At 64.7% G+C, this 56,826-nt stretch carries 58 protein-coding genes (1 of these 58 only partly in view); 25 read left to right on the top strand and 33 right to left on the bottom strand.

What is annotated here, in order from left to right; translation table 11 throughout:
• Positions 1–187 carry the 5' portion of an inorganic phosphate transporter gene (locus BFL43_RS15025; protein ID WP_084893324.1) on the bottom strand. The gene continues 1,046 nt to the left of window position 1, outside the view, so 187 of the gene's 1,233 nt are visible here — the first part of the coding sequence; the start codon lies at positions 185–187; its stop codon lies beyond the left edge, outside the window.
• Positions 188–398: 211 nt separating this feature from the next.
• On the opposite strand from BFL43_RS15025, the gene BFL43_RS15020 reads away from it, so the two are divergent.
• A complete protein-coding gene (locus BFL43_RS15020; protein ID WP_084893396.1) occupies positions 399–1,451 on the top strand; it encodes an LLM class F420-dependent oxidoreductase in 1,053 nt (350 codons plus the stop codon).
• 79 nt (positions 1,452–1,530) lie between these two features.
• Here the strand turns inward: BFL43_RS15020 and BFL43_RS29495 are convergent, their stop codons facing one another.
• From BFL43_RS29495 to BFL43_RS15005, 4 genes are all read right to left on the bottom strand, one after another.
• Positions 1,531–1,698: a hypothetical protein gene (locus BFL43_RS29495; protein WP_240498280.1), complete on the bottom strand. Its 168-nt coding sequence runs from the start codon at positions 1,696–1,698 to the stop codon at positions 1,531–1,533.
• Positions 1,695–2,312 carry a hypothetical protein gene (locus BFL43_RS29490; RefSeq protein WP_240498279.1) on the bottom strand — a complete coding sequence of 206 codons (618 nt, stop codon included), beginning with the start codon at positions 2,310–2,312 and terminating at the stop codon, positions 1,695–1,697. Before BFL43_RS29490 ends, BFL43_RS29495 begins: the two co-directional genes overlap by 4 nt.
• Positions 2,313–2,433: 121 nt before the next feature.
• Positions 2,434–4,308, bottom strand: coding sequence for an ABC transporter ATP-binding protein (locus BFL43_RS15010; protein WP_084893322.1), 1,875 nt, complete (start codon positions 4,306–4,308; stop codon positions 2,434–2,436).
• Entirely contained in the window at positions 4,305–5,981 is a 1,677-nt protein-coding gene (locus BFL43_RS15005; protein ID WP_168176654.1) for an ABC transporter ATP-binding protein, read from the bottom strand. Before BFL43_RS15005 ends, BFL43_RS15010 begins: the two co-directional genes overlap by 4 nt.
• 895 nt (positions 5,982–6,876) lie before the next feature.
• Here BFL43_RS15005 and BFL43_RS15000 point away from each other — a divergent pair.
• Both BFL43_RS15000 and BFL43_RS14995 read left to right on the top strand, forming a co-directional pair.
• Positions 6,877–7,914 carry an alpha/beta hydrolase family protein gene (locus tag BFL43_RS15000; protein ID WP_084893320.1) on the top strand — a complete coding sequence of 346 codons (1,038 nt, stop codon included), beginning with the start codon at positions 6,877–6,879 and terminating at the stop codon, positions 7,912–7,914.
• Between the two features lie 134 nt (positions 7,915–8,048).
• A complete protein-coding gene (locus BFL43_RS14995) occupies positions 8,049–8,279 on the top strand; it encodes a hypothetical protein (protein WP_084893319.1) in 231 nt (76 codons plus the stop codon).
• Between the two features lie 128 nt (positions 8,280–8,407).
• Here the strand turns inward: BFL43_RS14995 and BFL43_RS14990 are convergent, their stop codons facing one another.
• Together BFL43_RS14990 and BFL43_RS14985 are read right to left on the bottom strand one after the other, a co-directional pair.
• Positions 8,408–9,343 (bottom strand): 1,4-dihydroxy-2-naphthoyl-CoA synthase, encoded by a 936-nt coding sequence (locus BFL43_RS14990; RefSeq protein WP_084893318.1) that lies wholly within the window; start codon positions 9,341–9,343, stop codon positions 8,408–8,410.
• Positions 9,344–9,383: 40 nt separating this feature from the next.
• The gene (locus BFL43_RS14985) at positions 9,384–10,370 is read right to left on the bottom strand and encodes a GGDEF domain-containing protein (protein WP_084893317.1); all 987 of its coding nucleotides are present in this window, start codon (positions 10,368–10,370) and stop codon (positions 9,384–9,386) included.
• Positions 10,371–10,503: 133 nt separating this feature from the next.
• Between BFL43_RS14985 and BFL43_RS14980 the strand changes: the two genes are divergently transcribed.
• Positions 10,504–11,148 carry a PaaI family thioesterase gene (locus BFL43_RS14980; RefSeq protein WP_084893316.1) on the top strand — a complete coding sequence of 215 codons (645 nt, stop codon included), beginning with the start codon at positions 10,504–10,506 and terminating at the stop codon, positions 11,146–11,148.
• Here the strand turns inward: BFL43_RS14980 and BFL43_RS14975 are convergent, their stop codons facing one another.
• Positions 11,149–11,412, bottom strand: coding sequence for a hypothetical protein (locus tag BFL43_RS14975; RefSeq protein ID WP_084893315.1), 264 nt, complete (start codon positions 11,410–11,412; stop codon positions 11,149–11,151).
• Between the two features lie 68 nt (positions 11,413–11,480).
• Positions 11,481–11,696: a hypothetical protein gene (locus BFL43_RS14970; RefSeq protein ID WP_084893314.1), complete on the bottom strand. Its 216-nt coding sequence runs from the start codon at positions 11,694–11,696 to the stop codon at positions 11,481–11,483.
• A gap of 178 nt (positions 11,697–11,874) precedes the next feature.
• On the opposite strand from BFL43_RS14970, the gene BFL43_RS14965 reads away from it, so the two are divergent.
• Both BFL43_RS14965 and BFL43_RS14960 read left to right on the top strand, forming a co-directional pair.
• Complete coding sequence (locus BFL43_RS14965; RefSeq protein ID WP_084893313.1) at positions 11,875–12,963, top strand: enoyl-CoA hydratase/isomerase family protein; 1,089 nt, start codon at positions 11,875–11,877, stop codon at positions 12,961–12,963.
• Positions 12,960–13,736, top strand: coding sequence for an enoyl-CoA hydratase (locus BFL43_RS14960; protein ID WP_084893312.1), 777 nt, complete (start codon positions 12,960–12,962; stop codon positions 13,734–13,736). Before BFL43_RS14965 ends, BFL43_RS14960 begins: the two co-directional genes overlap by 4 nt.
• Positions 13,737–13,757: 21 nt before the next feature.
• Here the strand turns inward: BFL43_RS14960 and BFL43_RS29010 are convergent, their stop codons facing one another.
• The 3 genes from BFL43_RS29010 to BFL43_RS14950 all read right to left on the bottom strand — a co-directional run bounded on the left by BFL43_RS29010 (position 13,758) and on the right by BFL43_RS14950 (position 16,719).
• Positions 13,758–14,132, bottom strand: a complete 375-nt coding sequence (locus tag BFL43_RS29010) for a helix-turn-helix transcriptional regulator (RefSeq protein WP_168176653.1) — start codon at positions 14,130–14,132, stop codon at positions 13,758–13,760.
• 4 nt (positions 14,133–14,136) lie between these two features.
• Positions 14,137–16,404 carry a LuxR family transcriptional regulator gene (locus BFL43_RS29005; RefSeq protein WP_168176652.1) on the bottom strand — a complete coding sequence of 756 codons (2,268 nt, stop codon included), beginning with the start codon at positions 16,402–16,404 and terminating at the stop codon, positions 14,137–14,139.
• A 117-nt stretch (positions 16,405–16,521) separates the two neighbouring features.
• Complete coding sequence (locus tag BFL43_RS14950; RefSeq protein ID WP_084893311.1) at positions 16,522–16,719, bottom strand: hypothetical protein; 198 nt, start codon at positions 16,717–16,719, stop codon at positions 16,522–16,524.
• Between the two features lie 108 nt (positions 16,720–16,827).
• Here BFL43_RS14950 and BFL43_RS14945 point away from each other — a divergent pair, with 108 nt between their 5' ends.
• Genes BFL43_RS14945 through BFL43_RS14915 form a run of 6 tightly spaced genes read left to right on the top strand, consistent with a single transcriptional unit; the run spans position 16,828 to position 30,710 of the window.
• Entirely contained in the window at positions 16,828–18,663 is a 1,836-nt protein-coding gene (locus tag BFL43_RS14945) for a S8 family peptidase (RefSeq protein ID WP_084893310.1), read from the top strand.
• 25 nt (positions 18,664–18,688) lie between these two features.
• Entirely contained in the window at positions 18,689–20,038 is a 1,350-nt protein-coding gene (locus tag BFL43_RS14940; protein WP_084893309.1) for a hypothetical protein, read from the top strand.
• Entirely contained in the window at positions 20,038–23,730 is a 3,693-nt protein-coding gene (locus BFL43_RS29000) for a LysM peptidoglycan-binding domain-containing protein (protein WP_240498278.1), read from the top strand. The genes BFL43_RS14940 and BFL43_RS29000 overlap by 1 nt, the downstream gene beginning before the upstream one ends.
• A 3-nt stretch (positions 23,731–23,733) precedes the next feature.
• Entirely contained in the window at positions 23,734–28,254 is a 4,521-nt protein-coding gene (locus BFL43_RS14925) for a hypothetical protein (RefSeq protein WP_084893308.1), read from the top strand.
• A gap of 14 nt (positions 28,255–28,268) precedes the next feature.
• A complete protein-coding gene (locus BFL43_RS14920) occupies positions 28,269–29,990 on the top strand; it encodes a tyrosinase family protein (protein ID WP_143695333.1) in 1,722 nt (573 codons plus the stop codon).
• A 6-nt stretch (positions 29,991–29,996) separates the two neighbouring features.
• The gene (locus tag BFL43_RS14915) at positions 29,997–30,710 is read left to right on the top strand and encodes a DUF2182 domain-containing protein (protein WP_084893306.1); all 714 of its coding nucleotides are present in this window, start codon (positions 29,997–29,999) and stop codon (positions 30,708–30,710) included.
• 118 nt (positions 30,711–30,828) lie between these two features.
• Here the strand turns inward: BFL43_RS14915 and BFL43_RS14910 are convergent, their stop codons facing one another.
• Positions 30,829–31,452, bottom strand: coding sequence for a hypothetical protein (locus BFL43_RS14910; protein WP_143695332.1), 624 nt, complete (start codon positions 31,450–31,452; stop codon positions 30,829–30,831).
• A gap of 201 nt (positions 31,453–31,653) precedes the next feature.
• Here BFL43_RS14910 and BFL43_RS14905 point away from each other — a divergent pair, with 201 nt between their 5' ends.
• Positions 31,654–32,154: a hemerythrin domain-containing protein gene (locus BFL43_RS14905; protein WP_084893393.1), complete on the top strand. Its 501-nt coding sequence runs from the start codon at positions 31,654–31,656 to the stop codon at positions 32,152–32,154.
• Positions 32,155–32,171: 17 nt separating this feature from the next.
• Here BFL43_RS14905 and BFL43_RS14900 read toward each other — a convergent pair whose 3' ends face one another.
• Positions 32,172–33,395: a hypothetical protein gene (locus BFL43_RS14900; RefSeq protein ID WP_143695331.1), complete on the bottom strand. Its 1,224-nt coding sequence runs from the start codon at positions 33,393–33,395 to the stop codon at positions 32,172–32,174.
• 198 nt (positions 33,396–33,593) lie between these two features.
• On the opposite strand from BFL43_RS14900, the gene BFL43_RS14895 reads away from it, so the two are divergent.
• The gene (locus tag BFL43_RS14895; protein ID WP_084893303.1) at positions 33,594–34,160 is read left to right on the top strand and encodes a TetR/AcrR family transcriptional regulator; all 567 of its coding nucleotides are present in this window, start codon (positions 33,594–33,596) and stop codon (positions 34,158–34,160) included.
• 32 nt (positions 34,161–34,192) lie between these two features.
• Here BFL43_RS14895 and BFL43_RS29900 read toward each other — a convergent pair whose 3' ends face one another.
• Positions 34,193–34,588, bottom strand: a complete 396-nt coding sequence (locus tag BFL43_RS29900; protein ID WP_346425969.1) for a hypothetical protein — start codon at positions 34,586–34,588, stop codon at positions 34,193–34,195.
• Here BFL43_RS29900 and BFL43_RS29895 point away from each other — a divergent pair.
• Entirely contained in the window at positions 34,582–35,310 is a 729-nt protein-coding gene (locus BFL43_RS29895) for an SGNH/GDSL hydrolase family protein (RefSeq protein ID WP_346425968.1), read from the top strand. The genes BFL43_RS29900 and BFL43_RS29895 overlap by 7 nt on opposite strands.
• Here the strand turns inward: BFL43_RS29895 and BFL43_RS14885 are convergent.
• From BFL43_RS14885 to BFL43_RS14855, 8 genes are all read right to left on the bottom strand, one after another.
• The gene (locus BFL43_RS14885; RefSeq protein WP_240498277.1) at positions 35,300–35,704 is read right to left on the bottom strand and encodes an LLM class flavin-dependent oxidoreductase; all 405 of its coding nucleotides are present in this window, start codon (positions 35,702–35,704) and stop codon (positions 35,300–35,302) included. The two genes, BFL43_RS29895 and BFL43_RS14885, sit on opposite strands and share 11 nt — an antisense overlap.
• Before the next feature lie 102 nt (positions 35,705–35,806).
• Positions 35,807–36,889: a hypothetical protein gene (locus BFL43_RS14880; RefSeq protein WP_206186678.1), complete on the bottom strand. Its 1,083-nt coding sequence runs from the start codon at positions 36,887–36,889 to the stop codon at positions 35,807–35,809.
• Positions 36,886–37,968 (bottom strand): ATP-binding protein, encoded by a 1,083-nt coding sequence (locus BFL43_RS14875; RefSeq protein WP_240498276.1) that lies wholly within the window; start codon positions 37,966–37,968, stop codon positions 36,886–36,888. Before BFL43_RS14875 ends, BFL43_RS14880 begins: the two co-directional genes overlap by 4 nt.
• A gap of 125 nt (positions 37,969–38,093) precedes the next feature.
• Positions 38,094–38,738, bottom strand: coding sequence for a LuxR C-terminal-related transcriptional regulator (locus BFL43_RS14870; protein ID WP_084893301.1), 645 nt, complete (start codon positions 38,736–38,738; stop codon positions 38,094–38,096).
• A gap of 215 nt (positions 38,739–38,953) precedes the next feature.
• A complete protein-coding gene (locus tag BFL43_RS14865; protein ID WP_143695330.1) occupies positions 38,954–39,277 on the bottom strand; it encodes a hypothetical protein in 324 nt (107 codons plus the stop codon).
• A 62-nt stretch (positions 39,278–39,339) separates the two neighbouring features.
• Positions 39,340–39,615, bottom strand: a complete 276-nt coding sequence (locus BFL43_RS29485) for a hypothetical protein (RefSeq protein WP_240498275.1) — start codon at positions 39,613–39,615, stop codon at positions 39,340–39,342.
• Positions 39,616–39,662: 47 nt separating this feature from the next.
• Complete coding sequence (locus tag BFL43_RS14860; RefSeq protein ID WP_240498274.1) at positions 39,663–40,406, bottom strand: hypothetical protein; 744 nt, start codon at positions 40,404–40,406, stop codon at positions 39,663–39,665.
• Positions 40,403–41,707 (bottom strand): ATP-binding protein, encoded by a 1,305-nt coding sequence (locus BFL43_RS14855; RefSeq protein ID WP_240498273.1) that lies wholly within the window; start codon positions 41,705–41,707, stop codon positions 40,403–40,405. Before BFL43_RS14855 ends, BFL43_RS14860 begins: the two co-directional genes overlap by 4 nt.
• A 285-nt stretch (positions 41,708–41,992) precedes the next feature.
• Here BFL43_RS14855 and BFL43_RS14850 point away from each other — a divergent pair, with 285 nt between their 5' ends.
• From BFL43_RS14850 to BFL43_RS14840, 4 genes are all read left to right on the top strand, one after another.
• Positions 41,993–42,430, top strand: a complete 438-nt coding sequence (locus BFL43_RS14850; protein ID WP_084893299.1) for an Hsp20/alpha crystallin family protein — start codon at positions 41,993–41,995, stop codon at positions 42,428–42,430.
• Between the two features lie 161 nt (positions 42,431–42,591).
• Complete coding sequence (locus tag BFL43_RS28995) at positions 42,592–42,753, top strand: hypothetical protein (protein WP_168176650.1); 162 nt, start codon at positions 42,592–42,594, stop codon at positions 42,751–42,753.
• Positions 42,754–42,865: 112 nt separating this feature from the next.
• A complete protein-coding gene (locus tag BFL43_RS14845) occupies positions 42,866–43,192 on the top strand; it encodes a hypothetical protein (RefSeq protein ID WP_084893298.1) in 327 nt (108 codons plus the stop codon).
• Positions 43,193–43,336: 144 nt separating this feature from the next.
• Positions 43,337–44,197: a hypothetical protein gene (locus BFL43_RS14840; RefSeq protein WP_143695329.1), complete on the top strand. Its 861-nt coding sequence runs from the start codon at positions 43,337–43,339 to the stop codon at positions 44,195–44,197.
• A gap of 28 nt (positions 44,198–44,225) precedes the next feature.
• On the opposite strand, the gene BFL43_RS14835 is transcribed toward BFL43_RS14840, so the two are convergent.
• The 3 genes from BFL43_RS14835 to BFL43_RS14825 form a co-directional block, all read right to left on the bottom strand.
• Entirely contained in the window at positions 44,226–44,426 is a 201-nt protein-coding gene (locus tag BFL43_RS14835) for a hypothetical protein (RefSeq protein WP_084893296.1), read from the bottom strand.
• Between the two features lie 84 nt (positions 44,427–44,510).
• Positions 44,511–45,422 carry a hypothetical protein gene (locus BFL43_RS14830; RefSeq protein ID WP_143695328.1) on the bottom strand — a complete coding sequence of 304 codons (912 nt, stop codon included), beginning with the start codon at positions 45,420–45,422 and terminating at the stop codon, positions 44,511–44,513.
• 180 nt (positions 45,423–45,602) lie between these two features.
• The gene (locus BFL43_RS14825; RefSeq protein WP_084893294.1) at positions 45,603–46,568 is read right to left on the bottom strand and encodes a glycine-rich protein; all 966 of its coding nucleotides are present in this window, start codon (positions 46,566–46,568) and stop codon (positions 45,603–45,605) included.
• Between the two features lie 63 nt (positions 46,569–46,631).
• Between BFL43_RS14825 and BFL43_RS28990 the strand changes: the two genes are divergently transcribed.
• Positions 46,632–46,781 (top strand): hypothetical protein, encoded by a 150-nt coding sequence (locus BFL43_RS28990; RefSeq protein ID WP_168176649.1) that lies wholly within the window; start codon positions 46,632–46,634, stop codon positions 46,779–46,781.
• Between the two features lie 28 nt (positions 46,782–46,809).
• Here the strand turns inward: BFL43_RS28990 and BFL43_RS14820 are convergent, their stop codons facing one another.
• From BFL43_RS14820 to BFL43_RS14805, 4 genes are all read right to left on the bottom strand, one after another.
• Positions 46,810–47,367 carry a dihydrofolate reductase family protein gene (locus BFL43_RS14820; RefSeq protein ID WP_084893293.1) on the bottom strand — a complete coding sequence of 186 codons (558 nt, stop codon included), beginning with the start codon at positions 47,365–47,367 and terminating at the stop codon, positions 46,810–46,812.
• Positions 47,368–47,437: 70 nt separating this feature from the next.
• Entirely contained in the window at positions 47,438–47,908 is a 471-nt protein-coding gene (locus tag BFL43_RS14815; RefSeq protein WP_084893292.1) for a hypothetical protein, read from the bottom strand.
• Between the two features lie 500 nt (positions 47,909–48,408).
• Positions 48,409–48,762 (bottom strand): hypothetical protein, encoded by a 354-nt coding sequence (locus BFL43_RS14810; RefSeq protein WP_084893291.1) that lies wholly within the window; start codon positions 48,760–48,762, stop codon positions 48,409–48,411.
• A 298-nt stretch (positions 48,763–49,060) separates the two neighbouring features.
• Positions 49,061–50,089: a hypothetical protein gene (locus BFL43_RS14805; RefSeq protein ID WP_084893290.1), complete on the bottom strand. Its 1,029-nt coding sequence runs from the start codon at positions 50,087–50,089 to the stop codon at positions 49,061–49,063.
• Between the two features lie 237 nt (positions 50,090–50,326).
• Between BFL43_RS14805 and BFL43_RS14800 the strand changes: the two genes are divergently transcribed.
• Positions 50,327–51,472, top strand: a complete 1,146-nt coding sequence (locus BFL43_RS14800; protein ID WP_084893289.1) for a hypothetical protein — start codon at positions 50,327–50,329, stop codon at positions 51,470–51,472.
• A gap of 43 nt (positions 51,473–51,515) precedes the next feature.
• Here BFL43_RS14800 and BFL43_RS14795 read toward each other — a convergent pair whose 3' ends face one another.
• A complete protein-coding gene (locus tag BFL43_RS14795; protein ID WP_143695327.1) occupies positions 51,516–51,728 on the bottom strand; it encodes a hypothetical protein in 213 nt (70 codons plus the stop codon).
• Between the two features lie 384 nt (positions 51,729–52,112).
• On the opposite strand from BFL43_RS14795, the gene BFL43_RS14790 reads away from it, so the two are divergent.
• From BFL43_RS14790 to BFL43_RS28615, 4 genes are all read left to right on the top strand, one after another.
• On the top strand, positions 52,113–53,273 hold the full coding sequence (locus BFL43_RS14790; RefSeq protein WP_240498272.1) for a hypothetical protein: 1,161 nt from the start codon (positions 52,113–52,115) through the stop codon (positions 53,271–53,273).
• A 2-nt stretch (positions 53,274–53,275) separates the two neighbouring features.
• Positions 53,276–54,655 (top strand): PQQ-binding-like beta-propeller repeat protein, encoded by a 1,380-nt coding sequence (locus BFL43_RS14785; protein ID WP_143695326.1) that lies wholly within the window; start codon positions 53,276–53,278, stop codon positions 54,653–54,655.
• A gap of 108 nt (positions 54,656–54,763) precedes the next feature.
• On the top strand, positions 54,764–55,210 hold the full coding sequence (locus BFL43_RS14780; RefSeq protein ID WP_240498271.1) for a PLD nuclease N-terminal domain-containing protein: 447 nt from the start codon (positions 54,764–54,766) through the stop codon (positions 55,208–55,210).
• A 160-nt stretch (positions 55,211–55,370) separates the two neighbouring features.
• Positions 55,371–55,688 (top strand): hypothetical protein, encoded by a 318-nt coding sequence (locus BFL43_RS28615; RefSeq protein ID WP_143695325.1) that lies wholly within the window; start codon positions 55,371–55,373, stop codon positions 55,686–55,688.
• Here BFL43_RS28615 and BFL43_RS14775 read toward each other — a convergent pair.
• Positions 55,636–56,574, bottom strand: a complete 939-nt coding sequence (locus BFL43_RS14775) for an IS3 family transposase (RefSeq protein ID WP_084889697.1) — start codon at positions 56,572–56,574, stop codon at positions 55,636–55,638. The genes BFL43_RS28615 and BFL43_RS14775 overlap by 53 nt on opposite strands.
• Positions 56,571–56,826 (bottom strand): transposase (locus tag BFL43_RS14770; protein ID WP_084889703.1); only part of this gene is annotated, 256 nt, incomplete at its 5' end. The genes BFL43_RS14770 and BFL43_RS14775, both read right to left, overlap by 4 nt.

Here is a 56,826-nt window from a genome sequence, read left to right as displayed (position 1 = left end):
CCTCCACCGAAAGGAACGCTCCGACAAGGTTCAGAAGTGCCGCGATGGTGACTGCGGTCTTGGGCTTAAGGGCGCCGGTCGCGATGGACGTCGCCATCGCATTTCCGGTGTCGTGGAAGCCATTCGTGAAGTCGAATCCCAGTGCCGTGATGACCAGCAGCACGAGAATCAACATTTCTGCGCTCATAGGTAAGATTCTGAGCGCCACCTGAGGATCCTGTCCAAACGGACATAGGGCGAATCGCCAGTGTGACCTGGCATTTTGCGCGAAGAGTCGGGGCTGTTCATCAACTGTTCATGTAGCGTCCGCCGATCGGCCACGCGGGCGAAGCTGCTTCGACAGCCATATGAAACACTTTGCATACACGATCGCAGTGACGCGAACCTCTGGAGGACACATGAAAATCGGCATGGCCATCAACTACGCGGGCGATTTCGCGGAGACGATCAACAACCTCGTCGATTTCGAAAATGTTGGGCTCGACCGCATCACGGTGCCCGAGGCATACAGCTTCGACGCCGTCAGTCAGCTCGGATACATCGCCGCCAAGACCTCCAAGCTGGAGCTGGCGACCGGCATCCTGCCGATGTACTCGCGCACGCCCACCAATCTCGCGATGACCGCCGCCGGGCTCGACTACATTTCCGGCGGCCGCTTCGTGCTGGGCATCGGGGCGTCGGGACCGCAGGTGATCGAGGGATTCCACGGCGTGAAGTACGACGCGCCGGTCGGCCGGGCACGCGAGAACGCGGAGATCTGCCGCATGGTGTGGCGACGTGAGCGCACCGACTACCAGGGCAAGTACTACAAGCTGCCGTTCACCAAAGAAGACGGCGGCACCGGACTGGGCAAGCCACTCAAGATCATCAATCACCCGGTCCGCGAGCGTATCCCGATGCTGTTGGCCGCCATCGGCCCGAAGAACGTCGAGCTCGCCGCCGAACTCTTCGAGGAGTGGCAGCCCATCCTCTTCCATCCCGAGCACCTGGCGACCGCGTTCGGCGTCGCCCTGGACAAGGGCAACGCGAAGCGCGATCCGTCGCTCGGCACACTGGGTATCTCCGTGCACGCCACGACGCTCATCTCCGACGACAAGGACGAGCAGCGCAATGCGCTGAACCTGGTCAAGCACCACGCCGCGCTGTACATCGGCGGCATGGGTGCCCGGGGCAAGAACTTCTACAACGATCTCGCCGTCCGCTACGGCTACGAAGAGGCTGCCAAGAAGGTCCAGGACCTCTACCTCGACGGCCAGAAGGCCGAAGCCGCGGAGGCGATCCCGGACGAACTCGCCGCGGGCATGTCCCTGATCGGCTCGAAGAGCTACGTCGCCGAACGCCTCTCCGCGTTCAAAGACGTCGGCCTGAGCACCCTCCTCGTCGCCTCCGCAGCTCAGGGTCACGAAGCCCAGGTCGACCAGATCCGCCAGCTGAAAGAGCTCGTCGCGTAAGTTTTCCGCTCACGCTCGCAAAACTTCGCCCTGCTCGTGAAATATCGCGAGCAGGGCGAAGTTCTGTGAGCAACAGTTGTCAGATGAGCCCGGCCCGACCCAGCGCCCGCCGCAGAATGCCCGGAAGCCTCCCGGCTTGCAGATCCGCCCATACCCACCGCACTACCTCGACTCCCATCTGGCGCAGCCGGTCCTCCCTGATCTTCTCGGCGATGACGACGTCACTGGGCGCCTGACCGGGCGTCATCGACCCACCCCCGTATTTGACGAGACCATCGAACTCGCCGGCGAGACGCCCTTCCCATTCATAATCGGGCCTCGCGACAAACCGCCCGTCCTCGTCGAAGAATCTGCGCTGAAGTACCGATCCGGACACGCGAGCATCTGCGCCCTACTCCAGGACTCGCCAACAGTGTCCGACAACCGATCAGCCGCAACCACCGCGCGCTGCGCATGGCTCAAGCCGTGCTTGCCGCGCATGCTGTCGAGCACTGAAATCAACTCGGTGAGGTCGGTCCCCATCCGCAAAGCGGAGTCGAACGCGGTGAGTGCTTGATCGAAAGTGCCCGATCGGGCCACGTCGACCGCTGTACGAGCAATCGAGGTGACCGCCAGCCCGCTGACCTCACTTATCTCACCTTCCGACACCACGGCTCCGTGAACGTGTCTCTTCGACTCGACTCGGCCGCCGCCGATCCGACCACTGATCAGATGAACCCTCGTGTGATCAGGTTTGAGCAGTGGAATCGAATGCATCAGCGCCGCGGACTGGTAGCCGAGGACGAACGGCTCCGAACAGCTGCGGGCAGCAGCGACCACACGCAACCGCAGCAGCTCGTCTCTTGTACGCGACTTTGTCATGTCGACGTAGACGCCCGGCCACACTTTGAACAGCTGACCCGCGCGCACCGTGGGGAGAGCTCACAGAACTTCGCCCCGCTCGCGTTGTTTCACGAGCAGGGCGAAGTTGTGCGAGCGAAAGCTACTCGAACTGGGATTTGTACATCACCGCGTACTTTCCTCCGCGGGCCAGGAGTTCGTCGTGGGTGCCCTGTTCGGTGACGACGCCGTCTTCGACGACGGCGATCAGGTCGGCGTCGCGGATGGTCGAGAGGCGATGGGCCACAACGATGCTGGTGGTCCGCTGTTGCAGGGTCTCCAAAGCACGCTGGATGAGTAGCTCGGTGCGGGAGTCGACGGCGCTCGTCGCCTCGTCGAGCACCAGGATTCGCGGGCGGCCGATCATGGCCCTGGCGATGGTGATGAGCTGCATCTGACCCTCGCTCAGGCTCGCACCGTCATGCCCGATGACCGTGTCGAAGCCGTCGGGCAGGGAGTCGACGAAATGTTGGACATGGCTATCTCGAGCGGCGGCTTCGATGTCGGTCCGGGTGGCGCCGGGACGTCCGAAGGCGATGTTGTCGGCGATGGTGCCGCTGAACAGCCAGCGGTCCTGGGTGACGATGGCGGTCTGACTCCGGATTGCTGCGCGGGGTCCCGGTTCGATCGGATCGCCATCGACCCTGATCGACCCCGACGACGGGTCATAGAGACGCAGAAGCAGATTGGTCAACGTCGTTTTTCCGGCGCCGGTGGGGCCGACGACTGCCAGGGTCGCGCCCGACGGTACGTGGAGTGTCAAGTCGTTGATGACGTCAACCACCTGCTCCTCACCTTTCGAGGAGCGGCGGTAGCCGAATTGGACCTTGTCGAAATCGATTTCGGGTGGGACGGAATGCCTGCCGAACGTCATCGACATCGGGTCGTCGACCGCCGGCGCATCCTCGATGGGCTCGCTGAGCAGTGCCCTGATCCGGCCCAGCGACACCAGCCCCGACTGCAGTGATGCGATCATCGCGGTCAGCTCGTTTACCGGTTGGCTGAACATCCGCGAGAAGGAGACGAACGCCTGGACCTGGCCTACCGTAAGCGAACCCGTGAGGACCTGCAGTGCGCCGACGATGGCGACCGAGAGATAACCGAACGCGGTGATCGCCTGCAGGACAGGGGAGATCGATCCGGCGAACGACTGGGCGGTACGGGAGGATCGGGCGAGGTCGGCGGTGATCTCCTCGAACTCCTCCCGGGCGCGGGTCTGTGCACCGTAGACGCGGAGCGTGTTGATCTGGGGGTAGGTCTCGTCGATGTGCCCGGTCAACCGGCTGGTCGCTTCCCATTGATCCTGGAAGTGGGGCCTCGCGCGCTTCGCGATCAGGACGCCTGCGCCTACGATCACCGGCAAGGTCGCCAGGACGACCAGCGTCAGCTTCCACGAGATCACCGGCATGACGACCAGCAGCGCAAGCAATGTCAACACCGCGGTGGGGAGTTTGACGAAAAGCGGAGAGAAGATCGACGAGACGTTGTCGACGTCGCTGGTGACCTTGGTCAGCATCTGACCGCGGCCGGCCGCACCGAAGTAGGCGACCGGCATGCGGTGCACGTGGCCCTCGATGTCAGCGCGCAAGCGGTACATCGCGCGTTGGGTGATGTTGTTGATCGTCCTGGCCTGGATCCAGGTCCCCAGGGGGCCGAGCCCGTCCAACACGACAAGAAGTGTGAACTGCAGCCATACCTTTGCGAAGTCGACGCCCGAACCTGGGACGACGCCGGCGCCCTCGACCACATCGGCGAAGGTTCCACGCCCATCGGCCCGAAGCTGCGCCACCGCCTCGGCATTGGTGAGTCCGTCCGGCAGGGTCATGCTGATTGCGCCGGCGAACAGCTCGTTGATGATCGCCGCCAGCACCAGCGGGCCGGCGATCAGTACGAGAACATTGATGGACGCGAGCGCGCCGACTCCCCAGAGCTTGCGGCGCTCATCGGCGAGCCTGGCCACGAGCCATTTCGAGTTCATAGGAGAGCAGCCTGTGACTCGAGGATCTCGCGATAGGTTGGGCTGTTACGAGCCAATTCGTCGTGGGTTCCACGGGCCTCGATACGGCCGTCGGTCAGTACGATGATGGTGTCTGCTCCAACAGTCGACGAGACCCGCTGCGCGGTCATCACGACGGTCAGACCGGGAAGCGCTTGCCGGAGCCTGTGTTTGATGTTGCTCTCGGTTTCGGGGTCGAGCGCCGAGAACGGATCGTCGAGCAAGAGCAGCCGCGGGTCGGCGACGATCGCCTGGGCCAAGGCCAGTCGTTGGCGTTGCCCACCGGAGAAGTTTTTGCCGCTGTGCTGCACCTCCTGGTTCGTGCCGAGTTCGTGACGAAATACGAAATCGTCGGCGCACGCGATCTCCAGAGCGGTTCGCAGGTCTGCGTCTGAGGCTTCCGGTCGACCGAGTCTGAGGTTGGATTCGAGTGTGCCCGAGAGCAGCACCGGTACTTGGGCGACGTAGGACATGCCCAGGTAGAGATCGTCCCGGCGCCGCTCACGGATGTCGATTCCGTCGACGAGCACCTGGCCGGATGTCACGTCGGAGAAGCGGGGGATGAGTCCCAGGAGAGTGCTCTTGCCGTCGCCGGTGCCGCCGAGGATCACGGTGGTGGTGCCGGGTCCGCAGACCATATCGACGCCCGCGATTATCGGCTTGTGCGCGCCGGGGTGCCGGAACTCGACGCCCCGGAGTTCGACTGATCCGCGCCGCGACCCCGGCTCACGCGGCGCCGCTGGGTCTTGAACCGAGGGGATGGTCTCGAGGACCTCGCGGATCCGTCGGGCACTGACCTGGGCGCGCGGAAGAACTGCGACCATTGCGGCTCCGAGCGACAGCCCAGCAAGGATCTGCGTCAGGTAACCGACGAACGCGATGATCTCGCCGACCTCCATCGACCCGTTGCCGACCAGGATCGCACCGACGCCGATGACCGCGGCGGCACCGAAGTTTGAGATGACAAGAATACTTGGCAACAGAACGGCCTGCAGAGACCCGATTCGACGTGCAGTCGCGGTGAGGTTGGTGTTCATCCGGTCGAAGCGGTCGGTCTCCAGGCCTTCGCGACCGAAAGATCTGATGACCGCGATTCCTGTCAGCTGTTCGCGGAGCACCCGGCCGACGCGATCGATGGAGGTCTGGAGGATCGCGTAATTGGGGATGAGTTTGCGAACGATGAGTACGACGGTTGCGGTAAGGCACAATGCCGAGAGCACGACGAGCGGGGCGAGTTGGATGTTCGCGCTCAGTGCGAAAACAGTTCCACCGGCCACCAGTAGCGGAGCCGTGGCAAGCACGGTCATGGTCATGAAAACCGCGACCTGTAACTGGTTGGTGTCATTCGTCGAGCGAGTGATGAGGGACGGTACTCCGAATCGCCGCAGGTCGGAATCGGAGAAGTCCTGCACGCGGGCATACGTGTCGTTCCGGATTGCTCGTCCGATACCGGTGGATATCCTAGACCCGACGATAGTCGCCGACACGGAAGCAAGCAGGTTAAGGCCTGCGAGGCCCAGCATGGTGATGCCAAGGGCAACGATCGCGTCGACGTCCGCGTTTGCGATTCCCTCGTCGACGATGCGGCCATTGAGATTGGGCAGGAGCAACATCGTGATGACCGAGGTCAATTGCAGAATGAGTAGTACAGACAAAGAAAGACGGTACCTGCGTAGATGAGGCAGTAGTACCGTCCGAAGAGACCTGTCTTTGGGTTTGGTCATATTCACTCCGCGCGTCCGGCCGACGATCGAGCCCATCTAAAGGCTCCGGTTGCCAGGCAGTCGGACCAGCTCGACGCCACCTTCCGTTGTGCTCAACCTACCGGACCAGGCATAACAGTCTGCAGAACCAATAAACTCCGGGGTGCGAAAACGCACCCCGGAGTTGTCGAGCGGCTACTACGTAGCTGGAGTTGACGGGGTCTCCGGTGTTTCGCTGCTGCCGCCGCCCAAGAGACGGGTGATGAGTCCGAGAATGACGTCGAAGCCGATTTCAGAGGACAGATCAGATGATGCCATGTGTGGGTCTCCTTATTCGTGGGTTTCTCTTGCACATCTGGCACGGGCTTGCTTCGGGGCTCGAGCTCTTTATAAACGCTTCCCCGACCAATCGAGCCAAACTCACACTCGCATTTATTCGGCTCTTTGTCACCCCCTTCTCGCAATCTCTCAGCGCATCCATTGAGATTCAAACCTGGCAATGCCCGAATTGGACAACTGTGTCCAGACCTGTTTTCGCAGTTGGAGGGCGTATTTGTCGTTTCGGTTATATCCGTGATCCGCTGGGTCGAATGTAAAATTCGCTGTGGGTAATAGGCGTCGAGCGCGGGATTGCGGCGAATGTGAGGTTATTTAAGAGTTTCTTCAGGTTTCACGTGCAAATCCGTTGCGAATCGGGTAGTGGCAGCTGCCATGTAGCGCGAATGAACTACGGCGCGGTCGGAGCGCGGGTGGCCGGCATTGCGACGTCACCTGATCGATACCCCCAGAACAGCTGGAAAACTTTCTGCGCGGGTCTTTTCCCGCTACTGTTCGCTTCGTGACTCGAATGCCGGCGGTTAAGTCGTCCCGAATTCTACGAAGCGCCCTTGCCGTGACGGTGACGTCCCTGGTGGCGGCAACGACGCTACTGGTGTCGAGCCCTGCGTCCGCCGACGAACTGCCGCAGGTCGGCATCAGTTCGCCGGGCGGATCGTCGCTGGTCAGCGTGAACCAGACCGACCCCCAGCAGCTCGAACTCCAGGTGTTTTCCGCCTCGATGAACAAGAACATCCCCATCTCGGTCCTGCTGCCGAAAGACCGGTCGGTGCCACGCCCCACGCTCTACCTGCTGAACGGGGCCGGTGGTGGCGAGGACGCCGCGAACTGGCAGGCCAAGACCGACATCGTCGACTTCTTCAAGAACAAGAACGTCAACGTGATCACCCCGAACTCCGGTGCCTTCAGTTACTACACAGACTGGCAGCAGGACGATCCGGAGCTCGGCCGCAACAAATGGTCGACATTCCTCGGCAAGGAACTGCCGCCCATCATCGATGAGGCGCTCGACACCAACGGTCGTAACTCGATCGCCGGTATCTCCTCGTCGGCCACGTCGGTGCTCAATCTCGCGATCGAGCACCAGGGCCTCTATCAGTCCGTCGGTTCGTACAGTGGCTGCGCGTCGACCGCCAGCCAGCTCGGTGAGAACTACATCAGGATCACCGTCGAAGGACGCGGAGGCGGCGACGCCACCAACATGTGGGGCCCGTACGGCGGTCCGGGCTGGATCGCGAACGACGCGATCATCAATGCCCCGAAGCTGCGCGGACAGACGCTGTACATCTCGAACGCCACGGGCCTTCCGGGTCAGTACGACAGCCTGGCCTACACCAAGGATCCGGCAAGCCTCGCCGATCAGATCATCCTCGGAGGCGGCATCGAAGCCGCCACCGGAATCTGCACTGCACTGCTGGTCGATCGCCTGAACCGGCTGAACATCCCTGCGACCTATGACTTCCCGCCTGCGGGAACCCACTCCTGGCACTACTGGGAAGACCAGTTGCACAAGTCCTGGCCGACCCTGGCACGTCCGCTCGGTCTCTGACCGCACGCCAAACGAGAACCCGCCCCCGGCTGTTGCCGGGGGCGTGTTCTGTTTGGTGAGCGCGGGTGTGACTTCGCCCAGATTTCAACTGGAGTTCGTTGTATCGGGGCCGACCTTGCCGACATCCTGATTCGATGAGCGAACCTCTGATTCCACCGTTTCAGCACACCGACGATTCCATCGACGCCGCCGACCTTGGTCGCGGCGCCCCCGGTGGGGGGTCGATCGTCGAGGGTGAGGCGTCGGTGACCGAGGCAGAGATCGAAGAGTTCAACGAGCATCTCGATGCCGAGCGCGAGCACCCGCCACTGTTCCGTACGCCGCATCCGGAGCATCACACGACTGATCACGCCGCAGAAGACTGAATCTCGCCGGCGATCGCACTCCGGGTCTAGGAAATCTGCTCCACTTCTAGGAATCCGCTCCGCTTCCAGGGCACTGTAAGTGGAGCATCTGTCTGGAAGTGGAGCAGATTCAGTTGCGAGCGGGCCGGTCAGTAGTAGAACGGGTAGTCGTCCCAATCGGGTGACCGCTTCTCCAAGAACGCGTCGCGGCCTTCGACGGCTTCGTCGGTCATGTAGGCCAGCCGGGTGGCTTCACCTGCAAAGACCTGCTGACCCATCAATCCGTCGTCGGTGAGGTTGAAGGCGAACTTGAGCATGCGCTGCGCGGTCGGGGACTTGCCGTTGATGGTCTTGCCCCACTCGATGGCAGTCGTCTCGAGATCGCCGTGGTCGACCACCTCGTTGACCGCGCCCATCCGCTGCATCGCTTCGGCGTCATAGGCGCGGCCGAGGAAGAAGATCTCGCGAGCGTTCTTCTGACCGACCTGCTTGGCGAGGTAGGCACTTCCGTAGCCGGCGTCGAACGACCCGACGTCGGCGTCGGTCTGCTTGAAACGGGCCTCCTGACGGGACGCGAGGGTCAGGTCGCAGACCACGTGCAGCGAGTGGCCACCGCCGGCGGCCCAGCCGTTGACCACGGCGATGACGACTTTCGGCATGGTCCGGATCAGCCGCTGGACCTCGAGGATGTGCAGGCGGCCGCCCTCGGCCTTGACCCGCGCCGAGTCGACGGTCTCCGCGGTGTCGCCGCCTGCGTACTGGTACCCCGAGCGGCCGCGGATGCGCTGGTCGCCGCCACTGCAAAACGCCCAGCCGCCGTCCTTCTCACTGGGACCGTTACCGGTCAGCAGCACCACCCCGACATCGGGTGTGCGTCGGGCGTGGTCGAGCGTCCGGTACAGCTCGTCGACGGTGTGCGGGCGGAACGCATTGCGGACCTCGGGGCGATCGAAGGCGATCCGCACGATGCCGTGCGCGCGCCCGGACCCGGCGTGCCGGTGGTAGGTGATGTCGGTCAGGTCGTCGAAGCCCTCGACCGTGTGCCACTGCGTCGGATCGAAGGGCTGCTCTACAGATGCGCTCATGGTTTCCGAGCCTAGTGGCCTGAGTCAGAAGGCCAGGGCGTCAGGAGTCCTGCTCCGCGCCACCGCTGCGTTTGGCGCGCTTGATCCGGTAGAGATCGGCATCCGCTTCGGCGAGGAGGTCGGAAATGGAGGAGATCGCCGCCAAACCGGTTGCCGCCCCGACGGTGGCGTCGCTGGGGCCACTGCGAATCCGGTCGACGATCTTCGCTGCAGGCATCGGCCGATCACCTTCGAGGCAGGCCGCGAATTCGTCGCCGCCGAGATGCGCGAACACGGCGTCCTCGGGCACCAGTGCCCGCCACTGCTGCGCGTAGTCGATCAACTGTTCATCCCCGAACTGATGCCCGAACTCATCATTGACCGCCTTGAAGTCGTCGATGTCGAGGGCCACCACGGTGATGGTGGTCCGCGCTGCCCGGGCACGAGCGAGCTGTTCGGCGGTGGCGATCTCCCAGCCGGCGCGATTGAGCAGTCCGGTCAGCGGGTCGGTGCAGGCGATGGTCACCAGTGCGCGCATCACCAGGCCAAAGGATTCGGCGGCTCCGACGATCGCGACCACGAAGACCACATAGGTCACCGCCGACTTCTGGGCCGGGGCAACCGCCAATGCGACGACGGCCGCCGCACTGAGTACGCCGATCAGGATGCGGGCGCGGTCGATCCGAAAGAAGGCGATCAGATACATCGCCAGAAACATGACGGCGATCAGGCACAGGAACTCGGCGGCGGCGAGCACGTGGAACGCCATCACCGATGGCGTGGCGATCATCGCTGCGGCGATCGCCGGGGCGAGATTGGTAGGAGTGCGCGCCAGGTAGAGGAAGCCGAGTGAACCGAGCGCCACGGCGACGATCCCGCCGGTGGGATTGGACAGCTCCACATTGTTGCTGCGTAGCGGGAAGAAGGTGAGCAGGACGCCTGCCGCGTACAGAAATGTCGTTGCCGCGAGATAGATGCGCAGCACGCGGATCTGTTGTCGTCGCAGCAGCTGACCGGTCGTGCCACGGACGAGACTGAATCGGTTCACGGCGTGACTCGATTCGACATCGCCGAGCCGGATAGTCGCCGCATCAGAACCAGTATCGCCCACCTGGTGGTGGCGAGCTGGGTTTGCTGTCGCGGTGCCGCGTCACCTGAGGTCAGGGACGGTCGATAGTGTCATGAGAATGAGTCAAGATAGTCCGCTTGAGAAGACGGCCCACCACGAGGGTGGCTTCCGCCCCGACTTCGACATCGACCTGACGCGCGGCGGACCCCGGTACGGGGAGTTCATCGAAGAGGTCCGGACGTTCATGGACCGGGTGAAGGCGGCGCTGCCGTCCGAGGAGCTCGTGTCCGAGGTCATCGATGAACTCAAGGTGCTCAACGCGAAGCTGGACGAGGTCGCCATCGACGAGTGGCGGGCACCGTCCGGCGGGCGGATCGATCTGCCCGCCCGCGGGAGCATCACGCTGCCGCCCTACGAGGTCGACGAGGCCGGTGAAGAGGGCGTACAGGCCCGGTTGACCTTCCGCCGCTATCACCTGGGCGGAAACAACGCCGCCCATGGTGGTCAAGTGGCCGTCGCGTTCGATGACCTGATGGGTATGGCGGGTGCGCTGGGTTCCAGAGGCATCACCCGGACCGCCTACCTGACAGTGAACTACCGCGCGATCACTCCGCTGAACACCGAGCTGAAGCTTCGGTCCTGGGTGGACCGGATGGATGGTCGAAAGGTGTACTTACGGGCGACGTTGCACAACGGTGAGACCCTGTGCGCGGAGGCGGACGGGCTGTTCATCAAACTCAAGCCCGGCCAGCCCTGACTACCAGCGCCTGCGCTTGCGCAACGCCCACAGCGCAATACACACACCGGCGAAGCTGAGCAGGTCCGACTCGGTGAGTCCTTTGTCCGGGGTGAACGACAGGATCACGTGCCCCTCGATCGGCCCGTTGAACAGCAACCACAAGATGGATACGCCGATCAGGACGTAGGCCGCGGGCCTGCTTGGTTTGGCGAGGGTCCATGCTCCGCAGACGAACAGCAGGTTCAGCAGCACCAGGCCGTAGAAGAGAGTGGTCGGGAGCATCCGTCCAGTATGAAGTCGCGCCGGTCGAGGTCTGGCCCTGAGCGCGGTGACCCTCGCCACTGTCGTTGCTAGGGGCGGCCGGCGGCTATCGCAGCATCGTTCTCGAGTGAGGTCACTGCATTGACGACGGCGAAACGCACATCGCGGATGAGATCTGCTGAGTCGCCGGCGCCGTCTTGGATCTCGAGTAGCTGCGCGTTGAGCGCCCTCGCCGCTTTGGGTAGGTCCATGCGTGGTTTGGCCGGGACCTGGGCGTCCTCTTGTGGGTCGGAGACGGGCGTCATGGTGACGCTCCTAACTTGCCGGCACCGGGCCGGGCGATGTGGCGCACCGGGACGGTGACAGCTACCTCACCCTACGCCCGGAGTGCGGGTTCATCGGCGGTCGAAAGACCCACCCTGGACTGCCTTTACTAGGATATGCAACTATGTGAGTCGCCCGGGAGTCGAGCATTGGAGAGACATGTCAGACGAGAGCAACGTCCTCGTTCGCACCGAAGGCAGGATCGGGCGCATCACGCTCAACCGGCCGAAAGCCATCAACGCGCTGACCCACGACATGGTGGTCGACATCCATGCTGCCCTGGAGAAATGGGCCGACGACGACGCGATCGAGGCCGTGCTGCTCGACGGCGCGGGCGAACGCGGGCTGTGCGCCGGCGGCGACATCGTTGCCATCCACCGCGACGCTTCGGTGTCCGAGGACCTCGAGCAGGCACTCGCGACCCCGTCCGGTGTCTTCTGGCGTGACGAGTACATCCTCAACGCCTACATCTCGCACTACCCGAAGCCCTACATCGCGTTGATGGACGGCATCGTCATGGGCGGCGGCGTCGGTGTTTCCGCGCACGCCAACACCCGCATCGTCACCGATCGCACCCGGATGGCCATGCCCGAGGTCGGGATCGGCTTCTCGCCGGACGTGGGTGGCACCCATCTGCTCGCGAATGCTCCCGGCGAACTGGGTACCTACCTGGCGCTGACGGCCGCGAACATCAACGGCGCCGACGCGATCGCGATCGGGTTCGCTGATCACTACCTACCCGCCGAGCAGATCCCCGCCTTCGTCGAGGCCCTGACGGCCGAGGCCGGGGCCGCCGCTTCGGTCGCAGATGTCATCGCGGACTTCACCATCGCGCCCCCCGATGCCGAACTGCTCGGCAAGCAGCACTGGATCGACGAGGCGTTCGCCTTCGACACCGCGGTTCAGATCGTCGAACATCTCCGCGGACGGGACGATCCCGATGCCCGCGCAGCTGCCGACGTCGTGGCCGCCAAATCGCCGACGTCGGTGGAGGTGACCCTGCGTTCGCTGCGGTCGATCACCCCCGACACCACCTTGGAGTCCGCACTGCAGAACGAGTTCCGGGTGTCGATCCACTTCCTGGTCCACCCCGAGCTCGCCGAGGGCATCCGCGCCCAGGTGATCGACAAGGACCGCCAACCCAAGTGGTCGCCGCCGACGCTGAGCGACGTCGACCCCGCTGTGGTCGAGAGTTTCTTCGCGCCACTGCCCGACGACCTCACCCTGACGAATGGAGCCCAGTCATGACCACTTTCGAGACCATCACCACCGAGCAGCGTGGCCGCGTCGGGATCATCACCCTGAACCGCCCGAAAGCCCTCAACGCGTTGAACTCCCAGCTGATGGCCGAGGTCGTCTCGGCCGCGCAGGCCTACGACACCGATCCGTCGGTCGGCGCCATCGTCATCACCGGGTCCGAGCGTGCCTTCGCCGCCGGCGCCGACATCAAGGAGATGTCGGAGAAGACCTATGTCGACATGCTCTCGGAGGACTTCTTCAGCGCCTGGGGACACCTCGTCGAGGTGCGCACGCCGGTGATCGCGGCCGTCGCGGGATTCGCCCTCGGTGGTGGCTGTGAGCTCGCGATGATGTGCGACATCATCATCGCCGCCGAGAACGCGGTCTTCGGTCAGCCCGAGATCAACCTCGGTGTGATCCCGGGAATCGGTGGGTCGCAACGACTCACCCGCGCGATCGGCAAGGCGAAGGCGATGGACATGGTGCTCACCGGCCGCCGGATGAAGGTCGACGAGGCCGAGCGCGCCGGGCTGGTCTCGAGGGTCGTCCCGACCGAGACGTACCTCGAGGATGCGATCGCCGTCGCCACCACCATCTCGGAACTGTCACTGCCGATCACCATTCTCGCGAAGCAGGCGGTGAACCGTTCGCAGGAGGTCAGCCTGGCCGAGGGAATCCTGTTCGAGCGCCGGGTGTTCCACTCGACCTTCGCCACCGAAGATCAGACCGAGGGCATGGCCGCGTTCGTCGAGAAGCGGGATGCGAACTTCTCGCACCGCTGAGAGGTCATCGCGAAAGAGCGACTACCTCAGTTCTGCGACGTCCGGACGCCTGGATGAGTTCAGGATATCCGCGAGCTCATCTCGGCTGGTGACGCCGACTCGTTGAGCGGCGCGGTACAGGTGTCCTTCGACTGAACGCACGGACACGGTGAGGCGCTCGGCAATCTCGACGTTGGTCAGTCCCGCCGCCACCAGAGCGATGGCCTCTCGCTGACGTGCGGTGAACGGGTCGGTCGCCGCCGTGCGGTGTGGGGCTTGTGTTGTGCTGCAGCCTGATGCGCGGGCAACGCGCTGGGTGTGACCGTAAGCGGCCAGTGCCGACCCCCGCCGGTTCGCCGCGACCCATGCTCTGCCGGCCTGTGCGGCGGCATCGGCCGCCGCGATGAGGTCGCCCATGTGCTCATAGTCGTGGGCCACCGCGAGCAGTCCGGCGCCGTCGTCCTCGTGTAGCGCAGGCGTGGCGGGCAGCGATTGCGACTCTTGGACCCTCGACGAACTGCGCGAGGTGGTGCAAACGTTCGACGGCGGACGTGCTGCCGAATTGCGTTGCTGTTTGCAGTGCGAGCACCTCGTAAGCGAATTGCCCTCGTTTGCAAGCAGTCTCGGCGGCGGTGAGGGCGATGGAGACAGCTCGGCTGACCACTCCCTCGGCAGCCTCGGTCCAGGCTGCGGCGAGCTCCATGCCGAATTGCATGAAGGCGTATTCGGCGGGCAGGATTTTTGCGAGTTCGGACAGCGTCGACCGGGCCGAGGCCGGACTACCGCGTTGTGCGTAGGCCTCGGCGAGCCAGATGAGGCAGGCCGGGCCCAAGCCGGTGGTGTCGCGGTGCCCATTCGCGCTCCCGACCAGCGAATCGAGTAGCTCGGTGATCGCGGTCTGTACCCGCCCGCCGGCGAGGGCCGCGTGACCGCGTAAGAAGGTGGCTTGGAATTGCGTCGGCCCCGACACATCGCGGGCGATATCGGTCAGCCGAATCGCATCGTCGGCGCAACGGTCCACGTGGCCGGAGATGCGGCAGACCCGGGCGTGAATCGCGCCGAGCCAGAACTGCAGGTGCGCGGTCTGCCACGACGCCGCAGCCCGCGCCTGGCCGAAGGCCGCGTATTCGTTTGCTGCGCTGAAGTTCCCGGCCGCGCCCGCGGACATCACCATGGCGGCCACCGCCATCAGCGCATGAAAGTCGCCGAGCTCGTCCTCCGCGAGGGCGCCCTGCGCCTCGGTGACTGCCGCCGCGGGATTCGCCTCGACGGCGAGGACACACGCACGGACGGCTGCCAGTTCGGCTCGCGCGACGGACGACAGGCTCGCTCCGGTGATGGTGTCGAGCAGCATCGCCGCGTCGCGGGGCCGAGCCAGCATCCACACCATGTTCGCTGCGCGCAACGTGGTCCACCGGGCATATTCAGGCTGGTCGGGTGCGATGGTCATCGCCACGAAGAACTCCTCTGCGGCGTCCCCCTGGCCGGCGACCATGAGCGACATCACGTGCGGATACGCGGTTGCCGGGGTGGCGGTGAGCCCGAGCGCGGCGGAGGCGAATCTGACTGCGAGGTCGACGTCGAGCGCGAGCATCGCGGCCCGCGTGGCCGCCGCCAAGAGGTCGGGGTCGGCGGGGAGATCGGAGTCCAGGGTCAGTACCGCATGACGAAGGAGGCTCGACGGATCGCTCCTCGGGCCGGGTGTGAGAGCCTGCGCAATCGTCCCTGCCAATCGCCTACGCCGCAGGTGGCCGAGGTCGGCTCGACGGATCTCACCCTGCAAAGGATGGCTCAGGCGGATGGAGATCGATGACCTGGCCGTGACTCGCGTCTTGATCGCCCCGACGGTCTCGGCGAGTTCGAGGGTCTCCGCACTGACCAGCGTGCCGAGTTCGTCGGTGGTCAGGGGCTCGCTCACCGCCAGCAGGTCGACAAGCGCCAACACGTCCGTTGAAAAGCCGGCCAGGCGCAGTCGGACCATCTCGGCGAGCGTCGGCGTGATCGCGAGGTCTCCGGACCAGAACCACAGTCCGGAATCGAGGCGCAGCCGTCCCGCGGCGAGCTGGTCGTCGACGAGCTGGCGCAGCAGCAGCGCGTTACCGTCCGACATGGCGTGCAGCCTGCGCAGGCTCGTCGATTCAACGGGGCGACCCAGCGCTCCTTCCAACAATGCGCCGACCTCCCTGCGCGACAATGGCTGCAGCTCCAGCCGCGGCACGTGGTGGTCCTTCCACAACGCGGTGATGGCGTCGGGGGCGGCTTCGCCGGTGCGAATCGACAGCACGACGTTCGCCATCTTGCGCACCACGAGCTCATGGACCACGAACGCCGAACGGTTGTCGAGCAGATGGGCATCATCGACCGCGACGACAGCGGGGTGTCGCGAATCGTCGGATGTGAGGCTGTGCAACAGGTCTCGGATCTGGCGGAGGGGGTCGGCATCCACATCGACACCGAACTCGACAAAGACGGCGAGTGGGACGTCCCGCGACGAAGCGGTTGCCGCCACATGATGGCAACGGTGTCCGAGGCGGATGGCCACGCGCACGGCTTCTGCACACAACCGCGTCTTGCCCACCCCCGCGGACCCACCGACGACCATGCCACGGCCGGGTTCGCGGCACGTGATGGCGGCAGCGGCCAGTGCGACTTCTTCCTGACGGCCTACGATCGGCCACTCGTGATCCATGATCGACCCCCTCGATCACACGAGACGCGAAATGTGAGACGGCCGCGATCGGCACAACTGCACTTATGGTCTTCGTGACCATGGCACGCCTGCAGCCGTTCTGCAAGGGCTGATGGGTCAAACGCGGTGGTCACGCAGATGCGCCAGCTTCGCCTCGGCAATGTCGAACAGTGTCGGGAGGGCGAGGGGCTCGATCCCGAGCCCCGCGGCAATCTGCTCCGGCGGCACGCCTGCGCGCCTGAGGCGGAGGGCGACCGAATAAACGGTGGGCAACGCGGCGAGCAGCGTGTCGTCGTTGTCGCCGGGGGACATCATCTGTTCATCGTGCGACCCGAGCGCGAGGAGCCCTGGGGTAGCCCACTACTCGAAAACAGGTAGTGCACTACGCGCGCCCACGCTGCTCGGCGCTGCCACGATCGGAACATGGTCGAGGTCGGTCGGGTTTGGGTTGATCGTGTACAGAGCGCTGTCGGCGCGCTGGAGGGCATCGGCGAGCCTGCCGACGATCAGCGACTCCGGCAGATGGTGGCGGCGCGATACGCGTCCCGATTCGACGATCGGGCGCGCCTGTATGAACAGCAGGAACCGTCGTGGCACCAACAGGTCCGTGGCGCCGCCGATCAGCTTGCCGCTGCCCACGTGATCGAAAGCGTCGGGGGCGACGAGACAGTCTGGATGTTGACGGCGCAGGGTCGAGGAACACTCGCCGACGCCGACGCACGAGCGCAGGCTGATCCCGAAAGGCCACTGGCAGCGGCGTACACCGGCCCCGCCGACCGCAACCCCGTGCTCGCGGGGGTACTGACACCCGCGCTGCGGCAGATGTTCGTCGAGGGCGCGGATGCGGTGCCACCCCGCACCCGGCAGAGTCGCTGGCCGATCATGATCGAGCTCAACCTGCGTTACCGGCCGGGTGCACGAGCGGCGATGGACCGGATCGAACAGCTGTGGAAATACATCGGTGGCCACAGTGCTCCACTACTTCTCGCCGACGAGTATGCATCCGGTGAGCTCACCACCGGACAACTCGAAGGACTCGTGACGGCCGATTGCGCAGCAGGCGCCTGGGAGAACCGTGCGGTCTACCGCATCTGGCCCGACTTCGAGGTGCATCCGCAGATCGATGTATCGGCGACGACGATCAAGGCGCAGGCGGCCCACCGCGCCTTCAACAGCTTCGGAGACGGGATTGTCTGGGCGGTTGTCGATTCCGGTGTACAGGCCGGCCATCCGCACTTCGTCGGTTACGAGACCTTGACCCACGGTTCGGTGAAGGATCTGCACCGCGACTTCACGATCGACAGCAATGACCCCACAACCGCTCTGCAGGACGAACTCGGCCACGGGACTCATGTGGCCGGCGTCATTGCCGGGGGTCTCGAACACTGGGCCGACGACCAGCCCACCCCGCTGGTCACCGAACAGCGGTTCAACGTCGCGGCCGGTGACTATCCGATCACCCAACCCCGCGAGGTAAGCGACCCCCGAATGCTGGCCGGCATGGCCCCCCGCGCGCGGCTCGTCAGCCTCAAGGTGCTGGCCGGTGGTGATCCCACCACCCGCGTCACTCGGGTGATCCGTGCGTTGGCCTACGTGCGTGAGTTGAATGCCTCGAGTGACAAGTTGCCCCGGATACACGGGGTCAATCTGAGTCTCGGCTACGAGTTCGATCCGGAATGGTTCGCATGCGGTCGCAGTCCACTCTGTCTGGAGGTCGACAAGCTCGTCCGCTCCGGCGTGGTCGTGGTGGCTGCGTCGGGCAACTCGGGCTACGTGACGCTGGCACCGGGAAGGTCGATGGTGACGAAGTTCAGTGCGGCCATGACGATCAACGATCCCGGAAACGCTGCGCGGGCGATCACTGTGGGCTCGACGCATCGAGATGCCCCGCACACGTTCGGGATCTCGTACTTCTCCTCGCGCGGGCCAACCGGCGACGGCAGGTGCAAACCGGATCTGGTGGCGCCCGGCGAGCGGATCACCTCAGCGGCCGCCGGTGCCATGTTGCAACCCGTCCTCAACGCACATCCCGAGGGACTCGACGGTCGCGCGGTGTATGTGGAGGACAGCGGCACCAGTATAGCTGCGCCCCACGTATCGGGCGCGATCGCCGCGTTCCTGTCCGTACAGAAAGAGTTCATCGGCAAGCCCGAGGAGATCAAGAAGATCTTCGTCGACTCGGCAACACCGCTCGGGCGCGACCCCGCCTTCGAGGGTGGCGGCCTGCTGGATCTGATGCGCGCACTCCAATCAGTTTGACACCGTTCTCACGAGAGGATCTGCAATGTTGTGGACGTTGACCTACGACGCCGACGGCCATCCCGGCCCGGGGTCCGTACCGAACCTGATCACGAACATCCGGGAGTCGGGGATCCGCGATCTGGTGGTGTTCTCGCATGGTTGGAACAACGGCGCGCAGCAGGCGACGTCGCTGTACGAGCGGTGGTTCGAGTTGTTGCGGCCCCACCTGGACGACGCCGCAAAGGTCGGCTTCGTCGGCCTGTACTGGCCCTCTCAGCTCTGGCGCGACGAGCCGATCCCGGATTTCGAGCCGCCGACCGTCGATGGCGGGGGATCCGCCGGTGTGGTCACCACGTCGTCGGCCGCCGTGCTGACCTCCGAGCTGGACCCCGACATCCTGGCGGACCTCAAAGACCTCTTTCCTGAGCGGGCAAGCAATCTCGATGCTGTCGCCGGGCTCCTCGCCGTGCCGGTGACCCAGGATTCGATCGCGGCGCTGTACCGCGAGATCGAAGCGTTCAGCCGGATCGAACCGGACCTCGACGACGGTGAGAGTGGTTCTGCGCCACCGCTGCCGGGGATGTTCACCGACCATCGCACCCCGACGGAGACATTCGAGTATCTGGCTGACACGATCACGGCGACCGGGGCGATCATCGACGCCCCGGATGTCGGTGCTGCCGGGCTCCGCGACGTCGGCGCGAAGATCCTGGCGGGGGCCAAGGAGACCCTCCGGCAGGCGTCCTACTGGCGGATGAAGCAGCGGGCGGGCACGGTTGGCAGTGTGGGCCTGGGGCCGACAGTGAACCAGCTCGGTTCGGAGTTCCCGGAGCTGCGAATCCATCTGGTGGGGCACAGTTTCGGCGGCCGCATGGTGTCGTTTGCGTTGCCCGCGCTACCAGAAGGTCAGGCATCTCCCCTCAAGTCCGTCACCCTCTTGCAGGCGGCGTTCTCCCGGTTTGCGTTCACCGACCGGCTTCCTTTCCGCTCGGGCGCCGGGGCACTGGCCGGGACGCTGAACCGGGTCGACGGTCCGATCTCGGTGTGCTATTCGACACACGATCACGCGCTGGGTACGTTCTATCCGATCGCGAGCATGCTGGGAGGCACAGGTGCCGATGCCGCCGGTGCGACAGACCCGCTCGCACGATGGCGGGCGATGGGATCGCACGGAGCGCACGGCGTGGTGCCGGCACCGCTCGGCCCGGTCGGGACGACCTACCAGTTCGGGCGCGGTGCCATCTCGAACTTCGACGCCTCAGAATATGTGGCTCAAGGAAACTCACCTTCGGGGGCTCACAGTGACATCTTCGAACCCACGCTGGCCTGGGTCGTGGCGAGCGCGATGCTCCTGCCGGTCACGACCTCGACCGGTGCTGGGAAGGACATCTGATGGCCCACGACTACACCGTCGTTGCCGGTGACACCCTGTGGGCCATCTCCACCCGCTTCTACGGGCGCGGCGAGCTCTTTCCGGTGATCGCCGACGCCAACCGCCTTCCCAACCCCGACCTGATCTTTCCGGGGCAGGTTCTGCACATCCCCGATCTGGCTCCGCCCCCACCGCCGCCACCGCCGCCCCCTCCGGACCAACCCCCACCCCCGGTGGAGCCGGAAGGTCCACCGGACCCCGTCGACTTCCATCTGCTCCGTCCTGCCGATCTCCTCGATCTACACTGCACTGCAGTCGGATTCAAGGTCGAGGTGTCTGGTTCACCGCAGGCGCTGCCGCCCGTGCCCACCGAGGTTCGCCACACCGTGGTTCCCGGCGACACACTTTGGGACATCGCAGGCCGCTTCTACGGCGACCCGCGACGGTACCCCGAGATCGTGGCAGCCAACGGAATCGGAAATCCTGATCTGATCTTTCCCGGCCAGGTGTTCCTAATCCCGGGGATCGCGGGCCCACCCGGGCCGGCACCCGCGATCCCGGTTGTCGACCCGACCAGGCACCTGCGTGCGGTGACCGACGACGCGCACATCGTCGTCCGTTTCGGCCCCCAGAACGTCTTCGAGGTCGCGGCAGATACGGTCTCGCCCACTCGGATCCTGGCAGCGAAGGAATCGAGGGTCGTCTTCCAGGTCCCGTCCGGTACCCGCATCGAGTTCACGACGGTGGGCATCCTCCGGGTGCTGCCACTTCTCAAACTCGCTGTGTCACCGTCTGCGACGCCGCGACCCGACCCTGCTGACATCCCGGTCGAGGTACCCGACGAACCCGCTCAGCTGACCGATCGGGACACCGCCATCGAGGCACCCTTCCGGCTGGTTGTGTCACCGAGTTCTCGAGGCGCATTCACGCATTCCGCAGAACCCGTTGCCGCGCCGGGTGATCCGAATCGGATCGAGCTCTGGACCACCCGGCTCGCGGTGCGTCGCGAAGTCGACGGCCAACTCGTCGGCATCGATCGCCTCGATCAGACCCAGCGCATCGTCCGCGCGTTGCACACGCGAAACGACCAGGCGCCGCCCGAAGCCGAACCCACGGGATCGCTGACGTCGGCGCATCGACGGAACATCGTCGAGCTGACCTCTCATCGCGTCGACGGCGTCGAGCCCGAACCCCTGTCGGTCCGGACGTTCGCGCTCAGTGCCGTCGGTGCCTGGATCGACTGGTCCGCCTCGTGGGCGGCGACTGCGGCAAACAAGCTTCTTGCCTACCGGCACCTCGCACCCATGGGCCGTGACGCGTACGTCAGGGTCGACGAGCCAGGACTGCTCTATCCGTTCGGGCACCGCGCCACGCGAGTCATCATCACCGAACGGCAGATCGCACCAGGCCCGGATCCGGTGGCGCGGCTGATCAAGAGAATGTTCATCGTGGTGCGCGAACCCGCGCGCACGTACACCGGCAAGGCCAGCTCCGCTCCTTTCGCGATGCCTTTCACGGACCTCGCCGTGCGGCCGCTTGTCACGCCCGACATCAGACTCGACACCGGGCCGCGGCCTTTTGTCGCGGAGATCGAGGGTGTGGGCAGTTTTCGGTGGCGGGTGACCGGTACCGATCATGCGGGGCGGGCCATCGCCATCGAGACCCCGCTTGTCTTCGTGCCACTTCTCGATGTCGACACCGACCGGGAGTTCGCGGCGTTGATGACACCGGCAGCAGAGAACTGGAACGACGTCCGCTCCGAGCTCACCGTCCTGGACAAGTCTGTCGCCATGGCACCGTCGAGCACCGCCGGCGATACGACGTTCCAGGTCGAGGGACTCACCTTCGCCGCGGACTTCGACGCCACCGACCAGTTCGTGGCACCCCGGGTGGAGCAGTCCCAGCTCCTGATCCCGGCGCTGAGCGCGCTCAATGGCGGCAACGCACCGGTGTCGGTGGAATATGAGCCACAATTCAGAGCCCAGGGGTTCAGCGGACCGGCGGAAGTGTTCCTCACATTGACCGGGCCGCAGGTGCTGGACTTCGGGGGCAACAGCAGTGAGAGCGGAGGGTTCGTACAGCCGAACGTCACCGTTGCCGCGATCTCACGGACTCTCGGAGCCATCGGCGACAAGGACGTTGCCGCCGGAAGCCCGCTGGCCGCCGGCACCTTCGACCCAGCGGCATTCCTGGGCAACGCGGGGCCGAAACTGTTCGGGATGTTCGGTCTGCTCGAGCTGATCGCAGACGGGACCGGCCTCGAAAGAGCACCAGAACTGGTGAGTGAAGCGCTCGATGTGGTCAGTGGACTGCGGTCGGAGCACCAGCGGCTGACAGTCGCGCTCGATGGATTGTCTGCGCAGGTGAACGCCGAGATCGTCAAGGCGACCCACGGTGGCGCCACCGCGCAGTTGCAGACGCTGCTGGGGGACGTCGACCGTGTACGTGGTCAGATCGTGGGCGCTGCAGACAGATTGGCCGGTGAATTCGACGGCGTCTTGACAGGAGTCGACGGCAGTGTCGCGGCGGCGGTTGCCGAAGCGGCAGTGCTTGCCGGCGTCCTGGACCAGGTCCAGGGTCTCGTAGCGAACCCGGCGTTGCCCGCCGCGGCTCGATCGCTGATCGAGCGACCGGCGATTGCGCTCCGGCAGATCACCGCGGTCGCGACCGATCCGAAATTGGCTGCGGTCCTGACCTCGCTGCGCACCGGGGTGGTGCGTTTCGAGTGGCAACCCGAACTCGAACCCTGGCCGGTTGGTTCCGAGGAGAACAACGCTGTGTTCTTCCCGTCGCGCCAGGGGCTGACGATCAGCGTCGAAGTCCGGGCCGGTGACCACCCCCGCGCCGACGTCAGTGCGCAACTGACCGACTTCACGCTGGCGCTGTTGCCGGGCGCCCGACTGATCTCGATGCGATTTCGCCGCATCGGGTTTCGCACATCGACCGGTCGGAAGCCCGAGATCGACGTGGTCTTCGACGGCATGAAGTTCGAGGGGCCGCTGGAGTTCATCGAAAAGCTCCGCGAGGTCATCCCGTTCGACGGGTTCTCCGATCCGCCGTTCGTCGACGTGTCGACCAGCGGCGTCATAGCCGGGTTCGAATTGGCGCTGCCCTCGATTCCACTGGGCATCTTCAGTCTCGAGAACATCGCCCTGTACGCGGACTGTCACGTGCCATTCCTCGACCAAGCAGTGACCGTCGGTTTCGGATTCTGCAAGAAGGAGTCGCCGTTCCGTCTCACCGTGATGGCGATCGGCGGCGGTGGTTGGGTCGGTATTCGGCTCAGTCCCAAAGGTTTGGTGCTGTTGGAGATGGGGTTGGAGGCCGGCGCTGCACTGAGCCTCGACTTCGGGGTCGCGTCCGGGTCGGTGTCGGTGATGATCGGCATCTACCTGCGACTCGAAGGTGACGAGGGCAAGCTGACCGCCTACTTCCGGATCCGAGGAGAGGTCGATGTGCTGGGCCTTGCTTCGGCCTCGCTGACACTGGAGTTGTCACTGACCTACGACACCGCGACCGGCAAACTCGTCGGCCGCGCCAGTCTGGTGATCGAGGTCGAGGTGCTGTTCTTCTCGGCATCGGTGGAGGTGACCGTCGAGCGTCGTCTGGCCGGGTCCAAGGGTGACCCGAGCCTGCGAGACATCATGCCGCCCGATTCCGGCGGCGACGTCATGTGGGACAACTACTTCGGCGCATTCGCACTAGGAGCATGAACCATGGCCACCACCAGATTGATGACCACCGTGCTGCCGCATTCGGTGGCGCCCGACGCAGACTTCCACGTATCGCTGTTCTTCACCCACCGGCTCATCCCGGACGGCGCAGCCGGGACCCTCGCTGACTTCCCTGCGCTGATCGATTGGCCCGGCGCGCTGAGCGGGGCTCAGATCACACTGCGTGTCAACGGTGCACCGGATCCGATCGCGTGCCGTCCGCTGACGGCGGTGCTGAATCCGGCGGGCTGGGCGGCAGCGTTTCCTGCATCGACAGCGGTGACCGGCTTCCCGGCTCCCAAGATCACGCAGGGTGCGCCGTGGCAGTCGTTTCCCGCGTCGGCGATGGGCGACCACGGTCTCGACGCGCACTATGCCTCGGTGTTCTCCTCGCCCGTGACACCGCCGTCTGTCAGCAGCAGTCGTCTGGCGACGGCGGTCCTTGCGTACTGCAGGAGGATCGACGGCACAGGCCCGTTGCTGGGGGAGTTCACAGCTCACCGCCGCAGGCGCGGCGCCTACGAGGCCGCGATCGACAAGGCCCGCCGTGACCGGGCCCAGTCGGTGCGGGATGGCTGCGACTGCACCGACGGCGGCGATCGAGGCCTACAACAACCGGAGTCGTTGCTGTCGACACTGTTCGACCGCAGACCCGGTGAGCCGTCGGCCTTCGAGACCTTCGATCGCGCGGTGTCGGACCATCTGTCGGGCCTGCTGCGCGGATCTCCCCGTCCGCAGCCGGAGGGGCCCGTCGTCGCATTCGCTCCGGCCGCCGGTCAGGCCGCGCCGGTCGAGCGGATGCTGGTGGACAGCCACGCGAGCGCCGAGTACTACCGACGCCCCGAGGAGTCCGAGCCGCCGCCCCTCGCCGAGGGTGAGTCGCGACCACGGCCGGACGCACCGGAGGTCGAGTTCCACTCGCTGGCAGCCGCCGCGGGCAACACCCCCGCGCTGGCGCGTCGACTCGGATTTGTTCTCGACCTCAAGGTCGACGATCCGGCGACGCTGGCCGGCGCCACCGAGGTGACCTGCGAGGTGACGATCCCCGGTGTCGAGAACCTGCTGTCGCCGGTGACCCGATGCGCGGTCGACGGGGATCGGTTCATGGCCACGAATGGCGCAGACGGCCGGTGGGAGAGCGGACTGCTGACGGTCGGCAGGCCCGAATACCGGGTCCTGGACCTCGACCCCGACGCCGCAGGACTCAAACTCGAACAGCACCTGCGGTCCGCGGCCCGTGCGCAGGCCGCCGAGTTCAATGGCGACGAGGTGAACTTCGCGCCGGCAACGTTGCGCTCCAATGGTTTCGCGATTGCCAACACCAATCGGGTGACGGCCGTGCGCGGGACCGTCGGCGCCGCGGAGAACCGCAGTACCGACGTTCTCGCCTCCACGCCCGGCGTCGCCGCGCCACGTTTCACGTTCGGTGAACTCGTGCGAGGCCTGCAGGTGCAGGTGTGGGACGACCACACCCGGGTGTGGCACAGCCTGCATGATCGGACCGTGACCGTCGAGGTGAACGGCACGGTGGTGCTCACCGACGTTCCCGACAGCGGTCTGCTGCAGGGTGCCTCGCCGAGCCGGGTACCAGGTGATCCGGCGAATCCGTACTACTTGCACGAGGTCGTCGCCGGCTGGGACGGGTGGAGTCTGTCCGCGCCGCGGCCGGGCCGCAACATCGTCCACGACAGCGGGCAGGGCGTCGATCCGGGCAGTGAGATCCTGACCGACAACGGTCGCGAGGCAACGCCGGGAGCGTTTGTGGTGCGCAGTTCGGCCCGAGCAGGGTCTCTGCCCGCCCTGCGTTACGGACGTCGGTACGCATTTCGCGTTCTCGGGGTCGATCTGGCAGGCAACGTCGTGTCCCACCCCACCGACACTTTGACCGCCGACGCCCTGGACCCGGTTGCCGTCGTCACCGCCGAGACCCATGTGCAGACGTTGCGGCAGGAGTTCGCGGCACGTGATGCCGCCGGATTCTTGGCGTCCCAGCGTTCGGCGACCGATCCGGCGAACGCCGGCGGTCTCGTCGGCCGGGTCCACGACGCGATGGCACGTATCGAACAGGTCGCCACCAGCTTGAAGATCCGTCCGCAGCTGGACACTCCGGCAACGGATTTCGCGGTACTGTTTGCGCAGTCGGGAGGTCCGGAGACGGTCACCACGCCGCGGCTGTTCCTGCGGTGGGATCCGGTCACCGAACCGACGATCGTGCCGCGTCACCGATTGACGTTCGCAGAATCATTGAACCGCATGGTGATCCGCACGACAGACGCCGGGTCGACCACCACGGAGCGGCACGTGATCCCACCGAAGGTCAGTCAGACCGAAGCCGAACTCGGTGGCCGCTTCGACGCCCTGATGACCTCGCCGGACCCGGCGGCGCGTCGGCGGGCCTACGCCACGGCATTGCGGGAGCGGGGCAACCTGTTCCACACCTCGGTGCAGGACCTCGACGACCCGCTGCGCACCAACCCGGTGCCGTGGCCAGTGCGGTTGGAGTCCGCTCCGACCGTTGATCCCGCCGCGGCCGTGACGTTGGAGCAGTTGCAGCACCGCAGTGTGCGCACCGACCCCGCCATGCCGCATCCGAACGACGAGGCTCAGCCCGCGGCGGGGCAGTACGTCGTCCACGACACCGACGCGCTGGTGGTGCCGTACCTCCCCGATCCGATGGCACGAGGCGTCGCGCTGATGTTCTATGAAGCCGGGGCGGATCACCACCTCGCTGATCGCCGGATCCTGCAGTCGGTGACCATCCCGTACTCGGGGGACTGGCCGGCCGTCGCCGGGTTGCGACTGGTGCTGCACAGCGCCGACACACTGGGCGCCGAGCAGCACGGCAACGAGGTGCGTATCGGGCTGCCACCAGGGGAGCAGGTAGGTGTTGCGGTGTCGTCGATCATCGACCGCGGGGCGCTGGAGACCTTGGGATTGTGGCGCTTTCATGCCGTCCATGACCCCGCGGTGTCAGCGACCGATCGTGCAATCCTCGCGGAGGCCGCAACGGACGGATGGCTGTGGTGGCTCACCCCCAGCACCGACCTACGGCTGGTCAATGCGACCACCCGCCCCGCAACGCCGCCGACGATCACCGCCCTGCGGACGAAGCCGCGCGTCCAGGGAGTGCTCGGCGCGGAGATCCTGGGCACCCTCGACATCCACGGCAGCAGCACCGACAGCGTCGAACTGCGGGCGACCTGGTCGGGGATCGTCGACGACCCGGCGCTGCCCGAGGCCGGCGACGTCAGTGGCGCCGAGGTCGTCAGCACGTTCCCGGTGGGAGCGCAGGAGTCGAGCTCGATCCTGTCTATCGCCCAGGCCGTTGGACCGAGGCCGGTCGGGGTCCCCGAACGTCCGGTGACCCATACGTTGCCGGACACCCGTACCCGGGTGGTGACGTACCGGCTGCACGGGTCGTCGCGCTATCGGGAGTTCTTCGAGCCCGCGGAACTGCCTGTCGCAGACGACCCGGCGTCGGCGGGCAACGGGGTGGAGGTCCGGCATCTGAGTTCGCAGCGACCACCGGCACCCGTCGTCCACGAAGTGCTCCCGATGTTCTTCTGGGAGCAACTCAGCGAACTGCAGCACCCGTTTGCCGTACGCCGGATCCGGCACAGTGCGCTGCGCATCTGGTTGGACAGGCCCTGGTTCGCCAGCGGTGACGGTGAACAACTGGCGGTGATGATCGGCGCACCCGATGCGCCGGCGGGCCAGCGCGACGTGGTCAGTCTGTGGGGTCGTGATCCCGCGGTGCTGGGTCCGGGTCTCGGGACGGCGACCGAACTCCCGTTGCAGTCTGCGTGGGAAGAACGCGCGTTGGCCCTCGAGGTCGACGTCGAGCGCAGGCCGGGTCGACCCCATGGCCGCGTAGCCGACCGAGACAACGTCGTCGGATACCTGTTCACGCCGGAATACGACGTGAGCCGGCGCCGCTGGTTCGTCGACGTACGGTTCGACGCCGCGGACAAGGCCTGGCCATTTGTTCGACTCAATGTTGCTCGGTACCAACCGAATGCCATCGATGACTGTCACTTCTCCTCGGACACCAACACCGACTTCGTCCAGCTGCTGCCGCAGCGGATCTGCACGCTGAGCCGGCCGCACGAGGGGTCGGTACGGGTCACGGTCAGCGGTACCTTCGCGGTCACAGATCACCCGGGTACCGACGCGGCGGCGGCGGGTCTGCAAGGCGGTTCCGCGACGGTGGCGCGGATGCGGAACAGCAGGCAGGTGCGCGCCAGTCTGCAGACCAGGGCCGGCGACGCGACCTCGGACCTCGACTGGTCGACTGTGACCAGTGTCGACTGTGATCTCGAAGGTGCCGACCCGCAGTCGTTTGCCGCGAGCTGGAGTGGTGAGCTGCCGCTCGAGCCCGCGCACCGGCTCGCAACACCGGGTGCCGACACGACGGTTCGCGTACTGCTCGAGGAACACGAGTTGCTACCGACGGACGCCGAACCGGGTCAGACTGCACCCCAGAGCATTTCCCGTCTCGTATATGCCGATCATCTGTACCTGTGACCTGGAGGTCCGACATGCTCACATCAAGTCTGTTCAGCGGCGATCCACTTCTGGAGGCCATTGCGGCCGACGGGCCGCAACGTATATCGACGGCGCAGAACCGTAACGACCCGGCCGTCGTGAAAGTCCAGACCGCACTACTCGATTGGGATCCAGGAGCGCTGCCACTCTTCGGTGCCGACGGTGACTACGGAAGCGAGTCCGCGGGTGCCGTACATCGTTTCAAGCGTGACGAACTGCTTGTTCCCGAGCCTGAGATCGTCGATGACGTCGGACCTCGAACGGTTCGCAGGCTGGACGAAATTCGGGTGGCGGTCGAGAATCCGGTCCCACCTCCGCCACCTCCGCCACCGCCGCCCCCGACGACACTGGTGCGGCGCGATGCCTGGCACCTGTCGGCCGTCGACCAGCGGCATCCGATCCTGACGGCGTACGCGCGGGCCGTCGGCGTTCTCAAGCGCAATGCCGGCACCGATCGCAGGATGTGGTGGTCACACCACACCCAGGTGCATGGGATGACCCCCGATCCGCAGGACGGTCTGCGCAATCAGTGCCAACACTTCTCGTGGTACTTCCTGCCGTGGCACCGGATGTATCTCGATCAGTTCGAATCGGTGTGCCGCGAGATCATCGTCGCCGACCCGCTGACCCCCGATGACATCAAACAGACCTGGGCGCTGCCGTATTGGGATTACGACCGCCCGGACAGCAACGCCCTTCCGCCCATCTTCCGAATGCCTGATCTCGACGGTGCTCCCAACCCACTGTTCGACGCTGAACGTGCCCCCGGGATGAACAGCCTGTCGACCCCGGCGCGGTTGACCCCCGCTGAGACGAGGGCCAGCGGTTGGTTCCGGGCGCGCGACTTCTCTGCGACTGCGCCTTTCCCCAGTTTCGGCGGACCGGTCACCGGATTCCATCATCTGAACGAGTCCGGCAGCCAGATCATGGGGGCACTCGAGAGCACGCCGCACGGCACCGTCCACGGCGCGGTGGGTGGTGTCAACGGCAAGATGATGGACTTCGATCGTGCGGCGGGCGATCCGATCTTCTGGTTGCACCACTCCAACATCGATCGGTTGTGGGAAGTGTGGCGCGCCAACACCGGAGCGGGTCGCGATTCCGTCGATACCGCGTTCCTCAACCGCACGTACGGGTTTGCCGACTCCGTGGGTGGGGCGCAGACGGTCGCGGTCCGCGATGTCGTACCGCCGAGCCCGCGTCCGCACACGTACGAAGACCTGTCTGTACCCTCGTCGGCAGGTGTGGCTCCGGTGAGAGGACTGGCCGTGACCGAGGACAATCCGCCGCAAACGATCGGCGCCATCGACAATCCGCTCGAGCTTGTGAACGGGATCGCCAACGCCGTCGAGCTGTCGATGCCCGACTTCGCCGCCCTGCAGTTCGACAGCCCCGGACGGGTCTTCATCGCCATCGACCACCTGGTGGCCACCGACATTCCTGCAACCACTTTCGGCGTCTATGTCGATGACGGCGGGGACGGCGCCTGGGTGGGTAACCTGCCGCTGTTCGGGCTGGCCGAGTCGATGAGGTCCGATGCCGAGCACGGCCTGAGCTTCACCTTCGAGATCACCGACATCGTCGAGTCGCTGGTCGCCGCAGGCAACTTCGACCCGAGCCGGTTAGGACTGCGATTCGAACCCATCGGTGAAGCCGGCGACACGGTGGGTGTCGGATCAGTGCAGGTCGGGTCCGTCAGCATCTTGCTCGGCTGAATCGCGATGTCGACCGGGACCGTTGCTGCACCCGCCATTCTCAGGTCGCGGCCTGAGTGGACAGTTCTCGCGGCGGTGGTCGCTGCCTGGATCGTGTGGTGCACGCTGGCGATGCGTTCCGGTGGACACGCCGATCACGCTCAGGTGCAGTCCTATTCGATGGCGGCGGCTCTCGACTCGGGCGCCATGTGGCTCGTGATGGTCATGGCCATGATGCTCCCCGCGACGGTACCGGCGATTCGCTACGTGGCGTACGCAACCAGACGGCAGCGTCGGCAGCGGTCGATACTCTTGTTCGCTGCGGGCTTCGTGGCGGTGTGGGTGGTGCTGGGCGTGCCGGTTCTCGGCGTCGCCGAGATCATCGGTGGACCCGTCTGGATCGGCGTACTCGCACTGTCCGCCGCGGCCCTGTACGAGCTCACGCCGCTGAAGCGGAAGGCGCTGCGGCGCTGCCACCGAACCCTGCCGATACGATTCGACGGCCGACCAGCCGACCAATCGTGTCTGAGGTTTGGTATCCATCAGGGCTACTGGTGTGTACACACCTGCGGTCCGGCGATGGTCGCGGTGGTCCTCCTCGGACACCCACTACTCGTCACGGCACTCGTGGGCGCGATCCTGTTCGCTGAGCGAGTTCTCGTACGTCCAGACCGCCTGCGGCTGTTCGTGGGATACGTCGGGCTGGCGTATCCCACAGCTGTGCTGCTCGTCGTGGGGTGAGCGAGGCGCGCTCACAGTGTGTAGGCCCGACCTTCACCCACCCGTTTTTGCGCCGCCCACCTGATGAAACCGGTGGGCGGCGCGAAAACGGGTGGGGGAGTGGCGGGTGGCGGGACGACTACGGCGTCGCGTAGGTCTCCCACAGTTCGCCGACGATGTCGACAACCTCGGGAGGCAGGCAGATCTCTCCGAAGCAGGCCTCGGCCGGCGGTTCGACGGGTGCGGCGGGTGCGGCGGGCTCGACGGAAGGCGCAGTGCTCGGCGCCGTACCCGGCAACACCAGGCGAGAGGGCTCTGCGGTCGCGTTCGGGCCGACGGGTGTGGGGGTGCCCCACTGTTCGGCGCCCTCGCCGAGTGGGACCTCGGAGCAGCCCCAGAACAGGTCGTAGGTGCCGTCAGGCAAGGTGGCGGACCCGTCCGGGCCGGTCTCTGTGAACAGCTTCAGCGGAACGGTCTTCGTGGAGCCGGGCTGGATGACCGCGCTCAACGTCTCGGGGTTGGTGTAGCCGAACACCGGTTTCGTGTCTGCGGTGACGGCAGTGTCTGCGGGCAGTCCGTACAGATTGCAGCCGATGAGGGATCCGGATCCGTTTGTGATCGTCACAGTGGCGTTGCTTCCCGTCACCGTCGGACTGATGGAGACATCGCCCGGGGCTGCGTGCGCGAACGCGGGGAACATCAATAGGGCGGCCGCGCAACCGGATACGACTCCAGCGGTGCGCCGTGCAATTCGAGCCGTCATGGATGACCAAGCCTTTCGACAGTGGTGCCCGAGTGCAGGGTGCACCCGATGATGATCGTCACGGTCACTTTAGGGCAGTGCATGCCTTGCCGCAATTCGAAAAGATGCGGGTCAGCGCCTAGGCGTCCTGGTTTGATCCGCTGGGTTCAGGGGCAACCTGCCGGTGCCCTCAGGTATATCCCGCTCACCCAGGAGAGTTCGATGTCGACAGATGCCATTGTCATCCTCAAAGACGACCACAAAGCAATCAAGAAGCTGTTCAAAGAGTTTCGCGACGCCGGCCCCGATGCAAAGAAAAAGAAGGCCGACACCGTCGCCAAGATCATCGAAGCGCTGACGGTCCACACGTACATCGAGAACGAGGTCATGTACCCCGCAGTTCGCAAAGCGGTCCCGGACGTCGAGGACGACATCCTGGAATCGTACGAAGAGCATCACGTCGCAGACCTGCTGGTCATGGAACTCGTCACGATGACCCCCGACGACGAACGGTTCGACGCCAAGACCTCCGTCCTCATAGAGAACGTGGAGCATCACATCGAGGAAGAGGAAGCCGAGTGGTTCCCGGAGGTCCGAAAGACGCTCGGACGCAAAGAACTCCAGCGCATCGGTGAACAGCTGCTCGAGTCGCGGGCCAAGGCACCGCACTCGCCCGCGCAACCGTCGGCACTGAAGAAGACGATCGACGCCGTCATCAAGTAGGTCGGCCCGGCTGCCGTTCATCTCGACGGCGCGGCGTCAGGGACGCTGGAGTCCGCATTCTCGGACTCATCCGGGGGCGGCGCCGGTGCGTCCGGTGGCGTCTGGGTCGCAGGCGTGGTGGTCCGCGTCGGCGGGGTGTAGATCGGAGGCGGGGTGTAGACCGGCCGCGTCGATGTTTCTCGCTCTGTCGTGGCCGGAGGGCGCCCCGGGTTGGGAGTGTTCTGCCGCCGAGATGTCGAGTCCGGGGTGGCGGGCAGGGGTGGCCGCGATTCCGTGGTCGTGGCGATGGAGCTCTCGGTGGTCGACGGGGCGCTGGTGACCGCTTCCGAGGACGTATGCCGGGTAGGCGGTGCCTGCGCGGCCTTACCGGTCGACGACGGCGGATCGTCGGCCGCGGACGTAGAGGTGACGGGCAGGCTCGAATCGGAGAGTGAGGGTGCTTCCTTGTCGGGGTGCTGGGCCACGGCAACCGCGAGTCCGCCGGCGAGTAAGACGGCGGAGAGCCCCATGACGGCGACTGCGAGATGGGACGGTCTGGCCTTCGGGGACCGGCCGTGCGCAGGCATGGGCCGCTCGCGTCCGGCCAACAGCGCGGCACCGAACGCGACGCTGTACCGGCCGCCGATTTCCCGGACCGGGAGACCCGCCGCACGGGACATCTCCTGGATGACACCGTGCATCTCCGCACCTGCGCCGGCAGCGACGATGACGTCGACTCCGAGGCCGACGACAGGCAGGGCGGCCATCGCGTCGGCCAGGGCGTCGGCACCCGCCTGCTCGTATGCCGGTAGGTGTGCGCTCGGAGCCTGCGCGGTGTCGATGACGGTTCCGAGGGCCGGGTCGATCAACATCAGGGGTGCGGTGGTCTCGGGTCGGCCATGGTGATCGAGGAGCACCACGACCAGGGGGTTGGCGCCGGGGAACTTCGACGACACCGCGGCGGTGAGCGCCGGGGTCGAGGAGGTGATGATCGCATGGGCAAGCCAGGCGGGGGCGTTGATCCGGCGGGCGCGATCGGTGAGCAGAATCTGGACCGTCGGGTCGGTGCACGCCACGGCAACACGCTGAGCCGGGAAGGGTGCCGACTCCACCAGGCGGTCGAGGTGGTCGGGCAGGGTGGCGTCCACGGCAGGTAGTGCGACTCTGTTCCTGGCGACCACATCGTGGTTTGTGGCGTCGATGAGCAGGAGTGTGATCTCGGTGCCGGTGATCGCGAGGCCCAGGGCGTGCCCTTGGCTCATGCTCCCACCTCCGCGATTCCTGATCGTCTCTGTCATTTGTGAGACAGAGTTGCTCTCTTGCGTTGTGTCTGAACGTAATTCGTGAGCATATGGCATTTGGATGGGCGCCGTTCGTGTGAGCTGCGCAACGGGACGACCGGGACTTGCTAAGGGTATTAGGAAAATGTAGCCTCTAGTTAGGGAAATTGGAGGTCACTTATGCCGCGCGTGGGATTGACCAGAGAACGTCTGGTCCGGGCAGGTGCTGAGCTTGCCGATGAGGTCGGCTTCGACCAGGTGACGGCCTCGGAGCTGGCCAGGCGGTTCGACGTCAAGGTCGCCAGCCTGTACTCGCATCTCAAGAACACCCAGGAACTGAAGACAGGGATTGCGCTCCTGGCGTTGGACGAGCTCGCCGAGCGGGCGTCTGACGCGTTGGCCGGTCGGGCCGGTAAGGACGCGTTGATCGCTTTCGCAGACTCCTACCGTGACTATTCACGGGAGCATCCCGGCCGATACGCGGCCACCCAGTTCCGTCTCGATCCGGAGACCGCTGCGGTGAGTGCCGGCGTCAAGCACGCTCAGATGATGCGGGCGATCCTGCGGGGCTACGACCTCTCCGGAGATGACCAAACGCATGCAGTTCGACTGTTGGGCAGCGTCTTCCATGGATACTCGAGCCTCGAGGCGGCCGGTGGATTCAGCCACAGTGCACCGGACTCGCAGGAGTCCTGGACCACAATTCTCGGTACTCTCGATGTCCTGCTACGGAATTGGCCGCGATGAACAAGACCACGACAACGCCCATCACCGCGCGCCTAGTGCGTGGCGCGGCCGACCTCGAGCACACGTCGAATGGTGTGCTCGTGCATCGCCTGCCGGCAGGCGCCCGCAGGCAACACGCCGACCCTCAATTGGCGATGGCCGAATCGCAACCCTCGGGTGTGCGACTTGCCTTCCGAACCGCCGCGACGCTGATCGAGCTGGATGTGCGGTCCACGAAGCGTCACTTCATCGGTCTGCCATCGCGCCCTGATGGTGTGTTCGAGCTGTTCATCGACGGAGAGCAAGCTGGTCGAGCGATCGCGGCGGCCGGCACCACCGTCACCGTCGACATGGCCGCGGGCACGGTCGATCATCAGTCGGGAGCGGTGAGCACTCTCGGCTTCGGTGACCTGGTTCCCGAAGCAAAGACGTCGAGATCTGGTTGCCACACAACGAAAATGTCGAACTCGTCGCGCTGCGCACCGATGCCGCAATCGAACCGGCGACCGGCACACCGCGCCCAATCTGGGTCCACTACGGCAGTTCGATCAGCCAGGGATCCGGGGCTCACACTCCGACCACCACCTGGCCCGCGATTGCTGCAGCCGCAGGCGGAGTCGAACTCGTCAACCTCGGATTCTCGGGTGGCGCGATGCTGGACCTGTTTGTGGCACGCGCCATTCGGGATACCCCCGCCGACGTCATCAGCCTCAAGGTCGGCATCAACATCGTCAACGCCGATCTGATGCGGCTGCGGGCCTTCACCGCTGCGGTCCACGGCTTCCTCGACACCATCCGCGACGGGCACCCCGAGACCCCGATGCTGGTGGTGTCGCCGATCTACTGTGCGATCCACGAGGACACCCCGGGGCCCGGGGCCTTCGACCCCGGTGCGTTCGCGGAGGGACGCGTGGAGTTCCGTGCGACCGGTGATCCGGCGGAGACCGCTGCCGGGAAGCTGACGCTGACCGTGATCAGGGACGAGCTCTCCCGCATCGTCACCGAACGGGCCGGCGACGACCGGAACCTCCACTACCTCGATGGACGAGATCTGTATGGCGAGAACGACTTCGCGGAGCTCCCGTTGCCGGATCAACTGCATCCCGACGCGGCGACGCACGAGCGGATCGGACGACGTTTCGCGGCAACAGCGGCGAACCTCAGACCGTAGCCACCGCCCGCTCGCGGGCCGGGACGAGCGGGAAGACCTGCTCGGCGATGCGGGCGAGTTCCTCATGTGCCGGTGAGCACTGGATCAGCAGTAGCGTGACACCGGCTTCCTGGTAGGCCTTGATCTTCTCGGCGACCTGCTCGGGCGTGCCGACCAGGTCGGGACGCAGGCCCCGGGTCCCGACGGAGTACTCGCGCTTGGACACCTCGACGTCGAGCTCGGAGTTCGCGACGAACTCCTCGAACGATGCGTAGCCCGGCGAGTTCGGGTCGATGGTGGTGATGCGGTCGAGTTCGGCGCGCGCTTCCTTCTCGGTGTCGCGGACGATGATGTACGTCGACATCCCGAACTCGGCCATGTCGCGCTGGTGGATTCGCTGCGCCGTAGCTCGCACATCCAGTACCTGACCGTCGACCGTGCCCTAGTAACCCTCGACCGTGCCCTAGTAACCCTCGACCGTGCCGTAGTTACCCTCGACCGTGCCGAAAAATTGTTGTCATGCAGGATCTACGGCCCACTCGACGTCGACATGGGCACGCTCGTCTGCGTTATCGGCACGCTGGGCGGGCATCAATTGACCGTCCTGCCCGTATTCGAGGCGGGTGATGTCGTTGTCGGTGGTGTGCAGAACCGTCAGCAGTGTCTCGCGGTGCGGCGGCAGTACGCGAATTGTCAGAGTCCCGGTGTCCGCGCCGTCCAGGGCGTCGCGGACGTTGTTCAGCAGGCGATCTCGGACTGATACAGGTTTGCCGTCGAGCCCACCATCGTCGAGCATCACCACTTCGACACCGCGGGAACGGGTTGCTTCGATGGCGTTCCCGATCGCAGGTGTGGCCAGCGCGGGTGCCCGCAACGTATCGCGGAGGTGGGCTTCGAGAAGTCTGGCTGTGAGCCGGTCATCGTCGGCGAGAGGATCGCCTCTGGCTAAACGCTCCAGAAGTGGCCGGGCGACTTCGTCGAGCTGGGCCAACCTGCGGTCACGTTCCTCGAGCACGGCCTTGTCTGCAGCTTCAGCTGCGACCCGCAGCGTGGCCTGCTCACGAAGTTCGAAAACCCGGCGGGAGGCAGGCCGGATCCTCCACGCGAAGAACGTTGCCATGAGCAGCGGCGCCAGCTTGACCACCGACAGCTGCAAACCTTCCACGTAACCGATCCCCATTCGTTGCCCCCACAGCATGTGGGATCCCAGAATGGCGATCATTCCGATCCACGCCCACACTGCCCGGCCCCGCACGCACATATAGATGTAGATGGCGAGTGCCGCCCATGACGGCCACAGCTGCAGGCCCGAGATCGGCGGGTCCACCTTGTACAGAACGAGGTTCATCGCCACCACACCAGAGGCGGTCAAAGCGACGGTGATCGGAATCGGTAGCGGGTCTCCCCTCACCGTGATGAGAGCTACTGCCGCCAGGCTCATGATGAGCCACGCGGTGAGCTCGAACCAGATGCTTCCTGGTGGGCTGGTGTTCACGGCAATCAGGGCGTAGGTGACGACGAATGCTCCGACGAGCAGCCTGGCCGCGCTGGTTCTGAACCCGAGTACCTCATGAACGTCGGGTGTTGTCGTCTCGGTCATGGGATCGGCCATTCGAGGTGCACTCGTGTTCCCGATCCCGGGCTGCTCTGTACATGTGCGGAGCCGTCGGTCAGGCGTCGCATACGGCCAATGATGCTGACCGCAATACCAAGACGATTCGGAGCAACGGCTGTGGTGTCGAAACCCTCACCGTCGTCGACCACATCGACCGTCAGCAGGGCCTCGGACAGTCTCACGGTCACGGTCCGGCAGGCGTTGCTACCCGCGTGTAAGCGACTGTTTCGTAGGGCCTCGGAGAGGGCAGATCCGACGGCGCGCACGTCGTCCGCGGGAAGTTGCTCGATCGCGCTGCTGTCGATGTGTTGTACATCGAAGGTCGCACGGTCGTCGGCGTCGGCGGATGCAGACCGCAAGTGTGTGATCGCCTCGTCGGTGGAGAACACCGGGTGCAGCACCGGAGGAGAGTGCAGCGCGTCGAGTTCGGTCAGCGTCGATTCCGCGAGCGGGCCGACGACGGTCGGTGGCTGGCCACGGCTCGCGGCAAGAAGCGATGCCAACACGCTGTCGTGGACCAAGGCATCGAAGCGTTCGCTCTCCACCCTCCGCGCGTGCTGCGCCGACGCGCTGGCCGCGGCTTGATGCGACATGGCGGTGGTGGAATCGAGTAGTCGTCCAGTTCGTATCGCCATCGCGGCTCCCCCCACGAACAGGGTGCAGAACATGATCGCGAATGCGATGTCGGTGAGCAGCATCCCGAAGGACGAGCCGCCGCGCGCAGCGGCCGTGATCGCCATGACGCTGGTGCAGCTCACAACCATGTAAAGGAAAGCTGCCCAGATCGGCCACGCGACGATCGCTGCCAGGCTCGCCAGCCCAGGGAAGGATGCGAGCCAGAACGCATCGCCCGCAGCGAGATCGGGGCCTTTCCAGGCAAAAGGCCACACGGCTGCGGCGAGCAAGAAGGCCAGCGCTGCGGCGGCCGCCCCTACCCTGATGAGGCGGACGTTGGACCGGAAGGACAGAACACCGGGAAGTATGCCGAGACCGAACACCGCTATCACGGTGGGCGGGGTCCACCATGGGGCCATCCGGGCCGATTCGCTTGCGATCGACGGCATCAGCAAAGTGAGATAAGCGACGTATCCAACGCTTACCAGACGGGCCACCATACGCAGTATTCGATCGACATTTTCCCCGCTGACAGACACCGCACGGGACATGAGCTGGCGAGATGCGAGGATGCTCATCGACGGGGGTGTTCGGGCATTGGGAGGAGTCCGTCTTCGACGGCCCGCTGATACAACTCCACCTTCGAACCCGCCGGGCGGCCGGCCTGAGCGTACTTGACTCGGATCCGGGCGAGATAGTCGTTGACCGTGTTCGGCGACAAACCGGTCATTCGCGCCACGCGATCGGCTTGTTCACCTGATGCGTACAGAGCCAGAACGTCTCGCTGGCGCGGACTCAGTTCGACGTCGGCGAGTCCCGGGTCGCCGTCGATCGCTGCGGCCCACTCGGTGGTCACCACCTGGCGTCCTTCGGCGGCCGCGGAGATGGCTGCGACCACGACGTCCGTTGGCTCCGACTTCCGCACGACGCCCAGCACGCCGGCTTTGGCGGCTTGTCGGACCAGGTACGGGTTCTCGGCTCCGGTGAAGACCAAAGCCTCGAGACCGGCAGCGCGTAATTGCTCGACGTTGGCGGAAGGGGAGGACCCATCCGACAGTCTCAGGTCAAGCAGGACGAGATCGAGGTCGAGACCTTGGGCGAGCAGATCGGTAACTGTTCCCGCGGTCGCTACGACCTCCAGATGAGGATGGTCGGCCATCATTGCCCGGAGGCCCAGCACCACTGATGAGTGGTCTTCGATGACACCGACTTTCCTCATGGAACTCATGCACCGCCCTTTCGTCGTGCTTTGATCATCCAGCATCGCAGGACAGCGTGTGTGTCTGACGCCACGCCCGCAGGCGGCGATCATCGCTGTCATACGAACGTAGGAACAGCTACGGCAGCGCCGTGCTCAACGCTTGTCGAGTGAATTCTCAGCGACATCGCCACTCGGATGCTCATCGGCGCAACCCGGCGCGGCATTACATAGAGCTACGAATACAGCCCGGCCTTGAATCCGTTGATGACCTTTTGCATTGCTTTCCGGTCGCGGATGCGCATCAGTTCTTCATGCAAGGGCGTTGACTTCAGCACCACAACCGTGACGTTGACCGTCCTGTCAGGAGCCGGCGGCGAAACGACGGTGCGTACTGACCAGCCGAGAGTACGGCCGACACGGCGCCCGGCCGACCGAATCTCCTGAACGCGAGCGGTGTCGGCTCCCTCGCAGCGGGCAAGGTACTGACCGCTTTCTCGCAAGGATGCTTCGATCGACGACAGCAGCGTTTGCGCACGACTTTCGGGAATTGCTTTCACGTACGCGCTCCTCATGGCGAACGACCTATGAACTCGCGTCCCCCGACGACAGTTCCCTGCCTTCAATCGTGCCAAATCACTTTCGTATGGGGTGTAGCTCGAATAGGTGAATCACGGCGGGTCAGCTCCCCATCGAGACGGAATTCGAAGCGACTGAGTGTATCGGTCGTCCGGTGGACGATAGTGAGCAGCGCCTCGCGTCGTGGCGGGAGGATGCGAATCGTCACCGTGCCGGAATCGGCGGCGGCGATAGTGTCGAGGACGCGGTCGAGTAGTTGGTCCCGAGGGTCGGCGGGAACGTCGTCGAGTCCGTGGTCGTCGAGCATCACCACTTCCACTCCGCGCGAGCGTGCTTGGTTGACGGCGCGGGTGATCGCAGGTGTCGTCAGAGTTGGCGCCCGAAGAGTGTCGCGGAGGTGGGCTTCGAGTAGTCCTGCTGTTGTCCGGTCGTCGTCCGTGAGGGAGCCGTAGCCCGCCAAGCGCTCGAGCAGAGGCCGGGTGAGTTCATCGAGCTGGGTGAGTCTATGGTCGCGCTCGTCGAGGACGGCCGCGTCTGCCGCTTCGGCCGCGGCACGGACAGTGGTTTGTCTACGTAGCGAAAAATATTCTGGGCAGCGGGGCGGATCGTCCATCCGAAGAACGTCGCCGTCACGAGCGGCGCGAAGTTGATTACCGACAGTTGCAGCCCGGTCACGTATCCCATGCCGGTCCGCTGTGCCCACATCACATAGCTCGCGAGAACTGCGAGCATGCCTATCCACGCCCAGGTCGTCCGGCCGCGTACGCACATATAGGTATAGATGGCGGTGACCGCTGACAGTGGCCATAGCTGTAGACCCGAGACCGGCGGGTGGACCGCCAACAGAATCACGTTCATTGCCACTACACCGGACGTGGTCAGAGCAGCGGTTATCAGCATCGGTAGTGGGTCGCCTCGGACCACGACGAGCGCGATAGCGGCCAGGCTGATGATGAACCACGCGGTGAGTTCGTACCAAAGGCTCCCGGGTGGGCTGGCTGTCGTGGCGATCAGTGCGTACGTGGCGACGAAAGCAGCGACCAGTACCCGTGCGGCCGCGGTGCGGAGGCCGAGCATTTCGCGGATGTCGGAGGCGTTGCCGGTGTTCAAGAAAGCGTCCACTCGAGGTGGATCCGGGTGCCGATACCGGGTTTGCTCTCAACCGAGGCTGAGCCACCCGGCAAGCCGCGCATGCGGCCGATGATACTGACGGCGATACCCAGTCGGTGTGGTGCGATGGAGGTGGAATCGAACCCGATCCCGTCGTCGGTGACGTCGATGCTGAAGACATGCTCGGAAACGTGCACCGTCACGGCGCGCACGGCGTCGGAGCCGGCGTGTAGGACGCTGTTGCGCAATGCTTCTGCAACTGCAGATCCCATGGTGCGTACGCCATCTGCCGGCAGCGACTCCGGCCCGGTTGTGCCGTTCGGCAGGATATCGAAGGTCGCCTGGTCATCGGCGTGGGCCGCTGCAGCCCGGAGGTGCGCGATCGCTTCTCTGAGAGCGAAGAGTTCGTCAGGCCCACCGTGCGTGCTGAGCGGGTCGAGACCGGCGAGCGCGGACCGGGCCAGAGGACCGACAAGGTATTGGGGCTGGCCACGAGCGGCGGCGAGCAAGGCCGACAAAACGCTGTCGTGAATCAATGCATCGATACGTTCGCGTTCGACCGTTCGCGCGCGCTGTGCCGCAGCTGATGCGGCGGCCCGGTAGGAAGATTCAGTGGTGGAATCGAGTAGCTTCCCGGTGCGAATCGCCATCGCTGCTCCGCCGACGAAAAGTGTGCAGAACATAATCGCGAAGGCGATTTCGGTGAACAGCATCACTACGGACGATCCGCCGCGGGCGACAGTGGTGATCGCCATGACGCCGACGCAGCCCGAGATGAGGTGAATGACGGTCAGCCAGACCGGCCACGCGATGATCGCGGTCAAGCTTGCCAGTCCAGGGAAAGCGGCAAGCCAGAACGCGTCACCTGAGGCAAGGTCTGGACCGTTCCAGGCGAGCGGCCAGGTGACAATCGACAGCAGAAAAGCCAGGGCTGCGGCCGCCGCGCTTAGGCGCATCGGCCGAGTGTCAGACCTGAATGACAACACTCCGGGCAGGAAACCGAGGCCGAAAACGGTGACCACCGTCAGCGGCGTCCACCAGGCGTCCAGGCGCGCCGACTTGACGATGATAGGTGGCAACAGGAAGACGAGATACGCGACGTATCCGACACTGACGAGCCGAGCCAGCATGCGCAGGATCCGATCGAGGTTCTCGGTGATGCCCGGTAAGTCGGTTGTCTTGCCCCCAGGATTCGTCGAGACGGGAATCTGGGCAGATGAAAGCGTGTCGTGCATCGTCTCCGGTGCCGGATCGACGGATGAACGGTCGTCGACCACGGAGACTTTTCTCGTCGCGTTCATGATCCCTTCCCTGCCCGACCCTGCAGCGATCATGCCTCATCACGGTCACCTCGGCCGGGCCTTATGAGCAGAGCTCATGACTGCAGACGATGCGGGTGTTTGCAGGATGCGGGCTACGGCGGGCATCACTGCTCGCCAATAGCGCTGTGCGGCAGTCTATCCCAATAGAGAATGTCTAAGAAACACTTGGCACTCGGACGGCTGGAGTGCTAAAAATGTGATGCACAGTGATTGGTCGCCCGGCAACCGGTGGCGGGCAGCGAGTGACGTAGGAGGTGGGTTGCTGTGCTTCGTTTTGATCCTTTCGGTGATGTGGATGCGTCGACCCGCGGGTTGCTGCAAGCGGCGGGATCGTCTCGAACTCCTCGGTTCATGCCGATGGACCTGTGCAAACTCGACGGTCACTATCTGCTGACCGCAGACCTACCCGGCGTCGATCCGGGATCGGTGGACGCCAGCGTGGAGAACGGGGTGCTGACCCTGTCGGCGGAGCGCACTGCCCGCTCTGAAGACGGCGTCCAGTGGCTGACGAACGAACGGCCCTTCGGAAGTTATCGCCGGCAGCTGTCCCTCGGCGACGGAATCGACGCGGCCGGCATCACGGCGCGCTACGAAAATGGTGTTCTGTCGATCACGATCCCGATCGCAGAGATAGCCAAGCCACGCCGCGTGGAGATCGAACAGGCCGACCATCAGAATTCCATCGAGGCATCCTCCGGCTGACGACCCGCGCCGAAGAGAAGGCCCGGCGGCCGGGTCCGTCGAAGTGGTGTCGCTCAGGTGTATTTGGGCGACACCACTTTTCGATGCATGCCCGGAATACCACCTGCCACGTCGCCGTTGTTCCTTGCGAGCTTTGATTAGTTGTCAGAAAGGAGACACCCATGCCCTACTATCCCTCCACAGTGCCCTGGACCTCGCCGGTCACGCGCAGTGATGCCAGGCTCCGCGACGACGAGCCCAGCCCTGGATGGTGGGGGTGGCTCACCGCTCTGGCTGTGTTCGGCGCATTCGCCGGAGCGTTGATCTTCGGCGTGCCGCGCTGATCCAGACGATGTTGATGGACATGACTTCTGAGCGGCGGTGGCGACCTCTTCGACCGGTTGAGCCCGGCGAAATCGGCTCGACGTTTTCAGCCGCGCGTCTTAGTCTTCGAGAATGTCTATCCGCTACCACGTGTCATCCGTATTGAATCGTGTGTCCATCTCGCAGTACGGGTTGGACTGGAGCCGCATGGGGGCAGCGCCAGGTATCGCGGGAAGCCGAGAACCCGAGCAGCAGGGGTGTTTTCTCGCAGCCAACGAGTGGGAGCGGGACTGGTTTGTGCGGATGAACAACACCGGTGGCGACGTCGATGTGTGGGAGGTCCGTGGTGTCGAGGCCGACGATCTCACGCAGTCACCCCAGGGTTACTACTTTCTGCCCGGTGTCCTGCCGCCGAGTCGCGTGCGGTTGTCGCAGCGAGATATCCCGCCGCAGGTGTAGCCGGCACTAGGTACGGGCACCTGCTCCACTTTCGTAAATCCGCTCCACTTCCAGAACACTGGAAGTGGAGCGGATTCCTATAACTGGAGCAGATTGCCGCTGGACGTTGATCAGCTGCTGCCGAACGGCTCGTATCCTGAGCCGATGAGAACACCATCGTGGGTGGAATTGGTCGGGCGCAATATCGCTGCGAGTGCCCTGTCGGTGTCGGGGTCGTTGCGTGTCTCCGGCAAGAACAGGCAGGACGGACCCTTCGACGAGCAGTTCGAGTTCTGGCACGGCGGCGGTGGGCAGTGGCGTATCGAACGTGACGGCGAGGTGGTCTATCTTGCGTCGGCCGACGGTACGGTGACGGTGCTCGTCGACGGCGAGATGCGGCGTCAGGCCTCGGGGCGTATCCGGATGGCCTGGGTGGGGTCCATGTTCAGTCCACTCGATCTCCTCGGTGAGGACTCGCTCCTGAGAAAGATGAGCACTCGCACGCGGGTGACCCGTGAAGCCGAAGCCGTCGAGAAGGATGGCCGGGCAGCGTGGTCCACAGAGTTGGTGACCCCGAAAGGTGACGACACCATCGAACTCGCTTTTGACGACGGCACCGGGATCCTCGTGCTGCTGCGTAGCCCGAACGGTGGCCTCTTGCAGGTCACCAACCTGGCGGTTCACGATCAGATCGAGAGCGAACGTTTCACCTGGGACGGCCCGATCGCCGACGCAGATCCCGATAGAAATGATCCGCGGGCGCAGGCTGCCAACCGAATTGAGATTCTGAGCGCCCTGGTCACTGCGCTGGAGCGGCCGCAGGATCTGCTGAGTGCCGTTGCCGGCACGGCTGATAACCAGCAGGCCAGGACGGCGGTCGTCGACCTCCTGGGCGTGAGCGACACCGGCGCCGACGCTGTCCTCTCCATGCAGGTCCGGCGCTTCGGTAGTGCCGAGGTGGACAAGATCCGGCGCGAGGTGGCCGAACTGCGTCAGCAGACCGAACACCCGTCCGTTGATCAATGAAGGTGGCCAGCCAACCTTCGCTCAAGCTCTAACGAGAGACGCTGTAGCGCACGTACATCCATCCCGAAGAAGGGAAGACCCGGTGCTCTTCTAACGTCAGGTCGAGGCGCCGATCGGGTGCACAGAACGGTTTGCCGCCGCCCACGACGGTCGGCACCACGAACAGCTCGATCTCGTCGAGCGTGGTGTCGCCTGGGCCGACTACACATCCGACACTCTGCGTGGACACCTGGGACTGGATGTGCCCGCCAATCGGTACGCCGACACCCTAGGGCTCACGCCGGCATCGCGGCGGCGCACTCCAACGGTCGGGTCAGCTACTCCCGAAGCTACCGGGACCGAGGCAGACCGAGCCTCCGCACGGTGAGGGTGGGCCTTCGGTGCTGGAGGCGGCAATCGCGGTGAGATTTCCGAGGTTGTCGGCGACAACGGTTGTCGTGCCACCAGTTCTCGGGACCGAGACGACCTTCGAGCCGTAGTGCTCAGCGATGTACAAGGTGTTGCCGACCGTGGTGAGGCCTGTCGCACTGAACAGGCCGTCGACGACCAGAGTGGGTTGACCGCCGCCGACCGGTAGTGAGACCACGCGATCGGTGAGGGATACGTAAATCAAGTTGCCGGACAGTGCAACTCCAGTTGTTCCGCCATTGAACTCTGCGAGCACTGTGGGCTGGCCGCCGCTGGTCGGAACCGACACAACCCGCTGCGCGCCCGACTCGCCGATGTACAGCGTTTCGCCCGACACCGCGATCGGCCCGGGAGCCTCGAGACCCTCGGCAACGACGCGAGGGGTGCCGCCGGTGGTCGGGATGGCAAGGATCCGGCCTGCGTTGGATTCGACGACGAAGAGCGTCCCACCGGATTCGGCCACGCCGGTCGGAAGGTCGAGACCATCGGCAACGGTGGTGAGCTGACCGCCCGCAGCTGGAATCGAAAGGACACTGCCCCGAGGGTCGGTGGTGAAGAGAGTGCCGTCGGCGAATGCGATGTCGTCGGTGAGTGTGCCCTCGGCAAGCGTGGTCACTGCTCCGCCGGTACCCGGCAACGAAAACACCCGATTGGGTTCGAGGCCCGCCAGATACAGCGTCACCGTGGGTGCGGCGACAGCCGTGGGTGTAGAGCCCAGGGCCCCGACAGCGAGTATCGCTGCGGTAGCGATTGCACTCCAAGTGCGCCATCTGCGCAATGGTCTCGTGCGAGTGCCGGTCTCGCTTGTCGCGCTCATCGCGGGCCACCTCATCGTTTGATCAGCAAGAACTCTCCGACATCAAGGTGGCAGGAATATTCATTAGAGTCAAGGCACTATTAAATTCTGACAGAGGTCGAGGGCGTGGCTCGGTGGGCGCAGGCTGTGCTGCGGAGCTTGGCTCCTGGTTTGGTGTGGCCGGTTTCGGCTGGATGTTGTTCAGCTGCTGCCGAACATCCCGGGTGTCAGGCACACCGATCCGCTGCACGGGGGTGTTGGGGGTGCTGTGGATGTGAAGGTGATGGTGACCGATGGAGCGGTGCCGCGGGCGGCGAGCGTCGGTCCGGGGCCGTCGGGGTCGAGCGAGGAACCACCGCCGCCGCCGACGTAGCCGCTTCCGCCTCCGCCGTACAGTCCGCCGCCACCACCGAAGCCGAGGTTATAGCTTGCGCCTCCTTGGCCCAGCGCGCCCGCGGCGCCGTCGTCACCGCCGGCGCCGCCGCTGGTCGCAGTACCCGCCTGCCCTCCGGTGAGGTTGCGCAAATTGGGGCCCGCGCTACCGGCGTCTCCGCCGGGGGCCGGCACGGCTCCGCCTGCTCCGCCGCCGCCGGCAGCGATTACCCTCCGGGACTGCAGATCGCGGCCTGCGGTGCGAACGTCGGACGCGCCACCGCCGCTTCCTGTTCCGTCGAAGCCACTTACGTCGGAATGGAACCATCCACCTTGTCCGCCGCCGTTGAATCCTCCGGGGGATCGTTCGAGGACAATGTTGCTCTGGCTGCCGTCACCACCGACAAACGCGTACACGGTCGGTTCCGTGACGGCGATCGAGGAGGTGACGACAGCGCCCACCCCGCCGTCGGAGTGGAAGGTCTCCCCGGTGAGTTGGTTGTACGCGTCAGCGTCACCACCAGACCCGCCGACGGCCGTGACGGTGATGGAGGTGATGCCGTCGGGCAAAGTCAGTTCGTGTTCACCCGCGGTGTCGAACGCGCAGGTGACGAGGTTGCTGCCGATCGGCTGTACGCATTCGCTCGGCAGCGGTGCCGCGGATGCGGTGGGCGCTGAAGCCAGGGCCCCGACAGTTCCTACTACGCAGGCGGCCACCACACTGCGGCGGCGCCACGCTCGGCTCGGTCGAGCTGGTGAAGGATGTGGTTCGACATCAGTCGGCAATCGTGACATCCGCGTGGCTCCTATTCGTTAAAGTGTGACGCTAACAGAATTAAGGTTTGCGCGAGTAGATGCGTGAAAAGAGGTGGTGTCGCCATCAGGATCAGCTATCGGCCACCGGAGCAGCCGGGCAGGGCACGCTTCGGTGGTGCCGAGGTGGACAAGATCCGGCGCGAGCTGGCCGAACTGCGTCAGCAGACCGAACACCCGTCCATCGATCGATGAAGGTGGCCAGCCAACCTTCGCTCAAGCTCTAACGAGAGACGTTGTAGCGCAGATAAATCCATCCCGAAGCAGGGAAGACCCGGTGTTCTTCCAGCGTCAGGTCGAGGCGCTGATCGGGTGCATAGAACGGTTTGCCGCCGCCCAACATGGTCGGCACGACGAACAGCTCGATCTCGTCGATCAGGTCGACCAGCGACGCCGCCAACCTCGCGCCGCCGACGCTCAGCGTGCCGTCGGTCTCCGACTTGAGGCGCTCGACTTCGGCATGGGCGTCCGCGCTGCGCACGAGCCGGCAGCCGTCGGGTACGGAGTCCAGCGTGTCGGAGAAGACGATCCGCGGCGTATCCGTATATGCCCGTGCAAATTCCGCCTCGACCTCACCGCCGTCGGCACGCTCGGGATCGGTCCAGAACTCCTCCATCATCTCGTACAACCCGCGTCCGAGCAGGAACGCCGCGGTGTCCTTGGCCTGACGATTGGCGATCCGGTGTACCTCCTCGTCCGGAGCTGAGAAGTCGATACTCCCGGCCGGGTCCTCGATGTAGCCGTCCAGTGAGACGTGCATGCCGTAGGTCAAGATCCCCATGTCGCTCCTTCGTCGGGTGGTCAGGAATGTAGACCACTGACGGCCGTCGGACTCATCGGATGCTGGCTCGTCACTTCGGCTTCAACTGGCCGATCGCGATGCGCCGACCGTTGTCCGACCACACCGCACGACCCTCGTGCAGTTCCGCCGACATGAAACCGCCGGTGTCGCGCCATGGCCAGGCCACATGGGCGCGGGCCACTTGGTCCTGAATGAGGTCGGCAATGCACGCGAGGATCGTCTCCTCGTCGTCCACGAGCTGGGGTACGCACCCGCTCATGCCGAGCCCGTCAGGTCCGCGACCTGCCACCGTGACGCTGCTGAGCAGCATCACGCCACCGTTGAGGGCGTCGTACCGGGCGACCCAGTCGATCCGATCGATGGTGCCCGCGTAGTGACGCACGTGCAGATCCCGGCCCAGTCGGTGCAGTGCGTTGCGCCACGGGTCGGGCAGGTCCGATGACGCCACCTGGACGGACTCGCCCAGGGTCCATGAGGCCGTCAGTACTTGCTCGTACTCAGGCTCGGGGAAGGACCACATGGCTCGAGGGTGTCACCTGGTGCGGGTGGGGTCGAACGATTTTCGCAGGGTACGTTCGCGTGATGGGGAGATGGCGGACGACCACAGTCGTTTCCTCAAGCCTGGCACTTGCCGCCAACTCACGGTCGAGCGTGTACTTCCTGCGAACGCGTCTCGGGCGATGCCGCAAGAACCACACGCTCGCCGGCTGGCCGCGTCGACCGTTTCCGATTGGACCAAGTGAACCGCACCACAAGTCGGTTCCGTGGTTGGGTCTCAGCAGATAAAGTTCGTGCGCGTAGGTAATTGCCGCGCAACCACAAAAGGAATCGGGGATTTACAGTGGGATCAGTGGGAACAATTATCGGCATCTACCAGCTCTACAAATTTCTCTCAGACCTCGGTCTGATCTGATCATCTCTGCGTGACGACGAGACCCGCTGGCCGCTCTTTGGTGGAATGACCAGCGGGTTCTCCCGTCTCCACCGCAGAATCGACCGTATTGATCGGATTGACTCCGGCTATTGCTGAAAGCCCCGGAAAACTCCGTCGCGGTCTGCAGCGTCTTTATAGTCGATAAGACCCGTGTTGCCGATCGACAGGTTGGCTTCAATTGATGCGACTTCCTTGGGGATCACTCGGACGACGAGTCCTCGTGTGCCGTATTCCGCACTGCCGGTGTCGATGACCAGGATCGGATGTTCAGGATTGTTCAGGGCGATCCTGTCGACGACGTACACGTAGGAGGGTGGCCCGGGCGGGGAGAACTTGTCGAGAAGCCCCTTGATCGTCATGCCGTCGTAGAGCCGGTTGTCGACAGGGATGAGCTCGGCAACGTACTCGTCGCCCTCGGTACTGGCGACTATCGGCGCCATCGCTTCGGCGAGTACCCGTCCCCAGAGTGCATCATCGCGGAATCGGTTCGAATGATGAGGGATTCGTCGTCGCCGAGTTCCCGTGCAGAAGGTTGCGCCGAAGAATCTTCGCTGCTCTGGCACCCGGCGACGACGACTCCGACAAGCACTGTGACCAACAACCTTCGGCGGCCTCGCCGACGCGACGTGGTGCGAGCCCTGGACATGGTCGCTGTCATATCTGCAGCATCGCAGGTGCCGGCCGGCACCGTCCGCGGCGGGTCACGTCGCGCGTCGGGTGCGGGCGAGGGCTGTCGGATCAGCGTGACCCGGTCTCGTCGTTCCACGGTGCAAGAGGAGGAGTTCCGGCCACGGGCTCATCTGGGTGCAGCAATCGTTGCAACAGGCCCAGGGATTCGGTGTTCAGGTTGCCGAGGAAGATACCGACGACCCAGTCGAAATCCCCTGCCGTCCAGGCGTGGACGACGGGGAGGTCCCACCCGAGAAACCACTCGTCGGCCGAGCGCGGTCGCCGCGCCAGGCGCCCCAGTGGCCACTCGCCGATGGCCGCATCGAACGACCCGTCCTCGTCGTGTGAGCGGAGCAGGTGCATGTTCAGGTCGAGGGTGACCGGGATCGCGAGATCGTGATCGGTGACGTGTTCGCGGAACCAGTTGTGCTGTTCGTCTTTACGTACGCCGACGCTCGGCGTTTGCGCGGAGTGGAAATCACCCTGCCGGGAAGACAGAGAGGTTCCGATCTCGCCGGTCCAGACGAACATCGCCGGATCGATCGGAATGCCGGCGGTGAATTCGATGAAGCTGACGGCGGTCCCGGCAGCGTCGACGCGCTGTTGCAGGACCGCGCCTGTGCGTTGGTCCACGGTCAATTGCCTGGCGTAGGGCTCCTTGTCGCGAGGCGGGGCGAGTTCTACCGACCAAGACGGGCGACCCAGATAGTCGATGTCTCTGATCGGTCCTGTCGGCGTCGTCCAGCGGCCGCCGACCCACTCGCCGGCCGAGCGCGTGACGAGCAGTTCTTTCCCTGGCCCGATGAATGACATTTCCCGAGCGGCACCTCGCAGCGGAAGTTCCTCATGACGGGCAAACCGCCACACGGTCTCGCCGTCGGTCATCACGACCAAATCGCCGGCCACCGTCTCCACCCGGACTTTTGGCCCATCGCGCCACACTTGCAGGTCGTCGACACCCGCGACGTAGACGGGTGCGATGTCGCCCATGTGGCCGTAGAGGCCGCCCTGGACCTCTCCCGATCGGGAGATGACTCCCTGGATGGGCGCATGCGGGCCGTCGACCATCGTCTTGAGCACTTCGATCCACGCAGTCATGAATCAACGGTGACACAAGTTGGGCGCGGTGGCAGTCGGTCGGAAAAGTCTTCGGAGTCAACTCTTCCCGCATAGTGCAGGTCCGCCGCGTCGGATTGTCTGCGAGACTGCATCCATGGTGAAGCAGCAGGTGGCGCCTGCCGCCGTAGCGGTCGGCGGATTCGTTGCCGTTGTCGTACTTCTGACGCGACTCGGTGGGGTAGCGTACTTTTCGACCTCCAGGATCCGTGGCGGGCGTTGATCGAGGGCGACACGGCGTGCGCCGCACTGGCCGCCGTGATCGCTGTGGTCGTCAGCGCCGCGGTGCGCGATCGTGCCGTCGCGGTCGTCCTCGGCGGAACCGGATTCGTGGTACTCGGTGTGATAGCTGCAATCGACACCTCGGCGACATGGTCCAGTTATGGCCTCGCGGTGGCCACCGGGTTGGTGGTCGCGGCGGTGGGGTCTGTGGCTGCCAACGCAGTTGACCGAAGCGCATTGCAGGCGTCGCTCATCGGGGGAGCGCTGGCCGGTGCATTCCTGGCCAGACCGCTCGATCAATACCGTCCGCTGGCCGGGTACCCCGGCGACAACGTCCCGGTCGGCACCCCCGCGGACTGGCCCCTCGTCATCGGTGCCACCGCCGCCCTCCTGTTGCTGGCTGCGTCCTGGTTCACGGCTTCGAAGAGTTCTGACAGTGATCCTCTCTTTACCGGGGTACGTACGGGCCGCGCGCTGGCGCTGGGGATCGCGATACCGGTTGCGTCGGTGCTGCTGTGGTGGTGGTTTATCGCCACCGAGGTCCTCGCCGACGACGCGGATCTCGGTACCAGCACATGGTGGTACGGAATCCTGCTGGTACCTCTGGTTGTCGGTGGGGTGTTGTGGCTGTCCGGACGGGACGGTTTGGTCCTGGCCGCCGTGCTCGCGACAGGGGCCGCAGCGGCCACTGTGCCCAAGTGGCAGGGATCGTGGCCTGTGCTCGTGGTATTCGTCGTTCTGATCATCGGCGGGATATGGACCGGACGCCGCATGCCGCACCCCTTGGTCGCGGTGGGCATGCTCCTGGTGTGCACCTTGGTGAACATCAGCGATCAATCAGCCTGGAAGGTAATCGGAATCATCGCCGCTTTCGTGGTCCCGGCGGCCGGCGGCCATCTCATCGCAGCCTGTCTGCCCACGACGGCAGTTCTCAGCACCGTGGCCGTCACGTCACCGGCAACGCTATATGCGGTCACCGGCATCACGTTCGGTTTGATGGCAGCGTTCGGCGGCTCGCGCGAGTCGGGTTTCGACAGTTACGCGCCGAACACCACAGAACTGGTCTTGTCGGTGGTCACGATCGCCGCGTGCGCTGCTGCGATCGTCATCGTCACCCGACGCCAGCCAGCGACCGACACGTAGAGGTCGCGCCCCATCGGCGACGTCGTGGGTGCGAGCCGAGAGGTTAGTTCTGGCCCCGGATACGAATGAGCTGCAAGCCGCCGGAAATTGCGACGAGCGGCCAGCAGATGACCGCCACCCACAGGCTCGGGTTGCGTTCGCCGTTGGCGAGGTCGTAGACGACGAGAGCGGTCAGAGCGATGCCGGCGACGACGCAAAACCACGCAAGTCCAGCGCGGGCCGACGAACCGGGGGGTGTGCTGCCAGAAAAAGTCACGGACATTAATCTACCGGCGCTCGTACATCTTCGCTCTACTGAAACAGGCTGCTGCGAAATGTTCTCGAGTCAACTGCTCCCACGGGCCGCAATTTCTGCGAAGAGCCGGTATTCAAACTCGAGTTCAGTAGCCTTCCTAAAGGGCTGAATGTAACGGGCATATCGAAGTCGACGACATGTCTTCCGGAGCGGCCACTATCGGGGGAGAAGAATGGACGACGGGGTTTCGGCGCATACAAAGCGGCTATGGACCTATGCGCTGATTCTGATTTCCGTCGTTGCGTTGGTGGTCGTCGTGGTCGGACTGTTGTTACCGCGGGCCGACCCGGAACTGACGACCGCACCCACGACCTCTTCGCAGGAGCCTGACCCCGCGGCGCCGAGATGCCCGACATCGTGGAAGAGCCCGTCAACCTGGGTGCACCGATACCTGGGTGCGACGTCGTAGAAACGCCGGACGAAGGCTATTCGGTGATCACCGGCACCAGTGGTGAACCGAGCTACGACAACCCGAAGTTCCCGTGGTTCAACGGCCCCAAAGCCACGGAGATGTCAAATGCCGTGGCGGACTTGTTGCCGTCCGGAGCGGAGATCGAGTTCGCAAGTCCGGAGCGATCGCTGGTCTTTCAGCCAATCACCGACTTTGGCGAAGACACTCCGGACCAACCGGACGGGTATACGTCCGCAAACGGTTCGGTGACCAACGGTGACGCCAAGGGTGGCCTCTACGTCAGCGTCGCGCAATCGTCCAGACCGATTCCCCCGTGTGTGGCAGGCGCGCTCGATGAGCGACGCACGCTGCCCGACGGTGTCCTGGTCGACGTCCAGGACACCTGGCACGAGACCGACGGGGTACGCACCTTGAGCATCTCGGCGATCGCCTACGTGCCGGATGGGTCGCGGATAAGCGCACAGGCCAGCGACGCATCTGGGACGACGGGCGGTGAGAACAGCGGCGCGATCCCGGTGTCGGTCGACGACCTGGTACGCATCGTTACCGACCCGCGGCTCCGCATCAGCACCCCGGTACCTCCTGGCACACCCGCCCCGTCGGCAGGTTGTCGCAGTGGCTCATTCGATGACTCCGGTCCATCCGTGACCCGGGAGCAGGCGCGCAAGCTCGACACCGTCCTTGCGTCCATCGACCTGGGCGGTGCAACTCTGCCGCCGCTGCAGCTCGGCAGGTATTCGGAAGCTCTCTTGTGTACGGGGGTTCCGAACGTGACACCGACCGCAGCGCTGGACATCTCGATCACTGGTGGCAAGCAGCTTCCGGTGGAGGAGCGCCCGGTCCGGGGCGCCGGAAGCCAAAAGACCCTGCGAACACTGGCCGACAGGACTGTGGCGCAGACAGACGTCTCCTTCTCCGGTGGCAGATCAATGACCAATCCCGACGACTACACCAGTAAAGCGATCAACTCCGTCGTCGTGACACGACCTGCAGGGACCCAGATCTCGGTGAGTTCGACAGCGCCGTCACCGGACGAGGCCCTGCCGTTGTCCCAGCTCGAATCCATAGCGCTCACACCCGGATTGGAGTTGTAGACGTGCCCGGTAAGAGCACCTTGGCCCTGGTCGTCGCCGCGGTGACTGCAGTGGTGACGGTCTCCGCGGCAGCGATCGTGCTGGCGGATCGCGCTCCGACGTCGGTCAAGAAGATCACCGGGACCTCTGAGGAAACACCGGGGCTCGCGTGGTCGTTCGATCCCGCCGAGTACCTCGATCGTCCGTTCGCCGGTCTGACCGACCCACGGTTGGGTTCATCGTTCAACTCCGGTGAGCCCGGCTTCATTCTGACCGGCGACACGTTCCTCACCATCGCTGGTAGTCCGACCGAGGGGCTCGCCTTGGACAAGCCGGTCATGATCAGCGTCGATGCAAAGGACGGGACTGCACGCTGGCAGGCACCCGCCCACGATCTCCTCGGATGCAGCGATATCCCGCTCGGCGGGAAGATCTACTGCTACGCGATGAGTGACAAGTACGAGATCGTCACCTACGACATCGATTCAGGCGTGTCCGAGAGGCGGACAGTTCCCGAATCGGTGTACGGCCTCACGACCACCTCGGACGCGCTGTACATCGCCGAGGGCAGTCTCGAGGAGAGTGTCGAGGGCAGCGATGTGCGCGTGCATTCGGGGACCTTCGACAACATTTCCGCGAACTGGTCGCAGCCGGTCGACATCGGCGGCTATTACGAAGACCTGTACGGCATCGACGTCCTGACCGTGACCGATGGGGTAGGACTCGTCCGGATCGGCAATCAGATGGCGCAGTTCGACGCTGAGTCGGGGACTCCGCTGTGGACGACCGGCGACGGTGTTTGTGTTTCGCAGGCGAGTCTGGAACCCGGTGGCGTTGTGGCGCAGATCAATAGCGACTGCGATTCCTACAATTCGGTGTCCGGGCAGCTTCTCCGAGGACCAGACGGAAAGGTGCTGACCACGACCGACAGTGCAACCGCGCAGAGGCCGATGCTCGAACACCGTGACGACGCCGGTGAGCCCATCCTGCTGGGGGATTCCGCGTACGACCGTTCGTCCGGCGAGCTGCTCTGGACCAATCCCAGCATCGTCAGTGGGTCGCAAGGAGCCGTGACGGCCATCGTGGGCGACACGATCTACCTGAGAGACACGAACACCCAAAGCGATACAGGCATCGACCTGCGGACCGGGAAACAGTTGTGGCACAACGATGCGACTCAGACGTTCGACGTGGCCGGCGCCGGCGGCCGCATGCTCCTCGGCAATGACGGGACCGCACTGACAGAGTTCGACCTCAGGACCGGCTCGGTGGTCTGGACAGCTCCGTTCACTTCGATCGCCAGCGATCCCGAGACTTTCGCCACCGGTAGAGCGGCGCAGCGGTATGGCGACGGGTGGATCTACTCGTCGGATCGCCGGATGATCGGTCTGGCGCCGCTGTGATCACCCGCTTGTGAATGTCCACTGAACGATGGCTATCGGTGTGTTGCCGAGCGTGAAATTATCCGGTGGGCCGCGATGTGTCTACAGGCCGGATGAGGGGTGGGGCGGGTGCTGCTGGATCTTGCGTTGATCGGAAGCCCAGTTCTGTCGTACACATCGGTGGCGATCGCGTTGATGCTGCTGGCGTTGGTGATCGGGTTGATCGATGTGCTGTGCCGCGACGACACCGGAGTTCGGCTGATGCCGCGGTGGGCGTGGTTTCTGGTCGTGGTGGCGGTGCCGATTGTCGGCACGCTGGTATGGCTGGTCTTCGGTCGTCCACGCGCGCGCAGGGTTCGGCGTCGGGGGCGTGGTGGCAGGCGAGGTATGCCGCAGGTATCAGCGGCGGTGGTCTCTGCATTTCCGGAATACGACCGACCCGGCAGGTTCATTCCGCAGGACCCCGCGGCCGACGCCGAATTCCTGCGACAAGTCCGTGAGCGGGCGCAGGAGCAACGCCGTGTGGCCGAGCTCGAACGCCGTCGCCGCGAAGGGACGAACGGATCCGCCACCTAAACGGGTGAACTGACAACTGCAAGTAGCCTACGTTGGCAATTCTCGCGTCGTCTGAAGAGATGAAACAAACGACGCGGGGGGCCAATTATCTTGGCCTTGCTGGCGCAATGTATTCGGTACCGCCGAATCGCCAACCGGTCTTGCGTCATAGTGTGCGTGTATGTCTGATGGTGGGGGTTCTCAACGTTTGCGGACGTTGGGTGATGCGGCGTGGTGGGTGTTCATTGTTGCCAGCCTCATTGCCGGCGGTGTGACATGGCTTGCCGGTGAGCGCTATGTGCCCTTCGTGCCTCCGTCGATCGGAGCGGGCACCGATGTGGCGTATTCGGGTTCGTACTCCCGCTTCGACGGCGTGGTGATGGCGGATGTCTACTCCTCGAGCGAGACCACCAATTGTGGTTCCCCCCAAATCGTGGAGGACTCCTCTATGCGGCTTCGGGCTCCGCGACTGCAGCGTTCTCGTAGTCGATGGGGCTGACCATCCCAATCGTGGAGTGCCGGCGGACGTGGTTGTAGAAGCCGTAACACCAGTCAAGCACACCGGCCTTGGCTCCGGCAAGAGTCTCGAAATCGTTGCGTGACAGTACCTCCCACTCCAGGGAAGAGAAGAACGCTTCGGCAGCGGCATTGTCGAAGCATGACCCGACGCGGCCCATCGACTGACGGAGTCCCATCCGACGGCACAGCTTGGTGAACTTGTTGGAGGTGTACGTCGACCCGCGGTCACTGTGGAAGATGACCCGTTCGGACTCCTCGTCACGCCTTATGGCCTGCTTACCGCCTCGGGTGGCCACCGCCATCTCGATTGCTGCACACGCGAGCGGTGCGTCTGGATGCACGCTGGTGGCCGCACCCAGCAATCGGCGGCTGTAGAGGTCGATCACGGTCGCCAGATACAACTTCCCGGCCGCAGTCGGGATCTCGGTGATATCGCCGACCCACTTCTCGTTCGGACGCGTCGCGGTGAAGTTCCGGCGCACCAGATCCGGGAACTTCGGTGCCGTCTTGTCCTGCCGGGTCAGCCCGTTTCGGCGACGGATCCGGCGTGCCACCAAACCCTGCCGGCGCATCGAATCCGCGACCGTCTTCTCGCTCACTGTCCACCCGTCCTCACGCAGGTCCACGTGCAGCCGCGGGGAACCATGCAAGCCCCGCAATGTCATGAACTTGACCTTGACTGCGCGGTCTACCGTGTCGCGCCGATAGTCACGCGCGGTATGCAATCCTGTTGCTGCACCCGGCTTTTGAGAACGCTTGAACCACTTGTAGAACCACGCCATACTCACGCCAAGCAGCGCGCACGTGACCGTATGTGGCACTCGATAGGTGGTCCTCTGCTCTGCGATGAAGCGGGCCAGCATCACTTCGTCGCCTCCTTCACCCACAGGACCACCGATCGTTTTAAAACATCGCGCTCCATCCGCAACTCGGCCACCTCGGCACGCAACCGCTTGAGCTCGGCAGCACTATCGCCGCTCGCCTCATCCTCGCCGCCGCGCTCGGCGCGCGCACGGTTGACCCAGTTGCCCAGGGTGCCCTCGTTGACCCCCAGATCGCGCGCGACCTGGGCGATCGGTTTACCCGTCTCCTCGACGATCCGGACCGCCCCATCACGG

Origin of the sequence: Williamsia sp. 1135 (assembly GCF_002095395.1) — a bacterium.
In the GTDB taxonomy this organism is placed as follows: domain Bacteria; phylum Actinomycetota; class Actinomycetes; order Mycobacteriales; family Mycobacteriaceae; genus Williamsia.
This window is presented reverse-complemented; position numbering and strand designations above follow the sequence as displayed.

Coding starts and splice junctions, on each gene's coding strand:
- BFL43_RS14830 (WP_143695328.1), bottom strand. CDS start 45,422: ATGAGCGCGACAAGCGAGACCGGCACTCGCACGAGACCATTGCGCAGA.
- BFL43_RS28615 (WP_143695325.1), top strand. CDS start 55,371: ATGTCTGATGGTGGGGGTTCTCAACGTTTGCGGACGTTGGGTGATGCG.
- BFL43_RS14790 (WP_240498272.1), top strand. CDS start 52,113: ATGCCCGACATCGTGGAAGAGCCCGTCAACCTGGGTGCACCGATACCT.
- BFL43_RS14870 (WP_084893301.1), bottom strand. CDS start 38,738: ATGAGGAAAGTCGGTGTCATCGAAGACCACTCATCAGTGGTGCTGGGC.
- BFL43_RS14880 (WP_206186678.1), bottom strand. CDS start 36,889: ATGACCGAGACGACAACACCCGACGTTCATGAGGTACTCGGGTTCAGA.
- BFL43_RS14910 (WP_143695332.1), bottom strand. CDS start 31,452: ATGACGGCTCGAATTGCACGGCGCACCGCTGGAGTCGTATCCGGTTGC.
- BFL43_RS14970 (WP_084893314.1), bottom strand. CDS start 11,696: ATGACGCCCGTCTCCGACCCACAAGAGGACGCCCAGGTCCCGGCCAAA.
- BFL43_RS14815 (WP_084893292.1), bottom strand. CDS start 47,908: ATGTGGTCCTTCCCCGAGCCTGAGTACGAGCAAGTACTGACGGCCTCA.
- BFL43_RS29490 (WP_240498279.1), bottom strand. CDS start 2,312: ATGACAAAGTCGCGTACAAGAGACGAGCTGCTGCGGTTGCGTGTGGTC.
- BFL43_RS14905 (WP_084893393.1), top strand. CDS start 31,654: ATGTCGACAGATGCCATTGTCATCCTCAAAGACGACCACAAAGCAATC.
- BFL43_RS14925 (WP_084893308.1), top strand. CDS start 23,734: ATGGCCACCACCAGATTGATGACCACCGTGCTGCCGCATTCGGTGGCG.
- BFL43_RS29000 (WP_240498278.1), top strand. CDS start 20,038: ATGGCCCACGACTACACCGTCGTTGCCGGTGACACCCTGTGGGCCATC.
- BFL43_RS14915 (WP_084893306.1), top strand. CDS start 29,997: ATGTCGACCGGGACCGTTGCTGCACCCGCCATTCTCAGGTCGCGGCCT.
- BFL43_RS14810 (WP_084893291.1), bottom strand. CDS start 48,762: ATGGCGCCGATAGTCGCCAGTACCGAGGGCGACGAGTACGTTGCCGAG.
- BFL43_RS14965 (WP_084893313.1), top strand. CDS start 11,875: ATGTCAGACGAGAGCAACGTCCTCGTTCGCACCGAAGGCAGGATCGGG.
- BFL43_RS14980 (WP_084893316.1), top strand. CDS start 10,504: ATGAGAATGAGTCAAGATAGTCCGCTTGAGAAGACGGCCCACCACGAG.
- BFL43_RS14940 (WP_084893309.1), top strand. CDS start 18,689: ATGTTGTGGACGTTGACCTACGACGCCGACGGCCATCCCGGCCCGGGG.
- BFL43_RS14995 (WP_084893319.1), top strand. CDS start 8,049: ATGAGCGAACCTCTGATTCCACCGTTTCAGCACACCGACGATTCCATC.
- BFL43_RS14820 (WP_084893293.1), bottom strand. CDS start 47,367: ATGGGGATCTTGACCTACGGCATGCACGTCTCACTGGACGGCTACATC.
- BFL43_RS14805 (WP_084893290.1), bottom strand. CDS start 50,089: ATGACTGCGTGGATCGAAGTGCTCAAGACGATGGTCGACGGCCCGCAT.
- BFL43_RS14960 (WP_084893312.1), top strand. CDS start 12,960: ATGACCACTTTCGAGACCATCACCACCGAGCAGCGTGGCCGCGTCGGG.
- BFL43_RS14825 (WP_084893294.1), bottom strand. CDS start 46,568: ATGTCACGATTGCCGACTGATGTCGAACCACATCCTTCACCAGCTCGA.
- BFL43_RS14895 (WP_084893303.1), top strand. CDS start 33,594: ATGCCGCGCGTGGGATTGACCAGAGAACGTCTGGTCCGGGCAGGTGCT.
- BFL43_RS14920 (WP_143695333.1), top strand. CDS start 28,269: ATGCTCACATCAAGTCTGTTCAGCGGCGATCCACTTCTGGAGGCCATT.
- BFL43_RS14855 (WP_240498273.1), bottom strand. CDS start 41,707: ATGAACGCGACGAGAAAAGTCTCCGTGGTCGACGACCGTTCATCCGTC.
- BFL43_RS15000 (WP_084893320.1), top strand. CDS start 6,877: ATGCCGGCGGTTAAGTCGTCCCGAATTCTACGAAGCGCCCTTGCCGTG.
- BFL43_RS14845 (WP_084893298.1), top strand. CDS start 42,866: ATGTCTATCCGCTACCACGTGTCATCCGTATTGAATCGTGTGTCCATC.
- BFL43_RS14950 (WP_084893311.1), bottom strand. CDS start 16,719: ATGATGTCCCCCGGCGACAACGACGACACGCTGCTCGCCGCGTTGCCC.
- BFL43_RS29495 (WP_240498280.1), bottom strand. CDS start 1,698: ATGACGCCCGGTCAGGCGCCCAGTGACGTCGTCATCGCCGAGAAGATC.
- BFL43_RS14990 (WP_084893318.1), bottom strand. CDS start 9,343: ATGAGCGCATCTGTAGAGCAGCCCTTCGATCCGACGCAGTGGCACACG.
- BFL43_RS28995 (WP_168176650.1), top strand. CDS start 42,592: ATGCCCTACTATCCCTCCACAGTGCCCTGGACCTCGCCGGTCACGCGC.
- BFL43_RS14900 (WP_143695331.1), bottom strand. CDS start 33,395: ATGAGCCAAGGGCACGCCCTGGGCCTCGCGATCACCGGCACCGAGATC.
- BFL43_RS15020 (WP_084893396.1), top strand. CDS start 399: ATGAAAATCGGCATGGCCATCAACTACGCGGGCGATTTCGCGGAGACG.
- BFL43_RS14840 (WP_143695329.1), top strand. CDS start 43,337: ATGAGAACACCATCGTGGGTGGAATTGGTCGGGCGCAATATCGCTGCG.
- BFL43_RS14975 (WP_084893315.1), bottom strand. CDS start 11,412: ATGCTCCCGACCACTCTCTTCTACGGCCTGGTGCTGCTGAACCTGCTG.
- BFL43_RS29010 (WP_168176653.1), bottom strand. CDS start 14,132: ATGGGCGACCTCATCGCGGCGGCCGATGCCGCCGCACAGGCCGGCAGA.
- BFL43_RS15010 (WP_084893322.1), bottom strand. CDS start 4,308: ATGAACTCGAAATGGCTCGTGGCCAGGCTCGCCGATGAGCGCCGCAAG.
- BFL43_RS29005 (WP_168176652.1), bottom strand. CDS start 16,404: ATGGATCACGAGTGGCCGATCGTAGGCCGTCAGGAAGAAGTCGCACTG.
- BFL43_RS14875 (WP_240498276.1), bottom strand. CDS start 37,968: ATGCCGTCGATCGCAAGCGAATCGGCCCGGATGGCCCCATGGTGGACC.
- BFL43_RS14945 (WP_084893310.1), top strand. CDS start 16,828: ATGGTCGAGGTCGGTCGGGTTTGGGTTGATCGTGTACAGAGCGCTGTC.